Origin of the sequence: Enterococcus ureilyticus (assembly GCF_001730315.1) — a bacterium.
Taxonomy (GTDB): Bacteria; Bacillota; Bacilli; order Lactobacillales; family Enterococcaceae; genus Enterococcus_L; species Enterococcus_L ureilyticus.
In genome coordinates this window covers 173,014-230,684 of sequence record NZ_MIKC01000023.1, presented here as the reverse complement: position 1 = coordinate 230,684, position 57,671 = coordinate 173,014, and the positions used below count along the sequence as shown (strand labels likewise).

At 36.5% G+C, this 57,671-nt stretch carries 52 protein-coding genes and 1 pseudogene (2 of these 53 only partly in view); 24 read left to right on the top strand and 29 right to left on the bottom strand.

The features are described 5' to 3' along the window. On the bottom strand, nucleotides 1-156 hold the start of the coding sequence (locus BCR24_RS10160; RefSeq protein ID WP_069640435.1) for an LPXTG cell wall anchor domain-containing protein. The gene continues 807 nt to the left of window position 1, outside the view; 156 of the gene's 963 nt are visible here — the first part of the coding sequence; it begins with the start codon at nucleotides 154-156; the stop codon falls past the left edge of the window. A 132-nt stretch (nucleotides 157-288) separates the two neighbouring features. Next, a complete protein-coding gene (locus BCR24_RS10155; RefSeq protein WP_069640434.1) occupies nucleotides 289-1,275 on the bottom strand; it encodes a biotin--[acetyl-CoA-carboxylase] ligase in 987 nt (328 codons plus the stop codon). Nucleotides 1,276-1,460: 185 nt separating this feature from the next. Between BCR24_RS10155 and BCR24_RS10150 the strand changes: the two genes are divergently transcribed. Beyond that, on the top strand, nucleotides 1,461-1,673 hold the full coding sequence (locus tag BCR24_RS10150; protein WP_069640433.1) for a zinc ribbon domain-containing protein: 213 nt from the start codon (nucleotides 1,461-1,463) through the stop codon (nucleotides 1,671-1,673). Between the two features lie 60 nt (nucleotides 1,674-1,733). Here BCR24_RS10150 and BCR24_RS10145 read toward each other — a convergent pair whose 3' ends face one another. From BCR24_RS10145 to BCR24_RS10135, 3 genes are all read right to left on the bottom strand, one after another. Next, nucleotides 1,734-2,537 (bottom strand): ABC transporter ATP-binding protein, encoded by an 804-nt coding sequence (locus BCR24_RS10145; protein WP_069640432.1) that lies wholly within the window; start codon nucleotides 2,535-2,537, stop codon nucleotides 1,734-1,736. Next, nucleotides 2,537-3,487 (bottom strand): ABC transporter permease, encoded by a 951-nt coding sequence (locus BCR24_RS10140; protein WP_083244382.1) that lies wholly within the window; start codon nucleotides 3,485-3,487, stop codon nucleotides 2,537-2,539. The genes BCR24_RS10145 and BCR24_RS10140 overlap by 1 nt, the downstream gene beginning before the upstream one ends. Nucleotides 3,488-3,856: 369 nt before the next feature. Then, complete coding sequence (locus tag BCR24_RS10135; RefSeq protein WP_069640431.1) at nucleotides 3,857-4,834, bottom strand: ABC transporter substrate-binding protein; 978 nt, start codon at nucleotides 4,832-4,834, stop codon at nucleotides 3,857-3,859. 495 nt (nucleotides 4,835-5,329) lie between these two features. On the opposite strand from BCR24_RS10135, the gene BCR24_RS10130 reads away from it, so the two are divergent. The 3 genes from BCR24_RS10130 to rpoC all read left to right on the top strand — a co-directional run bounded on the left by BCR24_RS10130 (nucleotide 5,330) and on the right by rpoC (nucleotide 13,802). Continuing rightward, the gene (locus BCR24_RS10130; RefSeq protein ID WP_069640430.1) at nucleotides 5,330-5,902 is read left to right on the top strand and encodes a hypothetical protein; all 573 of its coding nucleotides are present in this window, start codon (nucleotides 5,330-5,332) and stop codon (nucleotides 5,900-5,902) included. Nucleotides 5,903-6,392: 490 nt separating this feature from the next. After that, a complete protein-coding gene (rpoB, locus tag BCR24_RS10125) occupies nucleotides 6,393-10,010 on the top strand; it encodes a DNA-directed RNA polymerase subunit beta (protein WP_069640429.1) in 3,618 nt (1,205 codons plus the stop codon). A gap of 138 nt (nucleotides 10,011-10,148) precedes the next feature. Beyond that, on the top strand, nucleotides 10,149-13,802 hold the full coding sequence (gene rpoC / locus BCR24_RS10120; protein ID WP_069640428.1) for a DNA-directed RNA polymerase subunit beta': 3,654 nt from the start codon (nucleotides 10,149-10,151) through the stop codon (nucleotides 13,800-13,802). Nucleotides 13,803-13,858: 56 nt separating this feature from the next. Here rpoC and BCR24_RS10115 read toward each other — a convergent pair whose 3' ends face one another. Beyond that, on the bottom strand, nucleotides 13,859-14,578 hold the full coding sequence (locus BCR24_RS10115) for a glucosamine-6-phosphate deaminase (protein WP_069640427.1): 720 nt from the start codon (nucleotides 14,576-14,578) through the stop codon (nucleotides 13,859-13,861). Between the two features lie 147 nt (nucleotides 14,579-14,725). Between BCR24_RS10115 and msrA the strand changes: the two genes are divergently transcribed. Next, the gene (gene msrA / locus BCR24_RS10110; RefSeq protein ID WP_069640426.1) at nucleotides 14,726-15,259 is read left to right on the top strand and encodes a peptide-methionine (S)-S-oxide reductase MsrA; all 534 of its coding nucleotides are present in this window, start codon (nucleotides 14,726-14,728) and stop codon (nucleotides 15,257-15,259) included. Between the two features lie 45 nt (nucleotides 15,260-15,304). Here msrA and BCR24_RS17145 read toward each other — a convergent pair whose 3' ends face one another. After that, entirely contained in the window at nucleotides 15,305-15,688 is a 384-nt protein-coding gene (locus BCR24_RS17145) for a prepilin peptidase (RefSeq protein WP_239574173.1), read from the bottom strand. Nucleotides 15,689-15,733: 45 nt separating this feature from the next. Continuing rightward, nucleotides 15,734-15,970 (bottom strand): annotated as a pseudogene (locus tag BCR24_RS17140) (prepilin peptidase); the annotation flags it as partial. A 110-nt stretch (nucleotides 15,971-16,080) separates the two neighbouring features. Between BCR24_RS17140 and BCR24_RS10100 the strand changes: the two are divergent. From BCR24_RS10100 to BCR24_RS10090, 3 genes are all read left to right on the top strand, one after another. Then, nucleotides 16,081-17,610 (top strand): gluconokinase, encoded by a 1,530-nt coding sequence (locus BCR24_RS10100; protein ID WP_069640425.1) that lies wholly within the window; start codon nucleotides 16,081-16,083, stop codon nucleotides 17,608-17,610. A 61-nt stretch (nucleotides 17,611-17,671) separates the two neighbouring features. After that, complete coding sequence (locus BCR24_RS10095) at nucleotides 17,672-18,409, top strand: DUF5105 domain-containing protein (protein ID WP_069640424.1); 738 nt, start codon at nucleotides 17,672-17,674, stop codon at nucleotides 18,407-18,409. Nucleotides 18,410-18,532: 123 nt separating this feature from the next. After that, the gene (locus tag BCR24_RS10090) at nucleotides 18,533-19,021 is read left to right on the top strand and encodes a Dps family protein (protein ID WP_069640423.1); all 489 of its coding nucleotides are present in this window, start codon (nucleotides 18,533-18,535) and stop codon (nucleotides 19,019-19,021) included. A gap of 52 nt (nucleotides 19,022-19,073) precedes the next feature. Here the strand turns inward: BCR24_RS10090 and argH are convergent, their stop codons facing one another. Continuing rightward, complete coding sequence (argH, locus tag BCR24_RS10085; protein WP_069640422.1) at nucleotides 19,074-20,459, bottom strand: argininosuccinate lyase; 1,386 nt, start codon at nucleotides 20,457-20,459, stop codon at nucleotides 19,074-19,076. Between the two features lie 290 nt (nucleotides 20,460-20,749). Next, nucleotides 20,750-21,952, bottom strand: coding sequence for an argininosuccinate synthase (locus tag BCR24_RS10080; RefSeq protein ID WP_069640421.1), 1,203 nt, complete (start codon nucleotides 21,950-21,952; stop codon nucleotides 20,750-20,752). Nucleotides 21,953-22,316: 364 nt separating this feature from the next. Between BCR24_RS10080 and rplM the strand changes: the two genes are divergently transcribed. Next, complete coding sequence (gene rplM / locus BCR24_RS10075; protein WP_303393681.1) at nucleotides 22,317-22,763, top strand: 50S ribosomal protein L13; 447 nt, start codon at nucleotides 22,317-22,319, stop codon at nucleotides 22,761-22,763. A gap of 13 nt (nucleotides 22,764-22,776) precedes the next feature. After that, nucleotides 22,777-23,169 (top strand): 30S ribosomal protein S9, encoded by a 393-nt coding sequence (gene rpsI / locus BCR24_RS10070; RefSeq protein ID WP_010762225.1) that lies wholly within the window; start codon nucleotides 22,777-22,779, stop codon nucleotides 23,167-23,169. A 553-nt stretch (nucleotides 23,170-23,722) separates the two neighbouring features. On the opposite strand, the gene BCR24_RS17135 is transcribed toward rpsI, so the two are convergent. Next, nucleotides 23,723-23,818, bottom strand: coding sequence for a type I toxin-antitoxin system Fst family toxin (locus BCR24_RS17135; protein ID WP_142422235.1), 96 nt, complete (start codon nucleotides 23,816-23,818; stop codon nucleotides 23,723-23,725). Between the two features lie 74 nt (nucleotides 23,819-23,892). Next, nucleotides 23,893-24,837 carry a helix-turn-helix domain-containing protein gene (locus BCR24_RS10065; protein WP_069640420.1) on the bottom strand — a complete coding sequence of 315 codons (945 nt, stop codon included), beginning with the start codon at nucleotides 24,835-24,837 and terminating at the stop codon, nucleotides 23,893-23,895. Between the two features lie 332 nt (nucleotides 24,838-25,169). On the opposite strand from BCR24_RS10065, the gene BCR24_RS10060 reads away from it, so the two are divergent. Beyond that, complete coding sequence (locus tag BCR24_RS10060) at nucleotides 25,170-28,811, top strand: nSTAND3 domain-containing NTPase (protein WP_069640419.1); 3,642 nt, start codon at nucleotides 25,170-25,172, stop codon at nucleotides 28,809-28,811. A 447-nt stretch (nucleotides 28,812-29,258) separates the two neighbouring features. Here BCR24_RS10060 and BCR24_RS10050 read toward each other — a convergent pair whose 3' ends face one another. Further along, nucleotides 29,259-29,567, bottom strand: a complete 309-nt coding sequence (locus tag BCR24_RS10050) for a hypothetical protein (RefSeq protein ID WP_069640417.1) — start codon at nucleotides 29,565-29,567, stop codon at nucleotides 29,259-29,261. 166 nt (nucleotides 29,568-29,733) lie between these two features. Here BCR24_RS10050 and BCR24_RS10045 point away from each other — a divergent pair, with 166 nt between their 5' ends. Further along, the gene (locus BCR24_RS10045; protein WP_010763472.1) at nucleotides 29,734-30,048 is read left to right on the top strand and encodes a helix-turn-helix domain-containing protein; all 315 of its coding nucleotides are present in this window, start codon (nucleotides 29,734-29,736) and stop codon (nucleotides 30,046-30,048) included. Between the two features lie 267 nt (nucleotides 30,049-30,315). Here the strand turns inward: BCR24_RS10045 and BCR24_RS10040 are convergent, their stop codons facing one another. The 4 genes from BCR24_RS10040 to BCR24_RS10025 all read right to left on the bottom strand — a co-directional run bounded on the left by BCR24_RS10040 (nucleotide 30,316) and on the right by BCR24_RS10025 (nucleotide 34,444). After that, nucleotides 30,316-31,149: an alpha/beta hydrolase gene (locus tag BCR24_RS10040; RefSeq protein WP_069640416.1), complete on the bottom strand. Its 834-nt coding sequence runs from the start codon at nucleotides 31,147-31,149 to the stop codon at nucleotides 30,316-30,318. Further along, on the bottom strand, nucleotides 31,149-32,369 hold the full coding sequence (locus BCR24_RS10035) for an MFS transporter (RefSeq protein WP_069640415.1): 1,221 nt from the start codon (nucleotides 32,367-32,369) through the stop codon (nucleotides 31,149-31,151). Before BCR24_RS10035 ends, BCR24_RS10040 begins: the two co-directional genes overlap by 1 nt. Nucleotides 32,370-32,462: 93 nt before the next feature. Further along, complete coding sequence (locus BCR24_RS10030; RefSeq protein WP_069640414.1) at nucleotides 32,463-33,332, bottom strand: AraC family transcriptional regulator; 870 nt, start codon at nucleotides 33,330-33,332, stop codon at nucleotides 32,463-32,465. Between the two features lie 11 nt (nucleotides 33,333-33,343). Further along, entirely contained in the window at nucleotides 33,344-34,444 is a 1,101-nt protein-coding gene (locus tag BCR24_RS10025) for a helix-turn-helix domain-containing protein (RefSeq protein ID WP_069640413.1), read from the bottom strand. A 130-nt stretch (nucleotides 34,445-34,574) separates the two neighbouring features. On the opposite strand from BCR24_RS10025, the gene BCR24_RS10020 reads away from it, so the two are divergent. The 3 genes from BCR24_RS10020 (at nucleotide 34,575) to yqeK (ending at nucleotide 37,973) form a co-directional block, all read left to right on the top strand. Beyond that, nucleotides 34,575-35,492 carry an ROK family protein gene (locus tag BCR24_RS10020; RefSeq protein ID WP_069640412.1) on the top strand — a complete coding sequence of 306 codons (918 nt, stop codon included), beginning with the start codon at nucleotides 34,575-34,577 and terminating at the stop codon, nucleotides 35,490-35,492. Between the two features lie 26 nt (nucleotides 35,493-35,518). Then, on the top strand, nucleotides 35,519-36,628 hold the full coding sequence (locus BCR24_RS10015) for an alpha/beta hydrolase (protein WP_069640411.1): 1,110 nt from the start codon (nucleotides 35,519-35,521) through the stop codon (nucleotides 36,626-36,628). Nucleotides 36,629-37,388: 760 nt separating this feature from the next. Then, nucleotides 37,389-37,973, top strand: a complete 585-nt coding sequence (gene yqeK, locus BCR24_RS10010) for a bis(5'-nucleosyl)-tetraphosphatase (symmetrical) YqeK (protein WP_069640410.1) — start codon at nucleotides 37,389-37,391, stop codon at nucleotides 37,971-37,973. Nucleotides 37,974-38,268: 295 nt separating this feature from the next. Here the strand turns inward: yqeK and BCR24_RS10005 are convergent, their stop codons facing one another. From BCR24_RS10005 to BCR24_RS09975, 7 genes are all read right to left on the bottom strand, one after another. Beyond that, nucleotides 38,269-38,526 (bottom strand): hypothetical protein, encoded by a 258-nt coding sequence (locus tag BCR24_RS10005; RefSeq protein ID WP_069640409.1) that lies wholly within the window; start codon nucleotides 38,524-38,526, stop codon nucleotides 38,269-38,271. Further along, the gene (locus tag BCR24_RS10000) at nucleotides 38,526-38,864 is read right to left on the bottom strand and encodes a hypothetical protein (protein ID WP_069640408.1); all 339 of its coding nucleotides are present in this window, start codon (nucleotides 38,862-38,864) and stop codon (nucleotides 38,526-38,528) included. The genes BCR24_RS10005 and BCR24_RS10000 overlap by 1 nt, the downstream gene beginning before the upstream one ends. Before the next feature lie 16 nt (nucleotides 38,865-38,880). After that, nucleotides 38,881-40,188 carry a hypothetical protein gene (locus tag BCR24_RS09995; protein ID WP_239574167.1) on the bottom strand — a complete coding sequence of 436 codons (1,308 nt, stop codon included), beginning with the start codon at nucleotides 40,186-40,188 and terminating at the stop codon, nucleotides 38,881-38,883. A gap of 15 nt (nucleotides 40,189-40,203) precedes the next feature. Then, the gene (locus tag BCR24_RS09990) at nucleotides 40,204-40,734 is read right to left on the bottom strand and encodes a hypothetical protein (protein WP_069640407.1); all 531 of its coding nucleotides are present in this window, start codon (nucleotides 40,732-40,734) and stop codon (nucleotides 40,204-40,206) included. 105 nt (nucleotides 40,735-40,839) lie between these two features. After that, nucleotides 40,840-41,370 carry a hypothetical protein gene (locus BCR24_RS09985; RefSeq protein WP_069640406.1) on the bottom strand — a complete coding sequence of 177 codons (531 nt, stop codon included), beginning with the start codon at nucleotides 41,368-41,370 and terminating at the stop codon, nucleotides 40,840-40,842. Between the two features lie 74 nt (nucleotides 41,371-41,444). Then, nucleotides 41,445-41,747 carry a WXG100 family type VII secretion target gene (locus BCR24_RS09980; protein WP_069640405.1) on the bottom strand — a complete coding sequence of 101 codons (303 nt, stop codon included), beginning with the start codon at nucleotides 41,745-41,747 and terminating at the stop codon, nucleotides 41,445-41,447. Between the two features lie 285 nt (nucleotides 41,748-42,032). Next, the gene (locus BCR24_RS09975; RefSeq protein ID WP_069640404.1) at nucleotides 42,033-43,016 is read right to left on the bottom strand and encodes a tRNA dihydrouridine synthase; all 984 of its coding nucleotides are present in this window, start codon (nucleotides 43,014-43,016) and stop codon (nucleotides 42,033-42,035) included. 222 nt (nucleotides 43,017-43,238) lie between these two features. Between BCR24_RS09975 and BCR24_RS09970 the strand changes: the two genes are divergently transcribed. The 3 genes from BCR24_RS09970 to BCR24_RS09960 are packed head-to-tail and all read left to right on the top strand — an operon-like array spanning nucleotide 43,239 to nucleotide 45,356. Then, nucleotides 43,239-43,673 (top strand): MarR family winged helix-turn-helix transcriptional regulator, encoded by a 435-nt coding sequence (locus BCR24_RS09970; RefSeq protein ID WP_069640403.1) that lies wholly within the window; start codon nucleotides 43,239-43,241, stop codon nucleotides 43,671-43,673. 25 nt (nucleotides 43,674-43,698) lie between these two features. Further along, nucleotides 43,699-44,778 carry an LLM class flavin-dependent oxidoreductase gene (locus BCR24_RS09965; protein WP_069640402.1) on the top strand — a complete coding sequence of 360 codons (1,080 nt, stop codon included), beginning with the start codon at nucleotides 43,699-43,701 and terminating at the stop codon, nucleotides 44,776-44,778. A gap of 11 nt (nucleotides 44,779-44,789) precedes the next feature. After that, a complete protein-coding gene (locus tag BCR24_RS09960) occupies nucleotides 44,790-45,356 on the top strand; it encodes an NADPH-dependent FMN reductase (protein WP_069640401.1) in 567 nt (188 codons plus the stop codon). Nucleotides 45,357-45,568: 212 nt separating this feature from the next. On the opposite strand, the gene BCR24_RS17415 is transcribed toward BCR24_RS09960, so the two are convergent. The 4 genes from BCR24_RS17415 to BCR24_RS09940 form a co-directional block, all read right to left on the bottom strand. Then, complete coding sequence (locus tag BCR24_RS17415) at nucleotides 45,569-45,853, bottom strand: LPXTG cell wall anchor domain-containing protein (RefSeq protein ID WP_069640400.1); 285 nt, start codon at nucleotides 45,851-45,853, stop codon at nucleotides 45,569-45,571. After that, on the bottom strand, nucleotides 45,828-46,826 hold the full coding sequence (locus BCR24_RS09950; RefSeq protein ID WP_069640399.1) for a WxL protein host-binding domain-containing protein: 999 nt from the start codon (nucleotides 46,824-46,826) through the stop codon (nucleotides 45,828-45,830). The genes BCR24_RS17415 and BCR24_RS09950 overlap by 26 nt, the downstream gene beginning before the upstream one ends. Before the next feature lie 86 nt (nucleotides 46,827-46,912). Then, nucleotides 46,913-48,373, bottom strand: a complete 1,461-nt coding sequence (locus BCR24_RS09945; protein WP_069640398.1) for a DUF4822 domain-containing protein — start codon at nucleotides 48,371-48,373, stop codon at nucleotides 46,913-46,915. A 311-nt stretch (nucleotides 48,374-48,684) separates the two neighbouring features. After that, the gene (locus BCR24_RS09940) at nucleotides 48,685-49,485 is read right to left on the bottom strand and encodes a hypothetical protein (RefSeq protein WP_069640397.1); all 801 of its coding nucleotides are present in this window, start codon (nucleotides 49,483-49,485) and stop codon (nucleotides 48,685-48,687) included. Nucleotides 49,486-49,876: 391 nt separating this feature from the next. On the opposite strand from BCR24_RS09940, the gene BCR24_RS09935 reads away from it, so the two are divergent. The 4 genes from BCR24_RS09935 (at nucleotide 49,877) to BCR24_RS09920 (ending at nucleotide 55,538) form a co-directional block, all read left to right on the top strand. Next, a complete protein-coding gene (locus BCR24_RS09935; protein WP_069640396.1) occupies nucleotides 49,877-51,616 on the top strand; it encodes a DUF2264 domain-containing protein in 1,740 nt (579 codons plus the stop codon). Between the two features lies 1 nt (nucleotide 51,617). After that, complete coding sequence (locus BCR24_RS09930; protein ID WP_069640395.1) at nucleotides 51,618-52,445, top strand: hypothetical protein; 828 nt, start codon at nucleotides 51,618-51,620, stop codon at nucleotides 52,443-52,445. 138 nt (nucleotides 52,446-52,583) lie between these two features. After that, nucleotides 52,584-53,747 (top strand): glycoside hydrolase family 88 protein, encoded by a 1,164-nt coding sequence (locus BCR24_RS09925; RefSeq protein WP_069640394.1) that lies wholly within the window; start codon nucleotides 52,584-52,586, stop codon nucleotides 53,745-53,747. Between the two features lie 12 nt (nucleotides 53,748-53,759). Next, nucleotides 53,760-55,538, top strand: coding sequence for a glycoside hydrolase family 35 protein (locus BCR24_RS09920; RefSeq protein WP_069640393.1), 1,779 nt, complete (start codon nucleotides 53,760-53,762; stop codon nucleotides 55,536-55,538). Between the two features lie 33 nt (nucleotides 55,539-55,571). On the opposite strand, the gene BCR24_RS09915 is transcribed toward BCR24_RS09920, so the two are convergent. Further along, nucleotides 55,572-56,279: a GntR family transcriptional regulator gene (locus BCR24_RS09915; protein WP_069640392.1), complete on the bottom strand. Its 708-nt coding sequence runs from the start codon at nucleotides 56,277-56,279 to the stop codon at nucleotides 55,572-55,574. A gap of 234 nt (nucleotides 56,280-56,513) precedes the next feature. Here BCR24_RS09915 and BCR24_RS16510 point away from each other — a divergent pair, with 234 nt between their 5' ends. Then, on the top strand, nucleotides 56,514-57,440 hold the full coding sequence (locus tag BCR24_RS16510; protein WP_083244380.1) for a PTS sugar transporter subunit IIAB: 927 nt from the start codon (nucleotides 56,514-56,516) through the stop codon (nucleotides 57,438-57,440). Nucleotides 57,441-57,530: 90 nt separating this feature from the next. Continuing rightward, nucleotides 57,531-57,671 carry the beginning of a PTS mannose/fructose/sorbose/N-acetylgalactosamine transporter subunit IIC gene (locus BCR24_RS09905; protein ID WP_069640391.1) on the top strand. 651 nt of this gene lie beyond the right edge of the window, so the window shows 141 of its 792 coding nt (coding positions 1-141); its start codon is at nucleotides 57,531-57,533; the stop codon falls past the right edge of the window.

Here is a 57,671-nt window from a genome sequence, read left to right as displayed (position 1 = left end):
GGTAGAAATTTTTAGGCGCTCTTTTTTAGAATTTTGTGTGACTGTGGCAGACGATGAGCTTTCAACTTCCCCAGAAGTTGAAAGCTCATCGTCTGCAAAACTGGTAAGAGGTAGAGCAAAAGATAGTGCAACCAACCAAAAAACTGCTTTTTTCATAAGTATTCTCCTTTTGTAACATTCGTATTGTTCGCAATATAAATGTAACATAAATGAAATGTAAGGAAAATAGTTGTAAGAAAGCATTTTAGCTTCTTAAGGAATTCTTAATATATTCGCCAGATATTTTTACTAAGATGATGGGTTTATACTGCTTAAACTGATTTCCCCAGAAGAAAGCACCTTTTCTGTTTTATCATGAAGTTGGACGACCAATTCCCCCTGATCGCTGATTGCTGTGGCGACCCCTTCATAATTAGTTCCCGCTTGCGTAAATGATACAGTTTTGCCAAGAACAAATGATTTTTGACGGTACTCTTCTAAGAAATCTTGTTCAGGTAATTGATTTAATATGGTATAAAATTGATTCCAAATCTCTGCAATCAATTCGTTTCTTGTAACAGTCGGTTCAGTTTCAGGAAATAGGGAGCTTGCTTTTTCTCTTAATTCTGTTGGAAATTCATTTTGCTTCAAAGAAAAATTAATCCCCATGCCAATAATAACGTTTGAGATTTGTCCAGATTCAACATCGCTCATGGCTTCTGATAAAATACCACAAACTTTTTTTCCGTTGATATAGATATCGTTGACCCATTTAATCTCTGTGTGGGTGTTGATCAAATTATCCATTGCACGAGCAATTGCGACAGCCATGATCACAGTATACTGTGCCATTTCCTCGAAATTTTGATTTGGTCTTAATAGCATGCTCATGTAGATACCGCTGCCAGCTTTTGAAAAGAACGGACGGCCAAATCGTCCTTTAGGTGCTTCTTGGATATCCGCTACGATCAATGTGTTATTTGGTTCGCCATTAATTGCTGCTAACTTAGCATCTTTCATTGTAGACTCTGAGGAGTTTAGAACCGTAATTGATAGTTCTGGAATTGCAGGATCTAAAGCTAAGCGGATCCCCTCTGCGGATAAAACATCTGATTTATCATAGCGGTATCCTTTGTTACGACTGCTGGAAATAACATGCCCTTCTTTTTTTAATTCATTGATTGATTTCCAAATTGCTGTTCGTGATAAAGAAAGTTGTTGGGCCATTTCTTCACCTGAAATAAACGCTGGGGCTTGTTTCATTAATAAAGTTAATACCTGGCTTTTTGTAGACATAGAATTCGCTCCTTTATAGTAATTTTATTGTAGCTGATGGATAGAGTAAGGGTCAACTACAATAGGGCTGAAAGAGGACGAGAAAATCCTTCTTAAGATGTATGATTTCTCTTGAAGAACTTGCTATACTTATGTGGTAGGAACGAAAAACGAGAGTTAAAATGATAGAGATGGAGTGGGGAACTATGGAAAAGCAACAATATGTTTGTGATAAGTGTGGTAATGCGCATTATGTGTCTGATCAGTTTCAAGCAACAGGCGGTAACTTTTCAAAAATTTTTGATGTACAAAATAAAAAATTTATCACAGTCAGCTGTTCGAGATGTGGTTTTACAGAATTATATCGTGGACAAACATCTGATGGTTGGAATATTTTAGACTTTTTAATGGGTGGTTGATAACCATTAAAACACATGAAAAAAAGAGGTTGAGGGGTATCATACTCAACCTCTTTTTGTTTAAATCAACAATAACTGATCGTCTTTTAATTCACTGCCACTATTTTTGTGGAACATATCCATCAATTCGTTAACAGTTAATTCTTTTTTCTGTTCAGCAGGAACATCGACAACGACTTGACCTTGATGGAGCATGATTAATCGATTGCCGTAGCGAATAGCATCTTCCATATCGTGTGTAACCATGAAGGCGGTCAACTCTTGTTCTCTAATCAGTTTTTCCGTTAGCTCCATTACAGTGATCGATGTTTTAGGATCCAGTGCTGCGGTATGTTCATCTAGTAAAATCAGTTCTGGACGAATTAAGGTAGCCATTAATAAAGTAATTGCTTGACGTTGACCTCCAGATAACAATCCAATTTCAGTAGTTAGTCGATTTTCTAAGCCTAAATTCAAGCTAGCTAACTGTTCCTTAAAGAAATCACGGTCATTTTTACGAACCCCATTTCCTAAGCCACGTTTTTTTCCGCGTTTCATCGCAAGGGCCATATTTTCTTCAACGGTTAGGCGGACAGCTGTACCCATTTTAGGGTCTTGAAACACGCGACTGATTTTTTTGGAACGAGCGACCACTCGTTGCTTGGTGATATCTTTGTTATTTAAAGTTAAGTGACCTTCTTCAATAGGCAAAGTTCCGGCGATACTATTAAGTAAGGTTGATTTTCCAGCGCCATTGCCACCGATGATTGTAATAAATTCCCCTTGGTTGATTGTCAAATCAATGCCTTTTAGTACATGATTTTCGTTGACTGTACCGCGTTCGAAATATTGATGTAAGTTTTTGATCGTTAAGACAGGCTGCATCAATTTGTACCTCCTTTACGTTTTCCTAGTTTAGAGAAGCCTAATTTTTTTTGAATTAGTGGTGAAGACAGACAAATAACTAAAATGATTGCTGAAAATAGTTTTAAATCAGCTGGATCGACCCGGAGTTCCAAGACACAGGCAAGAATAAAGCGGTATAAAATAGCACCGATGACAATTGTAATAAGGCGTAAACCAAGTGATTTGTTTTTGAAAAGAACTTCTGCAATGATGATCGAAGCAAGGCCGATAACGATTGTTCCAATACCAGAATTTAGATCAGCAAAGTTGTTATTTTGAACAAGTAAAGCGCCAGCTAAAGCAATACAACCATTAGAAAGCATATAGCCGATAATTTTCATATTGTCAGTTTTGATCCCATTGGCTTCACTCATATCAAGGTTATCACCAGTTGCCCGTGTAGCCAATCCAATTTCTGTTTTAAAGAATAAGACCAGTAGGATAATGACTAAAAGAACGATGATCAAACCAACAAGAATCACGCTGTTAATTTTAGTCAGTCCTAATGATTGCGCATGAGAGAAAATCGAATCGGTGCCGATCAAAGAGATATTTGGTGCGCCCATGATGCGAGAATTGATACTATAAAGTCCTGTCATTGTGATGATGCCAGCTAATAATGCAGGTATTTTTAGTTTAGTGTGCAAAAGACCTGAGACAAGTCCTGCTAGCATACCAGCGATAAAAGCAAGAATCAATGCTATAACTGGTGCAATCATATAATGAAGGTCGAATAATGACTGGAATGGTGCTGGCCAGGTTGCTGGGTCTTTGGCTAGAATGACCGCAGCTACAGCGCCCCCTAGAGGGAAACTACCTTCTGTGGTCAAATCTGCAATATCCAAAATTCGGTACGTTAGAAAGACTCCAATGGCTAATAAGGACCAAAGAAGACCTTGTGAGGTTGAAGAGAGTAATATGTCTATCAATTAAATCAGCTTCTTTCAATAAATTTTATGTATGAGGTTGGGACAGGAGTGTTTACTCCCGAGAACCACGTAGGTACTGTGCAACATCAACTTATACTTCGTTGTGTTTTACAGCAATAAGAAGGAATTCACGGAAATGACAAGAAACACGGAATTTTCAATTTCGATGTTGAATGATTCCTAATTGGTGATCTTCAAATTTTTGTGAATTCCAGCTTATTTCTGAAGCTCTCAAATCTTAGTGCTTTAGCACTTAGAATTTGATGTGATCGAAGCGAAGCGTAGTGATTGCTTCTGCTCCCGCCGTTTATACGGATTCCTTGAGTCTGAGATATAACTCGTAGAGTTATGTCCCAGACTTGTTAAACGCTAAGGTGCTTTGATGGTATCCGGATCGATATCTAGTGCTTGTGCCATTTCTTTGTTTACGAAGAGTTCCAAATCTTTCGCTTTTTCAACAGGCATATCAGCGGGTTTTGCTTCACCTTTTAGAATTTTTGCTGCCATTGCGCCAGTTTGTTTTCCTAGTGATTTATAATCGATACCAACGGTTGCTAAACCACCTTCTTCTACTTGTTCGATTGAACCTGCGATAACAGGTGTTTTGTGTTCTTTGGCTACTTCACCGATAACAGCGGCCGCAGAAGCAAAAGTATTATCTGTTGGGATATAAATTGCATCTACATCTTTCGCCAGACTTGTAGTAACTTGTTGCACATCATTTGTTGAATTAGCAGTTAGGACTTTTGTTTTGACTCCGGCATCTTTCAACGCTTTTTCAGCCATATCCGCTTGGATTTTAGAATTGGCTTCACCTGCGTTATACATGATTCCGACTGTTTTTGCATTGGGTACGATTGACAACAATAAGGCAATCTGTTTATCGATTGGTACGATGTCGGTTGTCCCAGTAACGTTACCGCCCGGTTTTTCATCTGATTTCACTAGTTTAGCACTCGCTAAGTCAGTAACGGCTGTGACTAAAATTGGAATATCGGTAGTTTCATTCAATAGTGACTGAGCAGCAGGTGTCGCGATACCTAATAGCAAGTCTGGTTTTTCTTTGACTAATTTTTCACTCATGCTTTTTAGTTGAGCTTGGTCGTTTTGAGCATTGCTGTATTCGATTGTTAGGTTTTCGCCATCTTTGAAGCCATTTTCTGCTAAGCCTTCTTTAAATCCTTCAAAAGCAGCATCTAACGAACCGTGTTGAACAGGTTGTAAAACACCAATTTTCTTGTTGTCGCTGTTTGATCCATCCTCTGTTTTTTTGTTATTGCCGCATGCGCCAAGTGTTAATAGTGCTACAGCTGATACGATACTTAGTCCTACTAATTTCTTTTTCATCTTGATTCCTCCAATTTATAGTTGATAAAACAAAAAATCCATTCAGACAATATGCCTAAATGGATTGATAAAAGTCGTAGGTTAAACACTTCTTCTTTCGCCACTTAGGATTGTCTACGTGGCTGTTTGTTCAGTACAAAGCGCTCTAGCCATCATAGATACAAAAACAGGTTTTTGCTGTTTGTACCCACGATTGCATGAATACAAAACTATCTAAAGTAGCTAAAGTAAGCTTTATTCAGTTGTGGTTTGATTGAGTGTATCATAAAAAATCCCTCCGCAAATTGAATTGTGTTTAGTATAAATGAAAATAGAGTAGGATGTCAACAGATTATTTTAAATTTTCTGATAATTGATAGAATAGCTGTATGTAAAACGATAAATTGAGCCGAGAAAAAAGAATTTTTATAATTATGAAGGTATATACTTAGGAATTTCAGCGCTTTCATGCTACTATTTAGGTGGAAAAATAATGAAGTGATAAGGAGAATAAAAATGATTTCAAAAAAATTAATTACATTAGGAACATTGGCAGCAACAGTATTAGTATTAGGTGCGTGTAACGGTGACAAGAAAGATTCTAAAGATAGTTCGTCTGATAGCAAAACAGAAACATCAATGAGTTCAAGTGTTGATACGGTAAGTGGTGCTTCAATCAGTGATAAACCAGAAGTCATCGAGAAAGCTTTAGGCAAAGACGGAAATTGGATCATTGCAGCAACAGCAGATATTACATTTGATAAAGATGTAACAGTTGCTGGTGAATTCCACGATAAGGGAGAAACTTCAGGCGATATCTATAGAAAATTGGCTTTGTATGCGCAAGATGGAGATAAAAAAATAACAGATGAATATACATTGACTGTTCCTCAATTAGTTGTAGAAACAGAGAATTTCAACATCGTGAATGGAACGGTTAAAGGCGATATCTTAGTTAAAGCGAACGGTTTTGTTTTAAACGGTACAAAAGTTGAAGGGAATGTAACGTTTGAAAAAGAAGAATACAAAACTTCAGCAACATTAGATGAAGAAGATGCCGAAGTAACTGGAGAGATCACTGTTCAATAAGACAGACTCTCTAGGTCAATAAAAAAGAGGCTCAACAATGAACCGACCCCAAAAAGTTAGACCAAAATCTAACTTTTTGGAGGTCGGTATTTTTATGTATCAACAAAGTTCGATGCAAAAAATGGAGAGACAGGTAAATGAAAATGTTGAAAAAAGTTCAAGTGTTTCTAATTTTTAAGAGTGTTTTTGGAAGAATGATAAAAGTTTAAGAAATCCTTGACTTTTACTATAGAAGGAAGTACAATGTATAGATGCAAAAACTATCTGAAAAATGACAAAGCAGGAACGAAATATTGTCCGTTCCGGTTTTTAATAGGGAAACAAAAGTAGAAACGCACGAGAAATTTTCAAGAGCACATTCTATTTTTGGTTTTTTTTTGCCTAAAAACTGCAAAAAATGCTCAATATTACAGATATTTAATATTTGTAATATTAAAGAAATATTTTCGGTTAGTGTTTTGATAGACTTTTAATTAGAGGAGTGAAGAGCTTGGCTGGACACGTAGTAAAATACGGAAAACACCGCGAACGTAGAAGTTTCGCCCGGATCAGTGAAGTGTTGGAATTACCCAACTTGATCGAGATTCAAACAGACTCTTACCAATGGTTTTTAGATGAAGGACTAAGAGAAATGTTTGAGGACATTTTACCGATTGATGATTTTCAAGGGAATTTATCTTTGGAATTTGTGGATTATGAATTAAAAGAACCTAAGTATACGGTGGAAGAAGCGCGCGCGCATGACGCAAACTACTCTGCACCACTACATGTTACGCTACGATTGACAAACCGTGAATCTGGAGAAATCAAATCACAAGAGGTATTCTTCGGTGATTTCCCTCTAATGACTGAAATGGGAACATTTATCATCAATGGTGCAGAACGTGTTATCGTTTCTCAATTAGTTCGTTCACCAGGTGTTTATTTCCATGGAAAAGTAGATAAAAATGGTAAAGAAGGCTTTGGCTCAACAGTGATCCCTAACCGTGGCGCATGGTTGGAAATGGAAACTGACGCAAAAGACATTTCTTACGTACGTATCGACCGTACACGTAAAATTCCTTTGACTGTATTAGTTCGTGCTTTAGGTTTTGGCTCTGATGATACAATTTTTGAAATTTTTGGTGAAACACTAAGCTTACGCAATACAATCGAAAAAGATTTACACAAAAATGCAAGCGATTCTCGTACTGAAGAAGGGTTAAAAGACATCTATGAGCGTCTTCGACCTGGCGAGCCGAAAACGGCTGACAGTTCTCGTAACTTACTGAACGCTCGTTTCTTCGATCCAAAACGTTATGACTTAGCGAACGTTGGTCGTTACAAAGTCAACAAAAAATTAGATTTGAAAACTCGTCTATTGAACCTAACTTTAGGAGAAACATTGATCGATGCTGAAACTGGCGAAATCATTGTTGAAAAAGGCACTGTAATGACGCACCAAGTAATGGAAACATTAGGTGAGCATATCGATAACGGCTTAAATAGCGTGACTTATTATCCAAGTGAAGATGGTGTCGTTACTGAACCAATGACGGTTCAAGTAATTAAAGTTCTTTCTCCAAAAGATCCTGAACGCATTGTTAATGTCATCGGTAATGGCTATCCTGATACAAGTGTGAAGACTGTTCGTCCAGCAGATATCGTAGCTTCAATGAGTTATTTCTTTAACTTACAAGAAGACATCGGTAATGTAGATGATATCGATCACTTAGGTAATCGTCGTATTCGTTCAGTTGGTGAATTACTACAAAACCAATTCCGTATTGGTTTAGCGCGTATGGAGCGTGTGGTTCGTGAAAGAATGTCTATCCAAGACACTGAAACATTGACACCACAACAATTGATCAATATTCGTCCAGTTGTTGCAAGTATCAAAGAATTCTTTGGTTCTTCTCAGCTCTCACAATTCATGGATCAAACAAATCCTCTAGGTGAGTTGACGCACAAACGTCGTCTATCTGCCTTAGGACCTGGTGGTTTGACTCGTGACCGTGCCGGCTATGAAGTTCGAGACGTTCACTATTCCCATTATGGCCGTATGTGTCCGATCGAAACGCCTGAGGGACCAAATATCGGGTTGATCAATAGCTTGTCAAGTTATGCCAAAGTCAATAAATTTGGTTTTATCGAAACGCCTTACCGTCGTGTTGATCGTGCCACAGGAAAAGTAACCGATCAAGTTGATTACTTAACTGCTGACACAGAGGATCACTACATCGTAGCGCAAGCAAACTCACGCTTAAATGAAGATGGTTCTTTTGCTGAAGAATTAGTAATGGCTCGCTTGCAAAGTGAAAACCTTGAAGTAACCATCGATAGAGTCGATTATATGGATGTTTCACCTAAACAGGTAGTTGCTGTTGCGACTGCATGTATTCCTTTCTTGGAAAACGATGACTCCAACCGTGCCTTGATGGGTGCCAACATGCAACGTCAAGCCGTACCGTTGATTCAACCGCGTTCTCCACTTGTGGGAACTGGTATGGAATACAAATCAGCCCATGACTCGGGTGCCGCTTTACTATGTAAACATGATGGTGTCGTTGAATATGTGGATGCATCTGAAGTACGTGTTCGCCGTGACAATGGCGCATTAGATAAATATATGGTCACAAAATTCCGTCGTTCAAATTCAGGAACAAGTTACAACCAACGTCCAATCGTTCTTTTAGGCGAGAAAGTTGAAAAAGGCGATACATTAGCTGATGGACCTTCTATGGAAGAAGGCGAAATGGCTTTAGGACAAAACGTACTTGTTGGATTCATGACTTGGGAAGGATATAACTACGAGGATGCGATCATCATGAGCCGTCGTTTGGTGAAAGATGATGTCTACACTTCTATCCATATTGAAGAATATGAATCAGAAGCTCGCGATACAAAATTAGGCCCTGAAGAAATCACACGTGAAATTCCAAACGTCGGGGAAGATGCTTTGAAAGATCTTGATGAAATGGGCATTATCCGTATTGGTGCTGAAGTCAAAGATGGCGACTTATTAGTAGGGAAAGTAACGCCTAAAGGGGTAACAGAGTTATCTGCTGAAGAACGTTTACTACATGCAATCTTTGGTGAAAAAGCGCGTGAAGTTCGTGATACATCTCTACGTGTGCCTCACGGTGGCGGCGGGATCGTTCATGATGTGAAGATCTTTACTCGTGAAGCAGGAGACGAATTATCTCCAGGCGTAAACATGTTAGTTCGTGTATATATCGTTCAAAAACGTAAAATCAACGAAGGGGATAAAATGGCCGGTCGTCACGGTAATAAAGGGGTTGTATCCCGCATTATGCCGGAAGAAGATATGCCATTCTTACCAGACGGAACACCAATCGATGTCATGTTGAATCCATTAGGGGTACCATCACGTATGAATATCGGACAAGTACTAGAATTGCACTTGGGTATGGCTGCTCGTCAGTTAGGTATCCACATTGCAACACCAGTATTCGATGGCGCCAATGATGATGACGTTTGGGAAACAGTTCGTGAAGCGGGTATGGCTCGTGATGCGAAAACTGTTCTTTATGACGGACGTACGGGTGAACCATTTGATAACCGTATCTCTGTTGGTGTGATGTACATGATCAAATTGGCTCACATGGTCGATGATAAATTACATGCTCGTTCTATTGGACCATACTCACTTGTTACCCAACAACCACTTGGAGGTAAAGCTCAATTTGGTGGACAACGTTTTGGGGAAATGGAAGTATGGGCACTGGAAGCATACGGTGCAGCTTACACATTACAAGAAATCTTAACATACAAATCTGATGACGTAGTTGGTCGTGTGAAAACATACGAAGCGATCGTTAAGGGTGAACCAATTCCAAAACCAGGCGTACCAGAATCATTCCGCGTATTGGTGAAAGAATTACAATCACTTGGATTAGATATGCGCGTATTGGACATTGAAGAACAAGAAATCGAATTGCGTGATATGGACGATGATGATGATGACTTGATCACCGTTGATGCCCTAACAAAATTCGCAGAACAACAATCAGCGAAACAATTAGAAAAAGAAGCAGCGGAAGCAAAAGAAGCAGCTGATGCAGTGCTTGAACAAGAAATAGAAACTGCTGAAGATACAAAAGACTAATTGTTTTACATTTTGTATAAAGTGCCAATGAAATCCGTTAGTTATGGGCTAGAAAGATCAACATGATTGTTTCTAGTTCCAAACTACGGTGAATAGCTCATTCAGCTTTTCTAACTAATTGAATGGAGGGAATCCCTTTTGATCGATGTAAATAAATTCGAAAGTATGCAAATAGGTTTAGCTTCTCCAGAAAAGATCAGAAGCTGGTCTTACGGTGAAGTAAAGAAACCCGAAACGATTAACTACCGTACGTTAAAACCTGAACGTGAAGGTTTGTTCTGTGAACGCATTTTCGGTCCAACTAAAGATTGGGAATGTGCGTGTGGAAAATATAAACGTATTCGTTATAAAGGTATCGTTTGTGACCGTTGTGGTGTAGAAGTAACTCGTTCTAAAGTTCGTCGTGAACGTATGGGACATATCGAGTTAGCAGCACCTGTTTCACATATCTGGTATTTCAAAGGTATTCCATCTCGTATGGGGCTTGTTTTAGACATGAGTCCTCGTGCCTTAGAAGAAATCATTTACTTTGCATCTTATGTGGTAATTGATGCTGGAGATACTTCTTTAGAGAAAAAACAATTATTAACAGAACGTGAATATCGCGATAAACGTGATCAGTATGGTCAAGGTTTTTCAGCGGCAATGGGTGCGGAAGCTGTTAAGCAATTGCTGGATAATGTTGATTTAGATGGCGAAGTTGCTGGCTTAAAAGAAGACTTGAAAACAGCATCAGGCCAAAAAAGAACTCGTGCGATTCGTCGTTTGGACATTTTAGAAGCGTTCCGAGCTTCTGGAAACTTGCCAAGCTGGATGGTTATGGATGTTATTCCTGTAATTCCACCAGATTTGCGTCCGATGGTTCAATTAGAAGGTGGTCGTTTTGCAACTTCTGATTTGAACGACTTATACCGTCGTGTAATCAACCGTAACAATCGTTTGAAACGTTTATTAGATTTAAACGCACCAAACATCATTGTTCAAAATGAAAAACGTATGCTACAAGAAGCAGTTGATGCATTGATTGATAATGGTCGTCGTGGTCGTCCTGTTACAGGACCAGGTAACCGTCCATTGAAATCTCTTTCTCATATGTTAAAAGGGAAACAAGGTCGTTTCCGTCAAAACTTACTAGGTAAACGTGTGGATTACTCTGGCCGTTCAGTTATCGTCGTAGGACCTAACTTGAAAATGTACCAATGTGGTTTACCAAAAGAAATGGCGATTGAATTATTCAAACCATTTGTGATGCGTGAACTAGTGCAACGTGAAATTGCAACAAACATCAAAAACGCAAAACGTAAAATCGAACGCGGAGAAGATGAAGTTTGGGATATCTTGGAAGAAGTTATTCAAGAGCATCCAGTATTGCTTAACCGAGCACCTACACTCCACAGACTTGGTATCCAAGCCTTTGAACCTGTGTTAGTTGAAGGTCGTGCAATCCGTCTTCACCCATTAGTTTGTGAAGCCTACAATGCCGATTTCGATGGAGACCAAATGGCTGTTCACGTTCCATTGAACGAAGAAGCACAAGCAGAAGCACGTATGCTAATGCTAGCTGCTCAAAACATTTTGAATCCAAAAGATGGTAAACCAGTTGTAACACCTTCTCAAGATATGGTCTTAGGGAACTATTACCTAACAATGGAAGAAGAAGGACGTGAAGGGGAAGGCATGATCTTCCGCGACATGAATGAAGCTGTTTTAGCATGGCGTAATGGATACGTGCATTTACACTCACGTATTGGTGTTCAAACAACGCTACTTGGCGACAAACCGTTTACGGATTGGCAAAAAGAACGTATTTTGATCACAACAGTAGGTAAGATCATCTTTAATGAAATTATGCCTGTAGAGTTTCCTTACTTGAATGAACCAACAGATTACAACTTAACGGTACAAACGCCTGATAAATATTTTGTAGAAGCGGGTACAGACATTCCTGCTCACATTAAAGAGCAAGAATTAGTTTTACCATTCAAGAAGAAAAACTTAGGGAATATCATCGCTGAAGTGTTCAAGAGATTCCATATCACTGAAACTTCTAAGATGCTTGATAGAATGAAAGACTTAGGCTATAAACATTCGACTCATGCTGGGATGACCGTTGGTATCGCTGATATCATGGTATTGCATGAGAAACAAGAAATCATTGATGATGCTCACAAACAAGTAGAAAATATCACGAAACAATTCCGTCGTGGTCTGATTACAGATGACGAACGTTATGAACGTGTTATTGCTGTTTGGAACAAAGCTAAAGATGAAATTCAACAAAAACTGATCGAAAGTATGGACGCTAAAAATCCGATCTTCATGATGTCAGATTCAGGAGCCCGTGGTAACATCTCCAACTTTACTCAGCTTGCTGGTATGCGTGGACTGATGGCCGCTCCAAACGGACGCATCATGGAACTACCAATCATCTCAAACTTCCGAGAAGGACTTTCTGTCTTAGAAATGTTTATCTCTACCCATGGTGCTCGTAAAGGGATGACCGATACAGCCTTGAAGACTGCCGATTCAGGTTACTTGACTCGTCGTTTAGTTGACGTTGCCCAAGATGTTATTATCCGTGAAGACGATTGTGGAACTGACCGTGGTCTAGTGATTCAATCAATTCGTGAAGGCAATGAAATCATTGAGCCTTTAGAAGAACGTTTACTTGGACGTTACACTCGCAAATCAGTAATGCATCCTGAAACTGGGAAAGTAATTATTGGGGAAGATCAACTGATTTCAGAAGATCTTGCTAGAGAAATCGTGGATGCTGGTGTTGAAACTGTAACGATCCGTTCCGTATTTACATGTAACACCAAACATGGTGTATGTAAACACTGTTACGGCCGTAACTTAGCAACTGGTTCTGGTGTTGAAGTTGGGGAAGCAGTTGGTACAATTGCCGCTCAATCAATCGGGGAACCTGGTACTCAATTAACAATGCGTACGTTCCATACAGGTGGGGTTGCCGGAGACGATATTACTCAAGGTCTACCTCGTGTCCAAGAAATCTTTGAAGCACGTAATCCGAAAGGACAAGCAGTTATCACAGAAGTTACCGGTGAAGTGATCGATATCTCTGAAGATCCTGCAACACGTCAAAAAGAAGTAACAATTAAAGGGAAAACAGATACTCGTACGTATACAGTTCCTTATACAGCTCGTATGAAAGTGGCTGAAGGCGATACGATCCATCGTGGTGAAGCATTGACAGAAGGATCAATCGATCCTAAGCAATTATTACAAGTTCGCGATGTTTTATCAGTTGAAAACTACCTATTGCGTGAAGTACAACGCGTTTACCGTATGCAAGGGGTGGAAATTGGTGATAAACATATCGAGGTAATGGTTCGTCAAATGCTGCGTAAAGTTCGTGTCATGGATCCAGGTGACACTGAAATCTTACCAGGTACATTACTTGATATCGCTGAATTTAAAGATCGTAACTACGACACATTAGTAGCTGGTGGCGTTCCTGCAACAAGCCGTCCAGTCTTACTAGGAATCACAAAAGCATCATTAGAAACAAACAGTTTCTTATCTGCTGCGTCATTCCAAGAAACAACTCGTGTGTTAACCGATGCTGCAATTCGCGGTAAAAAAGACCCATTACTTGGTTTGAAAGAAAATGTTATCATTGGTAAGATCATTCCAGCTGGTACTGGTATGGCTCGTTACCGTAACATGGAGCCAAAAGAAGTTGGCGTAGCAAGCGAAAATGTCTACAGTATCTCTGATATTGAAGCACAAATGGCTGCTGAAGATGCTTTGAATGAGTTGAATAAATAATAAGAAAAAATGCTTGGAATCGATAGTCGATTCCAAGCATTTTTTTGCTTTGTTGATTAAAGGATCTCAGAAGCTGCTTCTTTGTCCAAGATAATTGTTAAATTGGGATGAACTTGCAGTAAAGAAGCAGGGACATTGTTTGTCACTGGTCCAAAAAAGGCTTGCTTAATAATCTTAGCCTTTTTCTTGCCAGTAGCAAACAAGACAATCTCTTTTGCTTGCATTACGCTTTTTGGCCCCATCGTGACATAAAAATTAGGACGTTCATTCTCATCTCCACCGACTTCGCTAAGTAAAATTTCCTGCATATCTTCTGTAGCATCTTCACCAACATAAGACGTCAAATCTTCAAAGGTTGTTGTTCCTGGAAGATTACCGCAATAGTGACCATCCGCCCCAATACCTAATAAAATTAAATCTAATCCCCCATCTTGCTCAATTCTAAGATCTTGTGTTTTATAGTTTGTCTCATCAAGCGGATGAATTTGATCGGGATTGATAGCAGCAGGTTCAAAGAAGAGCTTGTTAAGATTATTCATCGTAACGCCGTAGCCTGATTTCTTTTTATAGGGAATCTCATCAAAGTTATAGTAATGAACATTATCAAGATAGGTTTTGTTTTTTACATCTTCAATCAGATATTCATACATTTTTACAGGTGTAGACCCTGCGGTAATAGCTAGATTCACACGTTTGTTTTGATACATTTTACCAAGTAAGAGATTAGCAGCTACTCGACTCATTTGTGCATAATTTTCTTCAACAATGATTTTCATTTGATTCACTCCATTTCCAATAATATAATTCACTTTAACATATGGGAAGCATCCCAGGTCAAGTTGGTTTATAAGAAAGTAAAACAAAAAAGTACCATTATTGTTTCATCAGGTTTATGATAGAGAAAAAGACGAGGTGAAATAACGATGGAAAATCAATATGAAAAAGCAATCTTCGCTGGTGGCTGTTTTTGGTGCATGGTCAAACCATTCGATAGCCAACCTGGGATTATTTCGGTTGTAGCAGGATATACAGGTGGACATGTTGAAAATCCAACCTATGAACAAGTTACAACAGGAACAACTGGACACACGGAAGCAGTTGAGATCACGTTTGATCCTAAAATCATACCATATGAAAAATTGGTGGAAACTTATTGGCAACAAACAGACCCAACAGATTCTTTAGGTCAATTTGCTGATCGTGGGGATTCTTATCGTCCAGTTATTTTTTATTCAAATGAAAGACAAAAAGAGAGTGCTGAAAAATCGAAAGCAGCATTGCAGGCCAGTGGCCGTTTTACCCAACCGATCGTCACAAAAATTGAGCCAGCACAACCCTTTTATCCGGCTGAGGATTACCATCAAGAGTATTATAAAAAACATAGTATTCACTACAACTTATATAAAGAGGGTTCTGGACGTGCTGGTTTTATCCGCAAGAATTGGCAAGACAAATAATGAAGGAAATCGAGACAGAAGCTGTTTTTGCTTTTGTCTCGTTATTTAGTTACATAAAAATATAAAAAGTAGCCCTAAGCTTAAAAAAGGTACAAAAGGAAGAGAGTCTAGCTCTTTTTTTAAGTGGAATTTGTAGAATAATAGAAAGAATAATCCACTACTACTAGCGATAAACAACAATAAAATAAGCGCTTCACCTCCTATAAGAGCTCCCCAGACTGTAAGTAGAATAATATCACCACCACCAACAGAATCAGGAAAGAAATAATTTAAACTGTGTAATCCCCAAAAAATACCACAGCTTACTAAAGGATAAAAAGGCAATGCTAAATAGAAATGCCAAAGACATAATATGAGTGACAATGGAAAAAAAATTTTAGGTTCTACGACCAAATAAAAGATATCTGTTAAGGATAAGATGATGGCCATCAATAAAAATAACCTAACGTAAAAAGAATGTGGGAATAGAAGCATTATTAGCCCGCAGAGCAACTCACTAAGAAAATAGACGACAGATAGTTTATGCTTGCAATAACGACAACGAAAACGTAAAAATACTATTGAGATAAGTGGAATCAATTCTAAAGGCTTCAATCTAGTTTGACAATAAGAACAATGAGAAGCTGGCGCTAAAATGGATTTTCCGACGGGGACACGAGCGGCTGTCAAACAAAGAAATGATCCAAGGACACAGCCGAAGATAAAATGCATAATCAACATAAAAAAGCTCCTTTCATAATGAAATACGCAAAAAAATATTTTTTTAACTAGACAAATATTTTTTTATTAGGAATAATGAAAGTGAGAAATGAGGCGAAAAGATGGAAAAAATAGCAATTGGTGTGGATATTGGGACAACTCAAACGAAGGCAGTCGCTTTTAGTAAGGATGGAACGGTTCAAGCATCAAGTTATATACGATATCCACTTATTCAAGAAACAGAAGGTATGGCAGAGCAAGATGTAGAACAAATTTTTCAGGCTGTGGTCACATGTATCAACCAAGTCGTACGCAAAGTACAGCCGCTTGAAATTTCTGTCCTATCATTTTCTACGGCGATGCACGGCTTGATTGTAATGGATCAACATAATCAACCGTTGACGCGTGTTATCACTTGGGCGGATAATCGAGCTGAAAAGTATGCGGAAGAGTTAAAGGATACAGCGTTGGGACAAACGATTTATCAAAACACAGGCTTGCCGATGCACCCGATGACACCTTTTCACAAAATTAGATGGTTAAAAGAAGAACAGCCAGAAATTTATGCGCAAGCAGCGAAATTTATTGGAATGAAAGAGTATGTATTTTATCGCTTATTTGATCGATACCTGACTGATATTAGTACAGCTTCTGGAACAGGTTTCTTAAATATTTATGATCTTACGTGGGATCAACAGGCTTTAGCTGAGATGGAGATCAAAGTGGAACAGTTACCGATTTTAGTGAACCCAACGCATCAATTAGCAGATTTAAAAGAGGAATGGTTGGAGCGGCTAGGGCTAACAGAGCAAACGATTTTTGTGTTAGGTGGAGCAGATGGTCCGCTGTCCAATCTAGGATTGGGTGCTATGGCAAAAGGAACTGCCACTTTGACAGTCGGGACGAGTGGTGCCCTACGTTATATTGTTGAACAGCCCCAGACGCATCCTCATGCAGAGACTTTTTGTTGTGTATTAGATGAACAACATTGGGTGATTGGAGGAGCGACAAGTAACGGCGCTGGTATTTTTGACTGGGCTTGTGAAAACTTATTGAAAGAAACTCAAAATGAAGCGCAAATGTTAGGAAAGAATCCCTATGATGCCGTGATGGAGCTAGTGAAGGAAACACCAGTAGGAGCTAAAGGATTGCTGTTTTATCCTTATTTATTAGGAGAACGTGCACCGCTATGGAATGCCGAAGCGACAGGCAGCTTTGTTGGCTTAAAAAGAAACCACGATGACAAATTGATGATGCGTGCTGTTATTGAAGGAATCTGTTTGAACTTAAAACATATTTTGACAGAATTAGAAGAACTTGGCGGACCAGTGAAGGAAATTCGGGCAACTGGTGGCTTTGCTGATTCGGCAATGTTCAAAAGTATCATGGCGGATGTTTTTGGTTCCAAGCTCTCATTAGCTGCAAGTGTGGAAGCGTCAGCCTTGGGCGCTGTCTTATTAGGATGGAAAAGTTTAGGAGAAATTTTAGACTTGGAAACGGCTTGTGAGCAAGTGGACATCTACGAAATCGTGCAACCTAATGGAGAAAATCACCAAGTATATCAACAAATTTATCCATTATTCAGAACAACCCAGCAGCAACTATCCGCAAGTTACCATCAATTAGCAAAACTAAGAGCAGATTTAGAATAAATTTTTTTGACAAATAGAGCTGGACTTGTTTTACTAGTAATAAGAGAACGGAGGAGAGGAAATGAAAAAGTTATGGATTGCCTCTTTACTTTTGGTAGGAATTTTCCTGACAAGTTGTGGTGCTAAGGGAATCTCAGCAGAAGATGCAGGAGAATTGTTTGTTGACCGTCTTGTTTATCAAAAAGAAGAAAGCAGATTTGCTAAAGAATTTCGTGATGGTGAGCAATTAGGGAAAGAATTAGATGAAAATAGTGAAGCTTTTGAGGAAAATTTTGCGAAAGGCTTGTCATCTACAGGAGCGCAAGTGCCACAAGAGGAAGCGAGTAAGCTGACAAAAGAGTTATTAAAACAAGCAAAAGATAAAACGACTTATAAAATTATTAAGATAGACGAAACAAAAACAGGTGCAACAATTTCTTATTATGTGACAGGATTAGACCTAGTGAGTGCAATGCAAGAAATGACTAGGCAATTAGTAAAGGAAACATTAGCAAATCCAGAGATAGCAAAGGATGATCAAAAAACGCTAGAAGCGACTTTTTCTATTTTAGAAGAAAGGGTCAAAGCAATCAAGATAAAAACTGATCCAGTTGAGCTTGCATTACATTTGGAAAAAGAAAAAGGTAAGTGGTTCATTCCAGAAGATCAAAAGGAAGCTGTATCCAACCTATTTTTGGCATTTATTTCAGGTTCTAAAGACTTAGATAGCATGAACAAAGAATTGGAAGAAGCATTAAATGAAGTTGCCAAAGAAATTATTGATTCATTAGATACCTTACCGATTCCTAATAATAGCTAAAATTTTAGTTTATAATTATTATTAAATGATAAATGATATAAAAATGAAAGATTTTAGTGTACTTTTTTACCATTTCGTACTACAATTATAAATGTAGATAAAAATTTAGGAGGATGATGTATAATGAAATTTGAACAAACTAAAGAAGTGTTGAACCAACTAGTTGCAGATCTAAGCCAGTTTTCAGTGGTAATCCACCAAACTCACTGGTATATGCGTGGCCCAGAATTCTTGACATTGCACCCTAAAATGGACGAATATATGGACCAAATCAATGACCAATTGGATGTTGTATCTGAACGTTTGATTACATTAGATGGCGCTCCTTACTCAACGTTACAAGAATTTGCTGATCATACTGGTATTTCAGATGAGATCGGCACATACGAACGGACAATTCCTGAACGTATGGAAAAATTAGTTGAAGGTTACCGTTATTTAGCTGATTTATATCAAAAAGGAATTGAAGTGTCTGGTGAAGAAGGCGATGATTCTACACAAGATATCTTTATTGCAAACAAAACAGATATTGAGAAAAACATTTGGATGCTACAAGCAAAATTAGGCAAAGCGCCTGGTATTGATGCAGATTCACGTGCGAAAACTCGTTAATCAAAAAGTTAAAAACTTCTGAAAGATGGTACGCTATCTTTCAGAAGCTTTTTTAGTTTTCTTCGCTTTCTAGTTTCAGCTTACTACGTTCAATTGCGGCTTTGACTTGATCGAACCCAGTTCCGCCATACGAATGCCGACGCTCAATGGCGGTTTTTGACGACAGTGTTTGGTAGATATCTGATTGGATCAAAGGTGTAATCGCTTGATATTGTTCTAATGGAACATCTTGTAAATAAATACCTTGTTTTGTACAATCTAAAACTAATTTTCCAACCACTTCATGTGCTTGTCTAAAGGGCATTCCTTTGCTTGCTAGATAGTCTGCTAGTTCTGTTGCATTTGAAAAATCTTTTTCAGTGGACTTTTCCATGATCTCTTGATTCAGTTTCATCGTCTCTACCATGCCAGCCATGATCTCTAAACTAGTTAAAATCGTGTGAGACGTATCAAACATACCCTCTTTGTCTTCTTGCAGGTCTTTGTTATAAGCTAACGGCAATCCTTTTAAAACCGTTAAAAGGCTGAAAAAATTACCATATACACGACCGGACTTTCCCCGAATCAATTCTGCCATATCTGGATTCTTCTTCTGTGGCATAATCGAGCTGCCTGTAGAAAAAGTATCTGTTAATTCAACAAATTGAAACTCGTGACTGCACCATAAAATGATTTCTTCACAAAATCTGGAAAGATGCATCATTAGAATGGAACTATTGCTAAGAAATTCTAAGATAAAGTCCCGATCACTCACGCCGTCTAGACTATTTTCGTAAATTGAAGAAAAACCTAGCAATTCAGCTGAATAAGCACGATCGATTGGAAAAGTCGTGCCGGCAAGTGCTGCACAGCCTAAGGGGGAAATATCGATTCGCTTTAAGCTTTCGGAAAAGCGTTCTTGATCACGTGTTAACATACCGTAATAAGCCATCATATGGTGAGCAAACGAGATCGGTTGCGCATGTTGTAAATGGGTGTAGCCAGGCATGATGGTCCCAATGTTCTCTTCGGCTTTGTGGACTAAAACTTGACGGAATAAGTGGATCTTGCTAATGACTTCTTGAACGATTTCTTTTAAATAAAGATGCATGTCTGTAGCGACTTGATCATTTCTACTGCGGCCTGTATGCAATTTCCCAGCAACTGGACCGATTTCATCATGTAATAGTTTTTCGATATTTAAATGAATATCTTCGTTTTCTATACTGAATGTCAATTCATCGGCAAGCAGTTTTTCTTGAATCGTCGTAAGTCCTAAAGTGATTTGTTCGGCTTCATCTGCCGTTAAAATCCCTGTCTTAGCTAACATTTTTACATGGGCTAAACTTCCGATAATATCTTGTTTGGCTAATTTTTGATCAAAAGGAATCGATGCACCGAACGCATCGATCCATGCTTCGCTTTTTCCTTCAAAACGTCCGCCCCATAATTTTTTCATGCTGTACACCTCATTTATGTATTATTATTCATTATGATAAGAAAGAAGGTTGGACAGAAGCGTTTTACTCCGAGAAAATAAGAAGGAGTGGTTTCTGTGCCAACCGTTTGTTCTGATTTCTTGAGACTAAAATGAAGACTTATCGATCTCCTTATTTCGATCCGCAGACCAAAAAGAAATTCTCCTTGGATAAGTCAGTTAAAATAGGTGAATCGGATAACCTTATTTACAACAATGTAAAAGTTAACTCACGTATCGATTCAACTTAGAAAAAATAAGCATATCAGTGATTATTTTTTGTGTAGCGATGCTTGGACTTCTGCGTTGACTTTGGTTGGAAGCCCCCATAGTTTGATAAATCCGACAGCAGCGTCTTGGTCAAAGGTATCGGCAGAAGTATAAGTCGCTAAGTTTTCGTTATATAAACTGTTTTCAGACTTACGACCTTCAACGATTGCATGTCCTTTGAATAGTTTGACCCGTACAGTGCCATTTACGTATTTTTGGGTAGATTTTAAGAAAGCAATCAAGGCATCAGTTAATGGGTTGAACCATAATCCGTCATAAATGATTTGTGATAATTGATTTTCAATGATTGGTTTGAAATGAGCTACTTCACGAACAAAGGTCAAGTCTTCCAACTCTTTATGCGCAGTCATTAGTGTGATCGCTGCTGGACACTCATAGACTTCACGTGATTTGATCCCAACCAAACGATTTTCCACATGATCGATCCGACCAATGCCGTGCTTACCAGCTAAATCATTCAAGTCCAAAATTAAATCGGATAACAGCATTTCGTTTCCGTTAATTGCTGTTGGAACACCTTCAACAAAAGTTAATTCGATAATATCCGCTTCATCTGGTGCATTCTCTAAACTAGCAGTTAATTCATAAGCACCTTCTGGAGGTGTTGCCCAAGGATCTTCTAAAATGCCACATTCATTGGCACGGCCCCAAAGATTTTGGTCGACAGAATAAGGATTGTCCAAGTCCGCAGGGACGGGTACACCTTTTTCTTTGGCATAATTGATTTCTTCTTCACGTGACCATTTCCATTCACGAACTGGTGCAATCACATTTAACTCAGGTGCAAGGGCGTTGATCGCGACTTCAAAACGGACTTGATCATTCCCTTTTCCTGTACAGCCATGAGCGATTGTGGTGGCACCAGTTTCGTGAGCTAATTCTACTAATTTCTTAGCAATCAGCGGGCGGGATAAAGCGGATACTAGTGGATAAGATTGTTCATAAAAGGTATGACCTTGTAATGCAATCAAAGCAAATTCCTGTGCAAATTCTTCCTTAGCATCAATCGTATAAGAAGCAGAAGCGCCAACTTCTAATGCCTTATTTTTGATAAAATCTAAATCTTTCTTTTCACCGACGTCTAAACAACAAGCGATCACATCGTATCCTTCATCCACTAACCATTTAACAGCAACAGAGGTATCTAGTCCTCCAGAATAGGCTAAAACAACTTTTTCTTTCATGAGTAACACTCCTTATTTTCTAATTGTCTTTTTTGATTGTTCTCATCATATCACTTGAAAATGCAAAAATCAACACTTTTTATAAATAAATATACATAAAAATAAATATTTTGGGAATAATATACATTTTTACTTTTGGAAGGCGCGTAATATACATTACGCATATTTAGGTGTTTTCTATTTTGAAATTAGAAGTAAAATTTTTTAATCGTAAAAAATTAGAAGAAAAATAGTGGAAAACCTTAGAAATTCATTGACTTTACTAGTGATAGAAGGTATCATATTAAATGGTATTGTTTGCCCCACAATGAGCCCCGGAAACTCAAGTGAATGTCAAACATCGAATAGAAAATTGGAGGAAAGAATCGTGCGTACAACATATATGGCCAAATCTGGCGAAGTAGAACGTAAATGGTATGTAGTAGATGCAACAGATATCCCAATGGGACGTCTATCAACTGTAGTTGCTTCTATCTTACGTGGAAAAAATAAACCAACATTCACACCACATGTGGATACTGGAGATTTCGTAATTGTAATTAATGCTGATAAAATCAAATTAACTGGTAACAAAGCAAGTGATAAAATTTACTACCGTCACAGCCAATACCCAGGTGGGTTGAAATCTGTTACTGCTGGTGAATTACGCGATAAAAACTCTCGTCGTTTAATCGAAACTTCTGTAAAAGGTATGCTTCCTAAAAACACTTTAGGCCGTAAACAATTTACTAAGTTAAACGTATACGGTGGAGCTGAGCATCCACATGCTGCACAACAACCAGAAGTATTAGATATTACTAACCTAATTTAAGGAGGGAAATTCATTGGCTCAAGTACAATATATCGGCACTGGCCGTCGTAAAAATGCAGTTGCCCGCGTACGTTTAGTACCTGGTACTGGTAAAATTACTGTAAACAAAAAAGATGTTGAAGAATATATTCCACACGCTGACTTGCGTGAAGTTATCAACCAACCATTTGGCGTAACTGAAACTAAAGGTGCTTATGATGTAATGGTAAACGTTAACGGTGGAGGCTACTCTGGTCAATCAGGTGCGATCCGTCACGGAATCGCTCGTGCATTGTTAGAAGTAGATCCTGATTTCCGTGCTGCTTTAAAACGCGCTGGACTTCTTACTCGTGATGCCCGTATGGTAGAACGTAAAAAACCAGGTCTTAAGAAAGCCCGTAAAGCTTCACAATTCTCAAAACGTTAATTATTGGAATCGTTGCGAATTTATTCGCTTACGAATACACTATGGGACGGAGATTTCGCAAGGAATTGAGTACCATTCAATTACAATGTTTCAAGACACTTTCCAAATTTTTGGAGAGTGTCTTTTTTTATGCTTTTGGGTATGTTTTTTTCAAGCCAATCATTCTGTGCTATCTTATAAATTAAGCTGTTAGGTAGTGTACATTAATTTTTTCAGATAGTGAAATACCTTGAAATAAGAAAAAATTATGAAAGAATTCCATGCGAATTCAGTTATATTTACAGCTTTTTATCAATAATTTTTTAATTTAGTGTCTAGTGTGGAAAACCAAATTAATAAGTTAACTAGAAAAGAAAAATTGAAAATATAATATTTCTATTTCTTGGATTCTGGAAATAGGATAGTTGCTTTTTCATTCTATTTTTGGTACTATGATGGTGCGAAACGATACTATTTTTATCAATGAAGCACAAAAACCACTCTACGGCGAATAGAGTGGTTTTCTTTTGCATTCGTTGCGACTACGAATGAGTGGGCTAGAAGCAACTTGCTTTTAGTCATTGTCTTTCTCATCTAACCAGTGAGAAAAAAGTTTAATAACAATACCTACAAAAATAGGCGCAATGACCAACGATACAATTTTTTCCAATGAAGCACACCCCCTTTGGGGGCAAGTTGCCGAGATTAGTATAGCATAGAGAAAGATGAAAGAAAATGATATCATTACCACCCCCATCGTCTTTTGACATCTTTTTCAAGTTTTTCTTTGGGGATAAATTCTGAATTTAATGGTTTGATAAATTTTTTTGTATCATGATCAGAATATATATTTCCCTCTGAAAACATGGAAATACGTTTTTGTTCTTTTTCAAAAAAGGTTAAATGGTTTAGGCAGTCTACGTAATTGTTTATCCTCTCTTTTTCAGATTTTATTTTTTGATAGGAATCATTATCGCTATGTTCTATGTAACCTCGTTTCTTAATGATTGATGTTTTAATTAACTCATTTTCTCTATTAGAATATTTGTAATTATTTGTCAGAAAGTTTAAATCTTTTGAATTTACTTTTCTTGGCTCTAATCGTGTATCTAAATCTTTATCAGTATAGGAGTTAACGTTTATAACTATTTGGGTGAATCCTAAGGTTAAAGCATAATGTTCTAATTGAATAATGAATTTTTTATAAAAATTATAGAAATCATCAAAATGAAAATTTTCACTTTTCTTGTATAGATCAAAATCTGTTATTTCAAATGTTAGTCCATATAAACTAGTGTTTATTCTCATATTTCCTGAAAAAGAAAATTTTTTAAAGTAACCTTTTGACCAGATATTTAAGCACTGTTCTGATGAATAAGGATGATATTTACATGAAATACGTAGATTTTCAGAGAATAAAGATTCTAATAAATCTAAATTTTTATGATTAAAACCCTTATCTGGTAATAATGCTCGTAAACATTCTTCACGAGTATATATTGTTCCAAATTCATTAAAAGACACGTCAAAATATTCTAATAGCTCAGTCAATACATTAACTGATATATCATGAAATTCATTGTTTTTAATCTTACTAATAGCTTGCCGAGATATTGTAGTTTCTTTTGCTAGTTTGTGGTTACTAATATTTCTTTCTAGCATTAATTCCTTAAGTCTATTTTTATACATATTTATCACCTCAAAATGAGTTTATCAAAAGAAATGATAATTTGAAATATGTAACTTGAATAGGCAGACTGTAAAATGAATCGCTTTTTAGTTGATGTTATGAGGTTTCTGTTCAATGAAAGTGTGATAAACTATATTTATAGGGAATGTACAAGATAAGAAATATAAGAAATATAAGAATAGAGAAAGTTGCTCCAAATGAAGTGTTACTATTTTTTTCAATGGAAATTTTGATATAAGAGTATTTTTTGTATAAAAAATATTGCTATTGTGAAAGTTATATAGTCATATTATATTTTTATAGATGAGATAGATAAGATAGGAGGGGAAAGATGTCAAGATTAAATAGAATTCAAAATGAAATCAAACAATTAGAAGGAGGACGATTTCAAAAATTATGTGATATTTATCTTTACCGTAAAAGGAACTGGGAGAGTATTGTATCCCTGGGGTCTATGGAGGGAACAGATAAAACCACGAAAGGAATACCTGATACATATTTCTTTGACAATCAATCCAATAAATACATTTTAGTTATGTATGGTACGAGAAAAGATTCCACAGCTAAGCTAGAAGTAGATATTAAAGAAGCTATTGAAAAAACTAAGGCTGACAAAAAAGATATTCAAGAAATAATCTGCTGCCACACCTCTTCCAATTTAACAGTAGAAAAAGATAAGGAACTTAGAGGCTTGGCAAGTTTAATAGAACTAACTCTTATAGGAATAGACACATTATCTCATGATCTTCTTCGGTTTAAATATCAAGACATTGTAAAAGATTTCCTTGGAGTAGCAGAATCAACAGAGCAAGTTTGGAATATAGAACAATTTATTTCTATTCATGATAAAAGTAAAACAAATGCCCCTCTAAATACATCATACATTGATGAAAAAAATACAATCGAGGAATTATCAGAAGAACTAAGTGACCATCAGATTCTTTTATTATCTGGAGTATCAGGAACAGGCAAAACTAGGTTAGCCATTGAGTTATGCAAGAAATTACCTATTGCTAGCAATATAATTTGTGTTAAAAGCAATAGTATGCCTGTTTACCAAGATATCAAGGATGCATTAGATAACGATAGAGTTAATTACTTATTTTTAGATGATGCTAATACAATTACTAATTTCGATGCCATTGTTAACTTGTTGAGGTTAGAAGAGTATGAACAAAATCTGAAAATTATTATTACTGTTAGAGATTATGCACTTTCAGGAATCATTAATCAGTTAAAGCCTTTTAAAACAAAAATACAAAAAGTTTCTTTAATGGATGATGAACAGATTGAATTACTCATTAATAGTCTAAATAAAGTTTCTTCTAGTAACCTTAGAAAAATAATGAAATTATCTCATAATAACCCTAGAATTGCAGTAATTGCAGCTATCATGTCGAAAGACCAAGATTATGAATTTATTGATAATGGAAAAGAGATATTGGGTAGTTATTATGATCAAATTCTCAAAGAGAATGCTCTTTCCGAAAGTGAGAAAGTCAGTCTGTTTATTTTGAGCTTTAAACATAAATTGAATTTGACCAATCAGGAACCTTTGGAAGAGTTACTAAAATTTTTTAAGCTAGATTTTGATAATTTTTTACTTTCATTAAATCAACTACACGATAAAGAGTTATGCGACATATTTCAAGATAAAGCCGCTAAGGTCAGCGATCAAAGTTTGTCTGATTTTGTGATAATAGACTGTATTGCAGATAGTAAAGTTTTCAAAGTAAGAGATTTTTTCATTAGTTTGTTCCCTAAAAATGCAAAAGAGATTGTTGAGATGCTTGTACTTGTTAATAATTTTAAATCATCAAATGATTGGATAGATTATTTAACAGATGAGATAAAGTATGTCTATAACGAAATTATTGCAGGTATCGATAAAGAACTTTTTTTAACACAATATGGAGTATTGATACCTATTGAAGCACTTGCCTATACTAATGAAAAGATACAATCTATTAGCTGTAGTGAATATCAAACATCTCAAAAAGAATTTGAAGAGAAAAAAAGAAGTAGTCAAATTGATGATCCAATTATTGAGATTCTTTGTTCGTTGTCAAATAGTGAAAGATTTAATGATGCTGGTATACTTCTTATGGAATACTTAAAAAAAAGACAGGATAAAGTTTATGAAGTTTTTTCAGCGATTGAATCGAACTTTGATATTGAAGAGGGGCGAAATTCTTATCTAGAAAAAAGATTTTGTATTTTTGAAATTTTCTCAAAACAAGACAATATTAATGAGTTGACAGCTTTGTTAATTGTTAATATCGCTGAAAAATTTTTAGAATTTTCTGGGGAAAAGTTCATTTCTAATGGTCGAGCAGGGATCTTTAGTCGCTACAAATTAGTTGATGGAGATTACCTAATTGAACTTCATATAAAAATATTTTACATGCTCTTTGAAGTTTACAATTTGGAATATGTAGAAGTGAATAACCATATAGATAAACTATTATTTAATTATCCAGCCTATGAAGTGAAGAATGGTTTTTTGGAAACAGTTAGTTCAGATTTAAAATGTATAGAAAATCTATTTTTTCAAGATTTGAACAAGCTAGATGTCAGACAAGAAGCGATAGTATTCAAATTGAACTCAGAAATACAGGAGCTGAAATTAAAATCTCAGTTTTTTTTTGAATATGAACCAACAAGTAGGCAAAAAATCTATAAAATATTTTCATCCAATATGTTGGATTATAGGGCAGAAGAATTTGACTATGAACAGACTCAAAAATTAAGAATAAAGAAACTCCGTGAGAGTTTTGCAGAATATTTTTATAACTTACCAGAGCTATTCAACATACTATCAGAATATCAGTCAGATGAATTGTTAAATAAATATGAGTTGGAAGAATCAATACTCCTATTGTATTCACAGTCAGAAATAGTAGATAAAGTAAAAATATTAACGGCTTTATTGAGTAGTGAATTTAGTCTCTCAAATTATCATTTTGATTATTATATGGAAAAGTTATCATTCGAAGAAGGTAAAGGTATTTTAAATTGTGTTAAAAAGGAAGTTGACGAAAGATGGTATCTTTCAAATCTTTTAACATGTAAAAAGATTAATAATGTTATGGTAGAAGAACTTATATTGTTTTTAAATAATCTCAAAAATTATGAAAAAGTCAATTCTTTCAATATTTTTTCTTTTAAGAACTACATCAAACAAGATGCTGTCATCTTAGATATTTTAATGAGTAAATATAGAGAAGGTGAAATCTCAGAAAGATTCTTCATACCTAACTATGTGCCTGAGGAAAAAGCTGACAAAATTGTAGACATAGTAGGTTACAAAGAATTAAAAAGAATATATTTAGATAGTTTTGATACTGAACACGTTGATGATTCAGGGGCGATTTTTAAGAGCCTGCTAAAAAAAAGTGATGCTAATTTTATTTACTTATTTCTTATTAAGTTGAATACTGAAAGACTGAAATTAAATTCTGTGAAACGTGATATTCAACTAAAGTATATATGGAAATCAAGGGTTGCAGAAGAAGGAATTAAAAAATATCTAGACTTCTTAATTCGAGAAAATCGTGTGATTTATGTTGGGGTAGATCCATACTTGGAAGAAATATTTAAAGCAAATATTGAATATGCTTCAGAGTTTATAAAAGTAGAAGTACTTGATACTGAAGATGAGGATAGATTGGTTAATTTATACAACCTGTCTCTTGAAATATTTGATGATGAGATATTACTGCATTTATTCGAATTGCTCAAAGATAAAGACATTGATGCCCTTTTTTTTGAAAAATTATATTTAACTATGCGTACTCATAGTTGGTCAGGAAGTTTAGTTCCATTATTAGATAAAGAAATCAATTTTTTGAATAAGTTACTTGATATATTTGATGGTATAAAATATATTTCTCTTGCCTTAGTCATTTCAACACGGATAGATTCTCTTAAAAAGCAAAAAGAAAAGGAATTGCTGTCGGATTATTTAGAGTAGGGTGCGAAAGTAAGCATGGTACTTTTTAAATCTCTGTTTTGGATGTTAAAAATTAACGATAAGGATAAGTTTTTAATCTATTTAGCAGTCTTTATTATTTACTGTAGTCTTGTTCTGATTCACGTGTATTTTTGGATACGTCTTGAGGTACGAAGAGATTAAAATATGTTGAAATCCATTAAAACCGTACCTATTAGAATATTATTCAATCCATTGGTACTAAGAAATTTTACAACTCTATCAAAATATCTGACACACAACCAGGTCTTAAGAAAGCTCGTAAAGCTTCACAATTCTCAAAACGTTAATATCTTTGATATTACTGGATTTAAAGGCACTTTCTCATATCGAGAAAGTGCCTTTTTCCTTTGTATTCAAGATGATTATCAGTAGAGATATTTGGAAAGAAATTGACTTAAATTCAGAAATAATGATACAAAAGTATTTCTAAATCCTAACTTTACTTTTAGCTTTCAACTCTTCAATCTGTTTTTCCAAAGTAGTTGAACGCACTAAAAAATCTTCATAAAATGCTGTGAAAATATAAGAACTAGCATGGAACTCTTTGATAATTTTTTTCTTATTTAAAGGAATATCCCTATTCCCAAAAAAATTGTTTAGAACAGAGAGAGTTTCTTTCCATGAGTCAATCTGATTAATAGTATCAGTTAAACGATACATATCTTGATACGAAATTTCCTTAATTGGTTGCTTATTTTTTGTAGTAATGACTTCTTTTTTCGTTGCTTCATTCATTTTGTTTTCCTCCTATAGTTGTTTTTATAGATCGATATACACATTTATAATGTTCCTTTATACGATTATAACCTTTTAAAAAACCAATTACAAGAGAAATAGATGTTTTAAACTCGTATTTTTGACGTTTTATGTTGTAAAATTATGTACGAAGGGAGAGAGGTATATGCACGAAACAGATTTACGAATCTTTATATCAAAAAAATTAAATTACTTTCGACTGAAAAAGAACGTTAGTGCACGAGAGATGAGTTTAGCAATAGGACAAAGTGACAACTACATTAATTCGATTGAAAACAAGCGTGTAACTCCTTCTATCCAAATGCTGTATATTATTTGTGAATATTTAGATGTCCCAGTAAATGAGTTTCTTAATGAAACAAAGACGAAAGATTATTACTTAAAAGAAATTAATAAAAAATTAGTATCGTTAGAAAGCGAACAGTTAGAAAATATTTTAGCTATGTTGAAATCATTTTAATAGTATGCTCGATCAAAGATTAATAGTGTTATGCATTTGCTTTTTTAATAAAACACAAAAACCACTCTACGGCGAATAGAGTGGTTTTCTTGTACTTCTGTTGCAACTACGAATGAGTGGGGATAGAGGAAACTTGCTTTTAGTTATTGCCTTTCTCACCTAACCATTGAGAAAAACTGTAATCACGATACCTAAGTAAGCTGAAATTCGCTAAAAATTGTTTCCGCCTTTTCTTTCGCAGTGAATGCTACTATTTCATCTTCCTCGTTATTCCGCCACATTCCCACTACTCAAATAATTTCCTTTTTCATCCAAAGGTAACCAATCCAAGAAATTTTTCACATATTTATCCCAGAAGTCCCACTCATGTCCACCCTCATCTTCAATATAAGTAAGTGGAATTTCTTTATCATCCGCAAATGATTTAAAGCCTCGAACACTTTCAAGTAAGAAATCTTCTGTGCCGATTGGAAGATATATCTTAGGAATGTCTTGTTTGTTTTCGATCAATTGATTGATTAAATAGTAATAATCTTTATCACTAGCCTTGATCGTATCGATCCCTCCAAAGGCATTGTCATAAAAATCTAAACTCCAACCTGTGACGGATAGTAATTCAGAACGTGCAATAATTTGATCGATCATCAAACCGGGTGAAAAAGCACCGATATGGCTAAAGGTTTCATGGTATTTCAATCCGTTGATCATAGCGCCATAGCCACCCATTGAAAGACCAGCGATGAAAGTATCTTCTTTTTTATGAGACAAAGGAAACATGTTTCGCGTAAATTCAACCAGTTCATCTGCCACGTAGGCACCGTAGTTTTCACCACGATTTGGTTTATCGACATAAAATTGATTTTCACCGGATGGCATGATAACAGCTAGGTTATGCTCTTCAGCCCAGCGTTGGATTCGGGTGCCAGATAAATAATCCGTATAATTGCCAAAGGCGCCGTGTAATAAATACAATGTTTTTAGTGGTTTTTGTTGGAGCACTTCTTCTTTTCCAAATGAGATATGATCTAAAGGAATAATTGCGTTAAAGGTTACCGTGCGTGATAACATTTTTGAAATAAAGTTTACTTGTACTAAAGCCATTATGCATCCTCTTTTCTAATTTTTATCGTATCTTCTTGTATAGCAGTTTGTGCATTCTTTTTCTTTTGAACACTTAACAGAATAAAAGAGCATGCACTTAATAGAATGAGACCTATTCCACTCATTAAAAAGCTATCGGAAGCAGTTGTCATCCCAAAGGTTTTACTTAAGAAACTATTGATTGTGGGAGATAAAAAGACGCCTAAGTTGATCCCGACTAATAACACACCTGTCGCTAAGTTAGCGGAATTCTTCGGTGCAATTTGCCCAACTAACATAAACATGAAAGGCGCTGCTAAACTAAAAGCTAAACCTGAAACGATAGCACCAAGGGTTACAATCGCAACTGAGTTGGCGGATAAAATAATGATAAAGCCAAGACCGATACCTAATAGTCCAATTGGTAATACTAGCTGTTTTAACCACTTGAAAATCTGGCCATAGAAAACGCCGACAACAATCCCAACAATTGTAACGGAGCCTAAAATACTTGCGGCAGTTTCTGGTTTGCCAATGCCAGTTTCCACCAGTAAAGTAGCTGTTTTTAACATGATGACAAAAAATAAAGCGTATACAATTAAAGCGAAAAGCATTAAGCCGATGGTCGCTCCGTTGACACTTTCTTTTTCTTTTTTAGTGTTAGCGGTTGGATCATCTAGTTTTTCCGCTGCAGGTAAGGTCACAAAAAGAGCGAATAATGCTAATGGTAAAACGGTAATTGCGTAAACTAAAAAAGAATTCTGCCAACCAAATTTAGTAAAGTAGCCAACTAATAAGGTCATCACAGTGCTGCCAATCGACCCCATTGCTCCTTGAAGCCCCATTAAACTGGCCTGCTCATCCCCAGAATAAAGTTCAGTAATTAAACTTACGGCAAGGGCATTAAATAAACCGACTCCTGCTCCAAACATAAAGCGTGAGGCTAAGATAACTGTATAATTTTCTATAAAAACAGGAATAAGGCCAGAGATCAACGCAAGGCTGAGCCCTAATAAAACCGTCTTTTTCTTGCCTAGAAATTTAACAAAAATATTGCTTAACAAAACAAAAATTAAAATCCCAAAGTTTGGAACAGTCGCAATGAGTTCAATGGACGAAGTACTTTGATCTGGAAAAGACTGCTGCATCAAAGGGATTAGCGATGATACGGCCGGCCCTGCTACTAAAACTAATGAGATAGACAGTAGTGATGCTTTAAATAAAAAGCTGTTTTTATTCATGATAGGTCCTCCAATATGTTATTGTAATCGATTACAAGCAAAGGATATCATGAATTCACTCATTAAAAGGGGCAGAAGCTATCGGAAAAAAGGTCATTTTCTGCCATTCTGTTTTTTTCGATAGTCTAATTGATATTTTTTGGGTGTTTGCTGGAAAACGTCTTCGAAGGTTCTTCTGAATGATTTTTCGTTGGGGAAACCAACGATATCAGAAATCACATGAATTGGTTTTTCACTATGAAGTAATAGTTCTTGCCCTCGATTGATTCGAACTAGCTGGACATATTTCATGACACTTAATCCAAGACTTTTTTTAAAAAGTTTGCTTAAATAATTCGTTGACATATGAAAGTTGTTCGCTAAAATTCCAACAGATAATTCTTGCTGATAATTTTCTTGGATAAAGGAAATGATCGGCTGCATCTGACCTAAATTTCGATGGTAGACATTTGAATTGATCGGCATTTTTTCACGATGCATCCAATCTTTTGCCATTAGGTAGATTATTTCGTAAGTTAAACGGATTAATTGTAGCTCTAAAAACTCTTCCGGTTCCCGTCTGACTAGATGATAAAACTGACTTAGCGCTTCCCGTAATTGATTGACTTGTGCAAGTTTTCCAGAAGGGAGATTATCAAAACGCATAAACTCAAAGTGAGGAATCAGCTTACTTAAAAAGTCATAAGGTATCTGGATTGTCAATGCTTCAAGATCGGCGCAATAACTGGAAACAGCGCCATGTACCTCAGCTGAATTAATGAACAAAATTGTGCCAGGCTCTGTTTGATAGGTAACGTTGTTGATTGTATAGTTTTCAATTTTTCCAGAATAGGTGTAAGAAATTTCAAATGACGTGTGCCAATGAGGCAGCACAGGACCTGTGGAATGGTCTGCACCATGAACAATCCAATTGATAGGAATCAATTCGTGTGTATATTCAATAAATTCATGTTCAAAAGTCATGTTGAGCCTCCTTAATTTTTTTCGTGCCAGTAACTTTTTGGGGTCATATTTTCATATTTTTTGAATACTTTAATGAAATAACTCGTATCGTTGAAGTGAAGTAATGAGCTGATCGTGTTTAAATCGTACTGTTTAAATTCTAATAATCGTTTACTTTCTTCTATTCTTTGCTTCATCACATATTGATTAAGGGAAAGTCCTACTTCTTTTTTAAACAGTTTAGATAAATGAGGCACAGAGTAATTGGTGTAAGCTGCGATTATCGGGATAGATAAATTCGAGTAGATATTTTTATGAATGAATTCACACGTTTTTTTGACCGTGGTAGAGTACTTGATATAGTTGTATTTACGTACCTCTTTACAAAATAATAGGAGTATTTCTAAGACGGGTGGTTGCGCGCCCTGAAAGTGATTTTTTCGTTCAATATCTTGAATCAAGTTGTCGCTTAAAGTATACGCTCGTTCATACGGAACGCCGCCTTTAATCGCATATCTTGTGGAAATCGCTACGGCTACAATCAAGATGTTTTTTTGATTCCTCAATTCTGATTCAGTTGAAAGTAGGCCTGTTTGGCTATTTTTTTGAAAAGCGTAATAGTCTCTTTTTAATCCTTCTTCGTTACCGTTCATGACTTCGATAAACATAGCCTCTTCACTTTCGAAGTCGTGATGATAAAGTTGTTGTTCAATTTGCTCACTTAGTACTTTTTCAATAATCGTTTCTCTTAGGTAGAGAATATTTTGATTTAGAGACTGAACTTCTTTAGCTGTGAATTCTTTTTCCTTCATAAATAGATGAATGGTTTCAGAAATCTTCAATAACCGGTCGTTATGAGAAATGAAATTGCCGACTTCATCATCAATGAATAGACAGACCAATTGATTTAATTCATGGATATCATAAGCGAATAATAGCAATTTTTGTTCTTTGAAATAGTAATTATGAATGATACTTGTTTGCGTGATTATTCGTTGAATTTGTTTATCTGTCAACTGATGATTGGTAAGATTCTTCTGGTGACTGATCTGTCCATTTGTTTTATCCACAACAATATAAGAAAAAATAGCGATATCGGATAGATGGTTCAAAAATTTTATAAGCGCTATCATTATTTTCAGCTCCTTTGATATAAAAATACCATTAATCATAAAATTATACTATTATTTCTTTCTAAAATGAGTAGAATACAATTGAAAGCGCTATTAAAATCTTGTCAAGAGATAATAGGAGGAAAGCTGTATGACTGAATTAACTACTCACTTTTTAAGTATTGATATTGGTGGCACCTACATGAAGCACGCCTTAATTAATCGTAGTGGCCAAATTATTTTTGTGAAAAAAGAAGAGACACCAGAGAATATTGAAGAGTTCAAAAGCTGTTTAACTGGTATTCTTGATCAATACAAAGGACAAGTTAAAGCGGTAGCTGTCAGTTGTCCGGGTAAAATCGATTCAAAAGAAGGAGTTGTCTATCATGGTGGAGCGTTGGTTTACTTACATCAGTTTCATTTGAAAGAATTTATTGAATCTTATATGAACCTGCGATGTGCCCTAATGAACGACGGTAAATCAGCTGCACTTGCTGAACTGTGGTTAGGACAATTAAAAGACATCGAAAATGGCGGTGTGATGACACTTGGTACAGGTATTGGTGGCGGTCTTGTTTTAAATAAATCACTTCACTCGGGTAGCCATTTCCAAGCAGGAGAGTTAAGTTTTATGCTCCTTTCAACGAATGTTCCAATCAGCTTGGAGACTGTGGCGGGAGCGAAAGGTTCTGCAGTAAATTTCATTCGACAAGCATCAAGCCTGTTGAATTTAGATAATCCGTTAGATGGTAAAAAAGTTTTTGAGGAATTAGAAAAGAAAAATGAGTTGATTTATCCATTATTTGAAGAATTCTGTCGTAATGTGGTGATTGTGATCATGAATGTTCAATCCGTCGTTGATTTACAGCGAATCGCTATTGGCGGCGGTATCAGCGCACAACCAATTCTTGTAGACGAAATAAAACAGCAATATCAACGATTACTTGCTTCAGTTCCATTGTTAGAGAATATGCTAACACCAGTAGAAATTGTCCCCTGTCATTTTAGAAACGAAGCTGGATTGCTAGGGGCTTTATATCATTTACTTGAAGAATTAGAAGGAAATTGAGCATTTAACGTTTAGGAGGAATACTAATGGCACGAGAATACGATATAAAATTAGTAGAAGCAATCAGAAATAAACAATATACAGAAACACGTCGTGATGTGACGGTCATGGTAAAACCAATTCCAGATTGTGCTATTGACGGCGCCATGGATCCACGGGTGTATAAAGGGGCTAAAAAAATGAGCCTACTGATGAAATTTATCCCCAAAAGTATGCTGAAAATGGATGCTAGCCCAAAATCAATCAAACGTTTGCGAAAAATGTTTAATAGCGTAGATTCAACACCCATGGTTGAAGAGGACATTAAAGAAATGACTTTTACGATTAAAGCGGAAGATGGTTTTGATATTCCCATGACTCGTTTTCAATCGGAAAAACCGATGGCTCATTCACCTGTGCTCTATTTTATTCATGGCGGTGGCTTTTTTGCTGGTAGTACGGATGTTGTGAGAGAAGCCTTGAGGTTATTTGTTAGTCAAACCAATATGATTGCGGTCAGTATTGACTATCGTTTAGCACCTGAAAATCCTTTCCCGATCGGGCATAAGGATTGTTACACTGGCTTAAGATGGTTAGCTGACCATGTGGAAGAATGGGGAGCTGATAAGCGGAGTATTTTCGTCGCGGGAGATAGCGCGGGTGGGAACTTAACAGCGTATTGTAGTAATCGAAATATTGAAGAAAATCGTGACGATGTTTGTGGTCAAATTTTACTTTATCCGACGCTTAATATGGGTGGGATCAAGGATGAATATACTGAATTTGATATCGATCACGATGTAGCGATTTACGCAAAGCAAGCGAGCGTTATTCGTCCTGGAATTGAAATTTTTAGTGAAATGACGACTAGTTTATCTGATATTTTAGGAACAAAAGACACTTTAAATAAATACCTAACACCCTACATGTCAGTCAGTGAAAAAATGCCAACAACGATGATCTCCTCAGGAGAGCATGATTTCTTAACCTTTGAAAGCTTAGCTTATGCTAAAAAATTGGTTGATTTAGGGGTGGATACGACCTTTACTTTATACAAAGGCATGGGGCATGCATACATTGATCATGTAGGAAATTATCCACAGGCAGAAGATTGCATGCAAGATATAAGTGAATTTATTAAGAAAAATAGGAGATAGAAAATAAAAAAACAAACAAAAATCGTTTTTGGTTTAATTGCTTGTTTACTACTTATCTTTACTTTTACTGATTTACAGATTTCTGAAACGCTTTACAATCCAAAGAGTACGTTTGGCTGGTTCTTTGAATCGTTTGGAGAAGTGATTATCGCGTTGATTGGTTGTTTTAGTACAGTTGGAATGATCAGAACGAGCAAAGGGAAATGGTCATTCTATTAGGAACTCTATTTTTTGTTTGATACCTTTATGTTGTGTGGATGTCAACGTTCCCGCTGATTGATCAACTCAGCAGCTGAGTTTCTGAAACGGATTTACTACGAAAGATGACTTTGTGTCTTTTCCTTCGGGACATTCGGATCCCTTATTTCTGGTGTATGGATCATCTGTGTGATGCTAATTCATGTTATTATGAGCACTCACTTTGCAGTGATGTGTTAATGGAGGTAACAATCGTGTTGCTTTTAAATATATATTGAAGAAAAATGGTATCCTTCTATTGAAAATAGGACTCATTAAAAATAGATATGTTTTTGCGAGAAATGAGCAATACCTATCCATTTTTGAGTATTTACGAGGGCAAAACTTAATTAAATGTTTTTTCACTTTTTCAAATGAACATTTTACTAGCATAATGAATTACAGCAATTCAGGAAATAATCACGATGTATGCTTTGTATAGCATATTAAGTGGTTTGATTGAAGCGACGCCAATATGCATTTTGGAAAAAATGAAAATCGATTTTCGAAAGGAGGCGTACCGATGACAAAATTTCAACAGGATGAACTTCAACAGTTAATAAAAAATTTCCTGTTTGAGCAAAATTGTATAGAAACCTATCATCATTGTATTTCTGTGGGTGACTATGCTTTTGAATTGGGAAAGCGCTATTTAGAAAACCCTGAGCAGGCTAGGATTGCAGGATATCTCCATGATATTTCCGCGATTTATCCAAATGATCAGAGAATCGCTGTAGCAAATAAAATGGGTATAACATTGTATGAAGAAGAACTAGAATTTCCACTGATCATCCATCAAAAAATCTCGAAAGAAATTGCGTTGAACGAGTTTAATATTACGGATGAAGCAATTCTGTCAGCTATTGAGTGTCACACTACGTTAAAGGGGCAATATACGGATTTGGATTTAGTTTTATTTATAGCGGATAAGATAAAATGGGATCAGGTAGGCGAGCCGCCTTATCTTGTAGGGTTAATGGAGGCCTTAGATAAATCTTTAGAAAATGCTGCGTATTATTATGTAGATTATTTGTTGAATCATAATATTAAGGTGATTCATCCATGGTTGTGGGAAGCGTATTTAGAATTGAAGCATGATTTAGGATGAATTTAAATTTGGGGAGTATGTTAGTGGAAATCAAAAAAGATTTTCTGCCAGCACTTTTTTGAGCATTTAAATACAAAAAAACAAATTGATAAAAGGAAAGCATAGTAGTTATTAAATCACATAGTTAGCATAACAAAGAATTATACCAAGCTCCAACAATATCAACCTTTTCAATGACTGAAAATAGCAAAACTAATTGGTCTACCTTAAAATTTAAACAGAAACCTTATTAAATCAAGATTTCTGTTTTTTCGTTTTCGTGGATATCATTTATCTTTATTGAGGAAGTTTGTTCTTAAAAATTATCTAAATTTTCACTTTGCTTTTTGAATGTCTCTTTTACTTTTTTTCCGAATTGTCCTTTGATAGAATTTCCCATACTTTCGGAAACACTTGCCATATTTTCTTTAACTGAAGAGAGCTTCGTTTCGCCACTTTGTTTCGCTGTTTGTTGATTAGTGTGTTTTTTTTGATTCATGGAATGACCAATTGCTGAAGCAATGGCTTCTTTCTGTGCCTTTTTTTTAAGTTCCTTTGTTGCATCGTCTAGCATCAAAAATCACTCTCTTTCTTAGCTAATTCCTGATCAGATAATATCCGAATCTCACGATAATAGGTCTCATCTAATTCTTCTATTTCTTGCTCGATTTGTTTTCGGTCATGTTGTGCTGCTTCATAGACCTCATCTTTCAGCCGCTCTAACTTATGTACAGCTTGTATAATAAATTCTTGATCTGGAACGTAGTCTTTTAAATAGTAGTGTGTCCTATCTGCAATTTCTTCTAAATCGCGTATTCCTTGGTCTCTTTGAAAAACAATATCATCTTCTTTTTCTTCAAATTGACGTTTTTTCTTTAGGTAATCTATTTTTATTGCTTCTTGTTGATCCAACTGAATACTCCTTCCTCTAAAAAAGTTGACTGGACAACTCCTTATCGCTTTGAACAAGTTTATCAATCCCCGCTTTAATTTCAGAAGCAAGGCTATCAAAACTTTCACCGAGCTGTTTTGCTTTCGCTATTTGTTCTTCATAAAAGGTTGTAGGTTCTGTAACAATACTGGCTTCTGTTGCTCCAACTGAAGCCAACGCATCAATAATTTCAGAGTCATTCAGTTCTGTTCCGATTGAACGAGCATGTTGGAGTCCTTCTGTCCAAACTTCTTTTGCCTCTGTAATCGCATCTTGATAGATTGTGATCACGTCAATTAATCCGTCTTTCATTGTTTGCGAGGCGGTCGTTACAGCCAATAAAGCTTCACTGTTATCTAAATAGATTTCTTCATTCTTTGATAAGCCACCACCACTGGATTTTAGTTTTTTTCTCAATTTTTTTAGTTCTGAAAGATCAAGTATCTTATAAGCTCCATATAGTTTTAAATACTCTTTTACGCGAGCTTTTGCTTCCTCATCGTCTCCCGTCCAGAATTTTTTATCCCCATTTTTTTTCGCCCAATTTTTGGCAGCTAGTTCTACTTGCGCTTTTGTCATACCTGGGGCAAAGATACCATCTTTTGCTAAACGATCTAAATTTAGTGTGTCCCCATCAAAGTATTTAGCCAGGGTATTATGTCCATTGAATCCTATTCCTTCAATACGTGACACAGTTCCATAAGTATGATCACGTCCTGAAAGATTCGCCCAAGAATCGTTTTGATATCGTCGCAACATTTCGGGATTACTTTTCAGCCATTTCAATTGATCATCTGTGAGCGTTCCAAATTGATCACGTCCCCAGTCATCAAAACTTGTTGTTTGAAAACCCATTTTTTTACCATGTTCCGCGGCCATTTTCATCATGTAGCCACCGGATTGACTAAAACCGGCAACGTCAGTAATCGAGCCGTTATGTTTGGCTATTTTAACTTGTGTTTCGTTTAAAAAAGCTTGTGCACCCTCATATTCCCCTGAAAGCCCTCCTGCCAAAGCGCCACTTGCAGTAACATAACCGTTGGCTCCTGTTTCCTTATGCGTATTGGTTCCAGCGTACACAACAGCTACATTGTTATAGTCAGGTTTCCCATTGACGATAGGGGCGATAGCCATTGCATTTAGTTGGCTATCTTCATCACTTGCTACTTTATTTATGATTTGATACTCTCGTTGTTCATTTCCAACATTCAATCGAATTGGGTCATCGATATTTTTAGACTGAACCGTTTCTTTAGTGGTATCAATTGCTTTTGCTAAAACTTCTGTTGTGATTTCATTACTCATAAATTTTTACCTCTCTTAATAAGTTAGTTCGTGAACTGTAATGTTGTAAACAACGTCAGCTTTTGAGCTACCCTTAGAAGATTTTTTTATATTTTCAAAATCTAACTTATCTTTTGTGTTCGCTTTTCCAATGGTACTACGTAGTTCCATTTCTAATGCTGAATCTATATTAGTCGGATTCAGATACTCAGTTAATACATATTTTTTTAAGTCATCATTGTATTCAGTTTCATCATTTAATCGGTATTCAATCGTGACAAATGTTTTATTAGAGACAAACACTTTTACATAACTATTCACATAATTTCCTAAAATAGAAGAACCAAAAGTAGGAGAATTCCGCCATTCTACCCCTACGCCTTGCCATTCAATTTTTTCAATTCCTTCATAATTTTTGACCAAATAATCTGTTACATAGTTTTGGATAAGTTCAATCCCATCTTGATAGCTTTTTTCTACTGCTTTTTTATCCATATATTTTTTTCCTCCTATAAACAAACTAATAAGTAGAATAATTCCTAATATAATTCCAAGTTTCTTTTTCAATTCTTCACCACCGAATTTTTTAGCTTAACAGTTTTTTTTGTTGTATCAATCGCTTTAGCTAAAACTTCTGTTGTAATTTCGTTACTCATAAAATATCTACCCCCACTAGTAAGTCAACTCATGAATTTTTGTATTGTAAATAACTTGAGCTTTTGGACTTCCTGAACTATTTTTCATTATATTCTTAAAAACTAGCTTATCTTTTTCTTTAAGCTGTCTAGTGGTATTTCCTATCTCCATTTCTATGATTGAATCTAAGTTAGTAGGGTTCATATAATCTTTTAAAACATATTTTTTTGAATTATCATCATACTCAGCCTCCTCAGTTAGGGTAAATCTTATAATAAAAAAGTCCTTTTCAGAAACAAATATTCTAGCTTTACTATTTACATAATTTCCAAGTATAGACGACCCAAAAATATCTGAATTTCGCCATTCTACACCTACGCCTTGCCACTCAATTTTTTCAATACCTTCATAATTTTTAACCAAATAATCTGTTACATAGTTTTGGATAAGTTCAATCCCATCTTGATAGCTTTTTTCTACTGCTTTTTTATCCATGTATTTTTTCCCTCCTATAAACAAACTAATAAGTAGAATAATTCCTAATATAATTCCAAGTTTCTTTTTCAATTCTTCACCACCGAATTTTTTAGCTTACTAAACAAAAAATCTGGAGACAATCGCTCCAGATCTCTCTGAAATTTTTATAGTCCACGACCAATCGCAGAAGAAATAGTTTGATCCGTTTCTTCCACAATGGTTGCGACTTCATTTAACTGCTTATTGATTTGATCTAGTAACTCCGCAAACTCACTTACTTTTGGTTTTAAGGCAGTGAATTGATCGTTAAAGCTGTCAAATCCTGAACCTTCCCAATTTCCTTGAATGGTGTCTTGTTCAGATTGTAGTTTTTGTAGAATGTCCTGAACTTGTTGTGAACCATCTGTGTATTTTGTAGCAGATGTGCGTAGTTCCTGTGGTGATAATTTAATGCGATCTCCAGCCATGTGTGATCTCTTTTATTTATTGAATAAGTTCTAATTTCAGTCTAGCACAATAAGTTGTTTATTTTTATCAATATATTTTAAAAAGATCTATATTTCTGATAAAAAATAAGCCTTTTGACGGATTCAATGATTATTCTTGTAATGGAACGAAGCAAAAGTTGAAGGAAGAGTGTGGATTTAGATTGCTTGGAGGAGCAGTCTAAAAATAGGGAAATAGAGGATAAACTCATCCATGGATAAGTTTATCCTCTAAGCTTAGTATGTTGCACTACCTAGTTTATCTGCTTAATCAATAGATAAACTATTTGCTGAACCTTTATAAAACGCCTCTAAAATCTCGCGCACTTCATCCGTCGATTTCGTCCCCATCAATTTCACACGTAAATCACTGGCACCAGGGAAGCCTTTTACATAAATCTTAAAGAAACGATGCAGACCAACAATTGAGCGTGGCACGATTGTTGCATAATGATCTTGTAAATCAAGCTGCATCTCTAATAATCCAAGCAACTCTTTCGGCGAATGTTCTTTCGGTTCCTGTTCAAACGCATAAGGGTTTTTAAAAATCCCGCGACCGATCATGATTCCATCTACACCATATTGCTCTGCGAGTTTTAGACCTGTTTGACGATCAGGGATATCGCCATTGATCGTAATCAAGGTTTGCGGTGCAATGTGATCACGGATTTTCATGATTTGAGGAATCAAGTCCCAATGGGCGTCGACTTTACTCATTTCATTCCGTGTCCGTAAATGAACAGAAAGATTGGCAATGTCTTGTTTCAATAAATGTGTGAGCCAAGCGTCCATTTCAGCGATGTCTGCGTATCCGATTCGTGTTTTGACACTAACGGGTATCCCACCTGCTTTGGCCGCTTCAATCAGTTCAGCTGCAACTTCAGGGCGTAGAATCAGACCGCTCCCTTTTCCACGTCCCGCTACGTTAGGGACAGGACAGCCCATATTGATGTCGATTCCTTTAAAGCCCATTTCGGCTAGTCCAAGACTCATTTCTCTAAAAAACTCAGGCTTATCACCCCAAATATGAGCAACCATTGGCTGTTCATCCTCAGTAAACACTAAACGTCCACGTACGCTTTCTTTCCCATCTGGATGGCAATAGCTATCCGAATTTGTAAACTCAGTAAAAAAGACATCTGGTGCACCTGCTTCTTTGACCACATGGCGAAAGACGACATCAGTCACATCTTCCATTGGTGCTAAAATAAAAAAAGGCTTTGGTAGTTCTGCCCAAAAATTATTCATCATTCTATAATCTCCACTCTATTGCTTTCGGTTATATTCTAAAAAACATACTCATTATACTAATAATACTAGAAAGAATCAAAGGGAAGAGTTGTACTTCAGCTAAGGTTAGTGTTAGTCGTAATACAAGTTAAAGCTAGAAAGTAAAAATATTTTGCTTATTTTTAGTAAGTATATTATACTATTGTTATCAGTTTAGTTCTAAACTAAAAGGAGGTTCAGACAATGGAAAAGCTATCATTTACAGAAAAAGTAAAATTAAGCTGTTGGATGTCCATCTTGCAGTTCGTTCAAAAGAGCAATGTGCAGTCTAATGAGTTTTTAAAACAATATGATCTAAATGCTTCAAAATTTGATATGCTTCATCAAATCCAAGAAAATCAACCAATCACACAAAAGGAGCTAGGAGAGAAATTACTTATCTCCAAGGGTGGTGTTTCGCAAATGATCAAACAGTTTGAAGCAGACGGCTGGATTACACGCCAACAAGAATGGAAAGAAAAATATATATCCTTGACAGCTAGAGGACAAAAACAGCTAGATAGTTGCTTTATTGCCCAAAGTAAGCAACAAGCAGCGGCTTTTGACAATTTAACGAAACAAGAAGTCTTGCAGTTAGCCAAAATCAGTCAAAAATTAATGAAACAGTCAACAGAATAAAACGATGGAATAGGAGTGTAGGGAAATGAACAAAAAAATGAATGAAACATTTGGTATTGATTCATCAAAAGGCATGGAAATCGGGTTATATTCACTAGGAGATCACGTTAAAAACCCAATGACAAGCCAGCTGATCAGCGAGCAGCAACGAATCAATGACATTATTGAAGCGGCAAAATTTGCCGATGAAGCAGGAATCGATGTATTTGGTGTTGGTGAAAGCCATCAAAGTCATTTTATTGGGCAAGCGAACCAAGTGATTCTATCGGCAATCGCAGCACAAACAAAAGATATTAAAATTTCTAGTTCAGTGACAGTTTTAAGTACCAATGATCCAGTCCGAGTGTATGAAGAATACGCTACCTTAGATTTGATTTCTAATGGTCGTGCTGAAATTGTGGCAGGTCGTGGCTCTCGTGTTGGGGTTTATGAACTTTTAGGGTTTGATTTAAAAGATTATGAGGAATTGTTTGAAGAAAAAATGCATTTGTTAAAACGATTGAATGAAGCAGCACCTGATGAACGAATCAATTGGGAAGGGGCATTCCGCGCTCCTTTACAAAATGCTGAAATTTTACCGCAACCACTGCGTGGACAGTTGCCTGTTTGGCGAGCAGTAGGAGGACCGGCAGATAGTGCGATCAAAGCTGGATTAGATGGCATTCCAATGATGTTGACAACACTCGCAGGACCAGCACCGATCTTCAAACGTGCGGTGGATGCTTATCGGATGTCGTTAACTGAAGCCGGCTATAATGAAAAAGAATTTCCTTTGGCTACAACGAGTTTGTTTTATGTTGCTGAAACTGGTAGCCAAGCACGGAAAGAAATGTATCCATTCTTAAATGCTGGTTGGGGTGCGATTCGTGGCGGAACCTATCCAAAACAACATTTTGCTCAATCACAAGATACCAGAGATACGCTAATGGTAGGAGGCGTCAATGAAATTATCGAGAAGATGTTGTATCAATATGAACTTTACGGCCATCAACGCTTTATGGCGCAAATCGATTTTGGCGGCGTGCCACTTGATCTTGTTAAGAAAAATATTGAATTGATTGCGACAAAAGTGATGCCAGAAGTGAAAAAGCATACGAAAGGCTAGGGGGAAATAAGATGAAAATCGTAGCGATAATCGGTTCAGCTTTTGGTAGTAAATCAAGAGTGGCTGTCAATTATACGATCAATAAAATAACAGAAGTTCGAGCAGATGCTGAAGTAGAAATCATTGATTTTTCTGATTTACAGTTTCCATTTGCTGATGGGCGAGAGTATCTTCAATATGAAGGTGAGGTTGGTCAAGCATTGAAAAAGATGATGGAAGCAGACGGGTTGATTATTGGCACACCTATTTTTCAAGCATCGATGCCGGGCACCTTAAAGAATTTATTTGATATGTTGCCAGTGAATGCATTTCGCAATAAAGTGGCGGGAATGATCGTTACGGCTGGATCAGAGAAACACTTTTTGATTCCTGAACAACAAATTCGCCCAGTTCTTAGTTACATGAAGGCTAATTTAGTGCCGAACTATGTGTTTATCACGGACAAGGATATTATCCGCCAAGAGATCAAAAATCCTGATATTGAATTTCGTTTGGATCGGTTTGTAGATGATTTCTTCTTGTTATTGGATACCTATCAAACCATGATCCAACAAAAAGAAACGGCTTATGATTTTTAAAAGGTACGGATTAAGTTTGTGAGGATTGGGACATCGCTCCGTGAGTCGTGATGTGACCCCCAAAAATTGTATTTTCCACGTACAACTTTTGGGGGTCACATCATCATTGCATTTCTGCAGAGGATTGTACTTATGAATTAGGGGAAAAGTGTTTGGATGAACCTTAGAAGGCTCAAATTGTGGGATACTTGCATGATATTTCAGCCGCCACATTAGTTACCTAAATTCTTTTGGTTTTTGAAATGATAGACTAACAAAATAAATCCTATAATGAGAAATAGGCCGATCCAAGTTAGAAAAACGCTCAGCTCTTCATTTGTTTTCGGAAAAACGTTTTGTATAGCTTGTTTGAAGATTGAAGGTTCTCTGTATACTTCGACAGTCACTTCACTCACAATCGTTTCACTATTTGCAATGCTAGGATAATAAAACAAACTACTTGTCAAGGCTAGAAAGAAGATTACTAGGGTTCTATTTTTTTCTTTTATAAAAAACATACCCTGATCCTCCCAAAATAAGTAGAGCGGCAATGCCAGCAATAATGATCCAGATTTTATTGTCTTCAGCCAACACTTCTAAACCTTCATCAAGACTACGTGAATCGGAGCGTGAGATCGTAAAATCACTTTCCCAAACTTCATTGATCTTCTCAGATTTCCCACTAGTTTTTAATACATAATCTCCAGCTTTTAGTTTGGAATTTGTCAGAGACAATTCAGGGGAAAATAGACTATTTGGTGCTACTTCGATGTTTGCCATACTATTCTTAAAAAGAACCTTCGTGGGTTGGCCTTTTTTATAGATTTCAAATGAGAGGGTTAGGTCTCGTATGATATTCGGCATAGGGTTTTGGAAGGACAAATTTAGAAATCGTTCAGGTTTTTTATTGACTAATGTTAAGCCTTTATAGTTCATTTGGCTTTTATCATTTTCTTTATTGACTCGAATTTTAATGGGAACATTGTAAGCAAAGGTATTATTTAAACCCTCGTTTGGCTGTTCTGTTGCTTTTTCGCTCACATTCACTGCACCTAAGATTGTCCCATCAAAATTCTTTAGTTCAGCGTTCAAAGCGATGCTCATTTGTTGTGTGCTATTCGCTTCAACTGTGATTTCCTGTTGTTTTACCTTAGCAATCTGTGAGAGCTTATATTGTTGGTCCTCATCGTATTTATGATCTATGGCATAGCTAATTGCGCCATCTTTTGTTGTCATCCCATCCAAAATAGTGACAGTGATTACTTTTTCCTCAGTAGATTCGTTCACAACCAATAACTCAAGTGTTTGGTCGATTGAGGAGGATGTGGCGATATTAAAGTAATCTTCCGTGTTTTCTATCTGGTTTTCTGGAATCAAAGGCTTGAGGTAGTAAGCTGTTTCCTGCGCAAAAGCTGTATTTGGGAGCATAAGTAGAAGCAATAAACTGGCTAGTAAAAATAGTGGATAGTAGGATAGACTTTTTACTTTCATTTTTTCTAGACTCCTTTATAAAAAAATTTGATAAGAGACTAAGGTTCTAACTCAAAGAGTTATCCCTCAGTCTCTCATTATTAAGCTTACACTTTAGGTGTCAATGTCCAAGTAATATTGGCACCATATACGCCTGATTGTAATAGATTACTTTGTCCAATTACTAATTGAGGATTTAGTGTTAGTGTTTTTCTTTCAGTGTTGCCTTCTTGATACCCGATTGTAAACGCTTGATGCTCATCACTATCAGTCATTGTTACCTTAGCGTTTGGTGTTAATGTGTTATCTTGTGTGGATGGTTCTAAAACAACACCTAGTTTATTTAGTAAAAAGCCTTTATTTCCAAAAGGACCGTCTGTTAGCTTTGTTTTAACTGTCCAATCATCTTTTTCGCCAGTTCCTTTTCGTGTATCAAGGACACTGATTGAGGCTTTTCCAGCTTCTTGTTCGTTCAAAGTAGATGGATTATCTTTTGTGTTTAGCTTTTCAAAAATAATACTTGCTTCGGTCGCCGCATTTTCACTAAATTTAACGGTACCTGCTGTGGTAAGGTTTTCTACTTCGACAATCGCATTACTTTTCGCAGAACCTTCTGCATCTTCCTCTGTTTTAACTGGAGGCATCACGATCAACTCGTTAGCTGGGTTAAAAGTAAAGTCTAAAGGTAGTGCTCCTGTGTATGGTTCATGCTCGACCGTAATCGTAATATCTTGACCTGTTGCATCTTTTCCATTTCTAGCATAGGTGAATCGTCCGCTGTTTAATTCTGTTAATTCTAATGTTGCGGCATAGTTACTGCCTACAGAAATATGTGTTCTTTCTTTATTATCAAGAATAACATCGTAATAACCGAAATCACCTCTTGATTTACCTTCTGTATCAAAGAATTCGTATCTTCCTGATTTGTTATCGTAACGGGCTAAGCCTAGATACCCTCTATTGTATTCAGAAACATCATTGCCATTCTCATCAAGTGCTTTTGTTCCTTGCCAAAAAGTGGAACTAAGAATATCTATCCCTGGTTGATCTTTGATGATTGTACCGGTTTCTTTAGAGCGGACAGGTGGTTGGGATGTAAAGGTTAATTCCCCACTATAAGGAACATGTTCTACAAAAACGAAGCCATTTGAGCCATCCTTTTGCACACCTTCTCTACGATAAGTAAACATATCTTTGTCTAATCTGACCATATCAACAACTGCTCGATAACCAAGTTCTGAGAGTAAGATTCTTTTTTTACCGTCTGGTGTAACGAAGAATACCCCTTTATCCCCTCTAGAAACATTGGTTTGCTTGTCAAAAAACTCATAGCGATTCGTACTTGCGTCATATTTTGCTCGTCCGATAAAATTACTATTTTGACTGGTTACGTCATTTCCTTGTGCATCGTAAACGAATGTTCCTTCCCAATTCGTTGAACCTAATACTTTATTTGGTTCAAACTCAGACGCAAAGGCCTTTGAGCCGTTCATTACAGCGAGTAACGTAAACAATACTGTAAATACTACATAAACATAACTCCCCTTAAACGTTACTTTGTTAACCATTTGTAAAACCTCCAATTTTTTATTGTATAACTATATTTATACTAATTAATCTTACTTCAAGTAAGTAAACGTAGAGTAAACAAACTATAAACAAACTATAAATTTTCTTATAAATCTAAAAATAGGCTACTCCTATTCTAAAATACTAGAAACAAGTAGCCAATTTTTATTCAGGTTCAGTTAGTTTTTAATACTAAACAGAATTTGCAAATATCTATAAATCGTAAGCTGAAGCAAAACTTCAGGAATACCGCATTCAATATTCAGTCATGAACACTGTATCTTGTTCCGTTTAGTGGATAAAATAGTGATCAAACAACGGTCCATTCATTAAGTGTCTTGCCATCGGCATCGATCAGTTCTAACCAGCTGTTTGTGCCGCCAAAGTATAAAAATAAGCCAACCTCGTTGACACTTTTTAAGAGGATATCTTCAGTTGTAGTGAAGTTTTTTACTTTATCTTTGTGGTCTTCTCTGATTCGTTGGCCCATTTTGGCAGAGAAGCCCAAAGAACCATCTTTGTTAAGAGGGGGAGTTGGCATCATGGTTGCACCAGCTTTTAGCAACATTTCGTTTCTTTTATGCCAAAGTACAGTAGCCTTACTGTCTCTCGTATCGATAAAAAATTCTATTTGGCTGACTTCTTTCGTCCATTTATGCCGAGCTTTAGCAGGTTTGGCTTTTTTGGGTTTTTCCTGTTGATTGAAGGGATAGCCAAATTTTGTTAAAACTAATAAGACATTTTCTTTGTAACTAGCCACTGTTTTTTTAGAATTTGTTGGGATTTTTGTTGGGTGTTGTATATTTTCAGTAAGTTGGATACCATTTTCAGTTGCTTCAGTGATGAAAAGTTGCTCTAAATAGTCAAGTTCGATATCCCAAGGTGGAGTAATGATGATCTGTTTATTATAATCTAATTTACTATCAGCAATAGCACAATCCAATCGTCCGATGGCTACAACGGTTTTGTCCTTAATTAAAAAATAGACCGCTGGATGAGCTGTTTCTAATTGGATATCGGGTAGCTCAAGTATTTCAAGGCTGCCTTGGTTATTGGAAAAGTGGATGGTTGTTTTATTTTCAGTGATAAGAACGTCTAATTTAATTTCCATGTTATGCTCCTTTAGAAAAATGATGTCGTTTTCGTATGGCAATGATCAATTCTGATTTTATCATGAAAAAAGAAATAAGTCTTATAACCAAAGGCCACTTGAATTTAAGATGGAAGAGTTAAGTTTGACAAAACTAAATTTTTGTTATGAGAGTTATTCTCACTGGAATTCCGTGTGAACTTACCGTATTTTCATTTTGTGTAAGGTAAGTTAATAATATGACGTGCATATTTTGTTAGGTAAACCTTGAATTGGTTAGGATTAAAATAGATTAAGTTATGATGTGTTTATGAGAATGCGTTCATTTTTAGGGTTAGAAATTAAAAAAATAGGTTTGAAAAAGTTTCGGTAACTTGTTATTCTGTTCTGTAAATTGACGAAGGAGGCTCCAATGGTGAAAAAATTCATAGATAACAACTTTTTGAGCCAAAATGATTATCAAGTTGCACTGGAAACAATCGTTGCCCCGCTAAGAGAACCGCTACTTACTTCTGACACACCTGGGCTGTATTTAGGCAGTAGCGGTGCAGTGTACGACCAACAGCGTGCAAATATGGAAGCGCTTGTTCGACCGTTGTGGGGGATTGCGCCTTCTTGGACCAGTCGAAAAGATGATGTGTTAAAAGAGTCTTATATCAAGAAATTAATCAGAGGAACTGACCCAACTGACCCACAATATTGGGGAATAATCGAAGAGTATGATCAGTATATTGTTGAAACTGCCGCTTTGTCTCTGACGTTATTATTGCATAAAGAATATTTTTGGGATGACCTATCGAAAAGAGCGCAGAAAAATGTGATCCATTGGATGGAGCAAGCGTTGGAAAGAAAAATTCCTAAAAATAATTGGACTTTTTTTAAGGTGCTGATTCGAACTGCATTGCTTCATTGTGGTGAGGCATTGGACCGTAAAGCGCTCAAAGAAGAGCTAAAATTGATTGATTCGATGTATATTGGCGCAGGTTGGTATGTAGATGGGAAACAAACGCAAAGAGATTATTATATTCCTTTTGCATTTCATTATTATGGGTTGATTTACGCCACCTTTATGAAAGAAGAAGATCCTGAATGGTCGCAACGGTTTATTGAACGAGCTACATTATTCGCACATGATTTTATTTACTATTTTGATGATGATGGCGAAGCATTGCCATATGGTCGCAGCTTGACCTATCGTTTTGCGCAAGGCGCGTTTTTTTCGGCGTTGGTTTTTGCAGATGTCGAAGCGATTCCGTGGGGAGCGATGAAATCCATGCTCTCTACACATTTGGCTACTTGGCTGAATCATGATATTTTTACCTTCGATGGTCGTCTTTCAATTGGTTATCATTATGAGAATCTTGTAATGGCAGAAGGATATAATGCACCTGGGTCGCCTTATTGGGCATTGAAAACATTTTTATTGCTAGCAGTAAAATCAGATCATCCTTTTTGGAGTGCTAAACCGTCACCAGTAAAAAAAGAATCTAAAAAACTAATGGAAAAAGGAAATATGCTTTTACTAAATGAGTGTTCAGGACATCATTTGTTAGGCTATCCAGCAGGAATGCTAGTTGAAGGCCAAGCGCATGCAGAAGCGAAGTATAGTAAATTTGTTTACTCAACGAAATTTGGTTTTAGTGTACCCAAAACTGGTGTTTATTATGAAGCAGGAGCGTTTGATAATACGCTGGCTGTTTCTTGTGATGGCCAGTATTTTCGCACAAAAAAAGAAGTGATCAGCTATCAGTTAACGGAGACGTATGTTTCTTATCAATGGTCTCCTTTTGAACAAGTGACCATTGGGACAGAGATTTATCCTTTTGGTCAGTGGCACCTACGTGTACATGAAATTGATACAAAAATTCCTTTATATATTCGGGAAGGAGGGTTTAGTGTACCTGTATCAGGTAACAAACCGCAAGCGAAATCGGGAGAAAATTTTGGAGTAGTGACTGCAGGTGATCTAACTTCCCAAATTGTTGCAGTTGCAGGTTATGAAGAAGTGCTGATAATTCGACCTGAGGCCAACACTTCGCTATTTTTCCCAAGATCAAGTTTCCCATGTTTGAAAAGTAGCTTGCCACCTGGAAAACATCGTTTGCTCTGTTTAGTCGGAGGAATCGTCAAAAGTGAAGAAGGAGTAAAATAGGATGATAAAAATTGAATTGAAAAATAAAGAAAATCAACTGATTGTTGGTCGAATCGATCATGAGAAAGAACAACAATCATATACTGCGACAGGTGAAGAGATGGCTGTACTTGCGATCAAAGAGTATCCTTACAAAGCAGGAGATAGGATTGTCGTGACAACGGAGGGAAAAGAGCAGTATTTTATCGTCCAGCTTGATGAAACATTGCCGCCCACATTGATTTATTTGCCGGAAAGAACATGGGAATACTTGATTCCATTAACTGAAGCAGCTAGAAAAGCCTCTGTAGAAACAGCATTTCATTCTAAGCGGCATTATTTGATGGTACGAAAAGCATATGCCTTTGAGATCGAAAATTATCAGAATCTTTCGTGTAATGCCCATGACCAAAAAGAACAGTCTGGCGGCTTTCCTCATGCAAGTGCCAATGTAGAAACAAGAGATGATGCAGTCTTTTTTGCTAAAAATGCGATTGATGGAAAATATGGGAATCTCTCTCATGGTTCGTATCCTTTTGCGTCGTGGGGAATCAATCAACAAAAAGATGCAGCATTAACAATTGAATTTGGCCGTCAGGTAGAAGTAGACTGGATCAGATTATTGCTTCGAGCGGATTATCCTCATGATAGTTATTGGACAGAAGTGACATTAGCTTTTTCAGATGGTGAAGAAATCGTTATGAAAACAACAAATGCGACCACGTTTCAGGAAATTAGATTTGCCTTTAAAGAAACAAGCTGTTTAACGATCAAAAATATGAAAAAAGCTGATGATCGGTCACCCTTCCCAGCATTGACACAAGTCGAAGTTTTCGGAAAAAATAAATAATCGTTTAACCATGGTCTCGCTCCAAATAAAGGATCATGGTTTTTTGATGGAGAAATATTTAGGAAGATTCGCTTTTTATTTTTTTTTAAGTTATAATGTTTTTAGTTAATATGTTAACAAGTTAAGGAGCGGTGTATAATGAGCCTACAAGAAAATAAAAAAAAGTTAGTTAAGCTGGGAAAAAATGTGACGTCTTTGTGGTTGGCCGATCGAATCGATGAATGCGTTACTAAAATTGAACGGAATATGGAACGATATGGGACTCAATTTCCTTCAGCTTGTGGAACAAATGGAAAATATCGCATTAAACCCAATGATGATTGGACAAACGGTTTTTGGACAGGAATGTTATGGCTAGCTTATGAATGGACAGGAAACGAAAAATTTTCGGAACGCGCCATGGAAAATATCGTAAGTTTTCAAAAACGTCTAGATGATCATTTTGTGTTAGATCATCATGATATCGGTTTTCTATATAGTTTATCTGCTGGCGCTGGTTTTACGGTCACAGGTAGTGTTCAGTGTAAAAAGGAACTTTTACAAGCCGCTGATGTCTTGATGGCCCGTTTTCAAGCACATGGAAACTTTATCCAAGCATGGGGAAAATACGGTGATCCGAAAGAATACCGCTTGATCATTGATTCTTTGATCAATTTACCACTTTTATTCAAAGCAACAGAACTTTCAGGTGATCCTCGCTATTCGATCGTTGCGACAAAACATTACCAGATGCTACTGAATACGGTAATCAGGGAAAATGCTACCACGTTTCATACTTACTATTTTGATCCAGTAACAGGTATGCCTAGTCATGGGGCGACACATCAAGGAAATAGCGATGAATCGATTTGGGCAAGAGGACAAAGCTGGGCTGTATTAGGGATTCCATTAAACGAAAGTTATCTTCATTCAACCCCTTTTCCGGAGAAGTATCAGGCTGTTGTCGATGTTTTTATTGAACACTTACCTGAAGATCTGGTTCCGTATTGGGATTTTGATTTTGATGATCAACATCCATCTGACAAGGATAGCTCATCATTAGCGATTGCAGCTTGTGGTTTGTTGGAAGCGGAAAAGTTACAGGCATATCCACAGGCTAAAGCAATGGCTAAGGGAATGCTCTATCAATTGGGTGAACAGTATTCAACGAAAAATACACCAGACAATGAAGGGTTGTTGCTACATGGTGTTTACGCGCATTCACAAGGAAAAGGCATCGATGAACCAAATTTATGGGGCGATTATTTTTACTTAGAAGCATTGATCCGATTGGCAAAACCATCGTGGCAAAGATATTGGTAAAGGGGAATGACAATGCAAACGTTTGAGATAAAAGAAGAGTTTTTACTAGATGGTCAACCGATCAAATTGATTAGTGGTGCGATCCATTACTTTCGTATGACACCGAATCAATGGGAAGATAGTTTATATAATTTGAAAGCTTTAGGTGCAAATACTGTTGAGACATACATTCCCTGGAATCTACACGAGTCAATTGAAGGAGAATATGATTTTTCTGGCTTGAAAGATGTCGAAGCTTTTGTAAAATTAGCACAAAAAATCGGTTTGCTAGTGATTTTGCGTCCGTCAGTCTATATATGTGCAGAATGGGAATTTGGTGGGCTGCCAGCTTGGTTATTAAAGGAAAAAGGCATACGTCTTCGTTCGACAGACCCGCGTTTTATGGAGAAAGTCCGTCAGTATTTCAAGGTGTTGATTCCTAGATTAGTCCCACTGCAATTGACACATGGTGGTCCAGTAATCATGATGCAAGTCGAAAATGAATATGGTTCTTATGGGATGGAAAAAGAGTACCTACGTCAAACCAAACAGCTGATGGAAGAGTTAGGTGTGGAGGTTCCCTTATTTACAGCGGATGGTGCTTGGGAAGAAGTATTAGATGCAGGAACGTTGATTGAAGAAGGTATTTTTGTTGCTGGAAACTTTGGTAGTCATTCTAAGGAAAATGCGGAAGTGATGAAGAAATTTATGACACGTCATGGAAAGAAATGGCCGATTATGTGCATGGAATACTGGGATGGCTGGTTTAATCGCTGGAATGAGCCGATCATTAAACGGGACGGAGCGGATTTAGCGACAGAAGTCAAAGAAATGTTAGAAGTTGGTTCGCTCAATTTATATATGTTCCATGGCGGCACCAATTTTGGCTTTTATAATGGTTGTTCAGCACGCGGTGCGTTAGATCTGCCGCAGATTACGAGCTATGACTATGATGCACTGTTGACGGAGTGGGGCGAACCGACGGATAAATATTATCACGTTCAAAAGGCAATCAAGGAAGTTTGCCCAGATGTTTGGCAAGCCGAACCGCGTAAAAAAGAACTCGCAAATTTAGGGATTCATCCTGTGACAGCCAGCGTGTCCTTATTGGCAATCAAAGATACAATGATGAAAGCCCAAAAGACCATGTATCCATTAAGTATGGAAGAAGCAGGCGAAGGTTATGGCTATATGCTCTATTCAGCAAAGCTAAACAATTACTTCCATGAAAATAAATTAAAAATCGTAGAAGCCAATGATCGAGTTCAAATTTATATCGATGGAAAACATCAAGCAACCCAGTATCAAGCAACACTTGGGGAAGAGTTGGTAGTCAATGGCTCTAAGGAGCAAACTCAAATTCAATTGGACGTTTTGGTTGAAAATGTAGGGCGTGTTAATTATGGCTTCAAGCTAAACAGTCCCACCCAGTCAAAAGGGATTCGCGGCGGCATCATGCAGGATATACATTTTCATCAAGGCTATGAACACTATCCGCTGACGCTATCTGAAACGCAATTGCAGGCAATCGACTTTACAGCTCAAAGCAATCCGTTACAGCCCTCATTTTACCAGATAGAGATGGTCTTAGAATACGTAGGGGATACGTTTATCGATTGTTCTAATTATGGCAAGGGTGTTATTGTAGTCAACGGTATGAATCTTGGTCGTTATTGGAATGTGGGACCAGTCCATTCATTGTATTGTCCAAAGGAATTTTTAAAAAATGGGACGAATGAGATTATTATTTTTGAAACAGAGGGCAAAGAAATCACAGAAATTGTCTTTTCAGATCGACCAATTTATCAATAACAACAAATAAAAATAGAAGTAGAAGCGTCAATATTACTCAGCTTCTACTTCTATTTTCGTTTTAAAATATTTCCAGTGCTTATAGCTGACAATGTATTCAGCTATGCTTCCATCTGGAAGATACGAATGTTTTATTTGCTTAACTGCCGGTTCGCGAAAACTCAATTGTAGCAAATGCAGTAGTTCAGGGTCATCGGGGAAAACGATTTCGTTGGTTTCCACTGATGCTAAGGAGAAAAGGTCGATATCGAAGTCTTTGCGAACTCTCTCATACACACTCGCATAGGTAGAGAGATCTTTTGCAATCGGTTCTTTGACTAATTTTTTAGGTAAATGGGTAATATGGACCAAAAAAGGAATCTTGTCAAAAGAGCGAACTCGTATGATTTTGTAATAAGTCGCATTGGCAGATAAACCCAGTTCTTTTAAAATTTGTGGGTCATTTGCTTCTTCTATTGAAATCACTTGAACTTTCTCAGTGTCGAGCGAGTGAAGCTCAATATCAGAAAACTTAACATTTTGAGAGACTTTTGATTTAGAGACGAACGTGCCTTTTCCTTGAATCCGATAAAGATAGCCTGCACTTGTCAATTCATTTAATGCTTTGACGGCAGTAATAGAGCTGACTGAGTATCTGCGCTTGATATCAGCTTCAGAATAGAATTTGTCTCCAGGCGTGAAGGCATGGTTTTTTATTTCACTTAAGAGATCTTGTTTGATCTGTTCATACTTTGGAATCAGGATAGATTACCTCCGTTCTCATAGGATAATGAGTTAAGCATAACATGTTAATTTTACTTTAGCAATTCCTTTGTAGAGTAACTTGTTAGTAAATACAAACAATAAGTAAAGAGTAAGTAAAAAAGATAATATATTAAGATATTAGGTTTACGGATTAGTTAGCATGTGTTATAGTATATTCGTAAGAGACATAACATGTTAAGTAGGGGGACCTGCATTATAGGAGGGAATCAAGTGGAAAACATTGTATTGATAAGCCATGGCGGGATGGCGGAAGGTGTAAAAGTCAGTCTGGAAATGATCGTTGGACAGCAAGAACATGTTCATACGGTATCTTTACGACCTGATGGCGATAATATTCAGTTTGAAAATGAGTTGAAGCTAAAAATGAAAGCCCTTAATGGATCGACGCTGATCATTGCAGATTTATTAGGAGGAACGCCTTGCAATGTAGCTGTGAAAAATTATTTAGAGACAGAAGATGTTGAGATCATTGCAGGTATGACCCTTTCAATCGTGATTGAAGCAGTTGTGAATCAACAAGTTTCTATAGCAGAGCTTGTGTGTTTGGCTAAAGAAAATATTGTAGATGTGAAAGTTGGAATGGATAAGGCTGAAAAAGAGATTACAGCTGCCAATCTAGAAACAGAGCTAAGCAATTTTAGTGAGTATGCTGGAAAAGCAAATATTGTCAATGCACGTATCGATGAGCGATTGATCCACGGACAAGTTGCAGGTATTTGGTCGACTAGTTTGGATACCCAAAGGATCATTGTTGCCAATGATGAGGCTTCGTCTGATCCATTACAAAAGTCTTCCCTAAGAATGGCTGCACCAAGCTCTATGCGGTTATCTGTTTTGCCTGTCGCTGAAGCAGCTGAAAATATTCGTTCAGGAAAATATGGAAAACAAAGACTGTTTCTATTATTCAAAAATCCAACAGATGTTTTACGATTTATTGAAGCAGGAGGCATGATCAAAACAGTAAATGTAGGGAATATGAGCTATAAAGAAGGGGCTCGTGAAGTGACGAAAAGTATTCAAGTATTAGAAGAAGAAGAAGCTATTTTTGAAACGATTTTTTCAAAAGGAGTAAATGTAACCGCTCAATTAGTTCCCAATGATCCCACAATCGATTTTATGAAAAAGTTGAGAAGTTAAGTGAGTTCGTTCTGTAAGAAAAGCTAGCATTGGCTTTTTCAGTTAGAACTAGACGAGCTCACCACGTTTTTAAAATTAGGAGGAATGTTCATGCATTTAGCAGCGTATCAAATTATTCTTATTACAGTTTATGCTTTTATTGCAATCAATGATTCACTTATTTCCAATACGTTGACACAACCAGCGATTGCTGGAATGATCTCTGGAATGATCATGGGGGATTTAAAAACC

Coding starts and splice junctions, on each gene's coding strand:
- BCR24_RS10155 (WP_069640434.1), bottom strand. CDS start 1,275: ATGTCTACAAAAAGCCAGGTATTAACTTTATTAATGAAACAAGCCCCA.
- BCR24_RS10150 (WP_069640433.1), top strand. CDS start 1,461: ATGGAAAAGCAACAATATGTTTGTGATAAGTGTGGTAATGCGCATTAT.
- BCR24_RS10145 (WP_069640432.1), bottom strand. CDS start 2,537: ATGCAGCCTGTCTTAACGATCAAAAACTTACATCAATATTTCGAACGC.
- BCR24_RS10135 (WP_069640431.1), bottom strand. CDS start 4,834: ATGAAAAAGAAATTAGTAGGACTAAGTATCGTATCAGCTGTAGCACTA.
- BCR24_RS10130 (WP_069640430.1), top strand. CDS start 5,330: ATGATTTCAAAAAAATTAATTACATTAGGAACATTGGCAGCAACAGTA.
- BCR24_RS10115 (WP_069640427.1), bottom strand. CDS start 14,578: ATGAAAATCATTGTTGAAGAAAATTATGCACAAATGAGTCGAGTAGCT.
- msrA (WP_069640426.1), top strand. CDS start 14,726: ATGGAAAATCAATATGAAAAAGCAATCTTCGCTGGTGGCTGTTTTTGG.
- BCR24_RS17145 (WP_239574173.1), bottom strand. CDS start 15,688: ATGGCCATCATCTTATCCTTAACAGATATCTTTTATTTGGTCGTAGAA.
- BCR24_RS10100 (WP_069640425.1), top strand. CDS start 16,081: ATGGAAAAAATAGCAATTGGTGTGGATATTGGGACAACTCAAACGAAG.
- BCR24_RS10095 (WP_069640424.1), top strand. CDS start 17,672: ATGAAAAAGTTATGGATTGCCTCTTTACTTTTGGTAGGAATTTTCCTG.
- BCR24_RS10090 (WP_069640423.1), top strand. CDS start 18,533: ATGAAATTTGAACAAACTAAAGAAGTGTTGAACCAACTAGTTGCAGAT.
- argH (WP_069640422.1), bottom strand. CDS start 20,459: ATGAAAAAATTATGGGGCGGACGTTTTGAAGGAAAAAGCGAAGCATGG.
- BCR24_RS10080 (WP_069640421.1), bottom strand. CDS start 21,952: ATGAAAGAAAAAGTTGTTTTAGCCTATTCTGGAGGACTAGATACCTCT.
- BCR24_RS10065 (WP_069640420.1), bottom strand. CDS start 24,837: ATGTATAAAAATAGACTTAAGGAATTAATGCTAGAAAGAAATATTAGT.
- BCR24_RS10060 (WP_069640419.1), top strand. CDS start 25,170: ATGTCAAGATTAAATAGAATTCAAAATGAAATCAAACAATTAGAAGGA.
- BCR24_RS10050 (WP_069640417.1), bottom strand. CDS start 29,567: ATGAATGAAGCAACGAAAAAAGAAGTCATTACTACAAAAAATAAGCAA.
- BCR24_RS10045 (WP_010763472.1), top strand. CDS start 29,734: ATGCACGAAACAGATTTACGAATCTTTATATCAAAAAAATTAAATTAC.
- BCR24_RS10040 (WP_069640416.1), bottom strand. CDS start 31,149: ATGGCTTTAGTACAAGTAAACTTTATTTCAAAAATGTTATCACGCACG.
- BCR24_RS10035 (WP_069640415.1), bottom strand. CDS start 32,369: ATGAATAAAAACAGCTTTTTATTTAAAGCATCACTACTGTCTATCTCA.
- BCR24_RS10030 (WP_069640414.1), bottom strand. CDS start 33,332: ATGACTTTTGAACATGAATTTATTGAATATACACACGAATTGATTCCT.
- BCR24_RS10025 (WP_069640413.1), bottom strand. CDS start 34,444: ATGATAGCGCTTATAAAATTTTTGAACCATCTATCCGATATCGCTATT.
- BCR24_RS10020 (WP_069640412.1), top strand. CDS start 34,575: ATGACTGAATTAACTACTCACTTTTTAAGTATTGATATTGGTGGCACC.
- BCR24_RS10015 (WP_069640411.1), top strand. CDS start 35,519: ATGGCACGAGAATACGATATAAAATTAGTAGAAGCAATCAGAAATAAA.
- yqeK (WP_069640410.1), top strand. CDS start 37,389: ATGACAAAATTTCAACAGGATGAACTTCAACAGTTAATAAAAAATTTC.
- BCR24_RS10005 (WP_069640409.1), bottom strand. CDS start 38,526: ATGCTAGACGATGCAACAAAGGAACTTAAAAAAAAGGCACAGAAAGAA.
- BCR24_RS09995 (WP_239574167.1), bottom strand. CDS start 40,188: ATGAGTAATGAAATCACAACAGAAGTTTTAGCAAAAGCAATTGATACC.
- BCR24_RS09980 (WP_069640405.1), bottom strand. CDS start 41,747: ATGGCTGGAGATCGCATTAAATTATCACCACAGGAACTACGCACATCT.
- BCR24_RS09975 (WP_069640404.1), bottom strand. CDS start 43,016: ATGATGAATAATTTTTGGGCAGAACTACCAAAGCCTTTTTTTATTTTA.
- BCR24_RS09970 (WP_069640403.1), top strand. CDS start 43,239: ATGGAAAAGCTATCATTTACAGAAAAAGTAAAATTAAGCTGTTGGATG.
- BCR24_RS09965 (WP_069640402.1), top strand. CDS start 43,699: ATGAACAAAAAAATGAATGAAACATTTGGTATTGATTCATCAAAAGGC.
- BCR24_RS09960 (WP_069640401.1), top strand. CDS start 44,790: ATGAAAATCGTAGCGATAATCGGTTCAGCTTTTGGTAGTAAATCAAGA.
- BCR24_RS17415 (WP_069640400.1), bottom strand. CDS start 45,853: ATGTTTTTTATAAAAGAAAAAAATAGAACCCTAGTAATCTTCTTTCTA.
- BCR24_RS09950 (WP_069640399.1), bottom strand. CDS start 46,826: ATGAAAGTAAAAAGTCTATCCTACTATCCACTATTTTTACTAGCCAGT.
- BCR24_RS09945 (WP_069640398.1), bottom strand. CDS start 48,373: ATGGTTAACAAAGTAACGTTTAAGGGGAGTTATGTTTATGTAGTATTT.
- BCR24_RS09940 (WP_069640397.1), bottom strand. CDS start 49,485: ATGGAAATTAAATTAGACGTTCTTATCACTGAAAATAAAACAACCATC.
- BCR24_RS09935 (WP_069640396.1), top strand. CDS start 49,877: ATGGTGAAAAAATTCATAGATAACAACTTTTTGAGCCAAAATGATTAT.
- BCR24_RS09930 (WP_069640395.1), top strand. CDS start 51,618: ATGATAAAAATTGAATTGAAAAATAAAGAAAATCAACTGATTGTTGGT.
- BCR24_RS09925 (WP_069640394.1), top strand. CDS start 52,584: ATGAGCCTACAAGAAAATAAAAAAAAGTTAGTTAAGCTGGGAAAAAAT.
- BCR24_RS09920 (WP_069640393.1), top strand. CDS start 53,760: ATGCAAACGTTTGAGATAAAAGAAGAGTTTTTACTAGATGGTCAACCG.